We start from the raw sequence: 53,848 nt of genomic DNA, 5'->3' as shown, positions 1-53,848 counted from the left end.
GAAGTGCTGTCTCGACAAGGCCGTCGCCTGAGGGGACCGCGCCGCGTGGATCGTCGCCCTGCGACGACCCGGCATCCCGGCGGGCGCCCTGGCGCGGAGCGGTCCGATCTTGACACGGACCTTGGGGCCCGACTTGGTTAATTCCCCGCGCGCGCAATGCTCGCATGGTCAGGTCCCGTTTTAATCCCTGCCGGACCGAACAAAATACCAGCATAGCCCCGTGCGATTCAGGGCTTTCAGCCTTGGCCGGCCCCTTGTGCAGGGCAGCGTGACCGAACATATTTCGCCGTGAGGCGCCGCTTGGCGCCAAGAGGTCCTGTGCGTGAGCCTCCTTCCGAAATCACACGCTGAGAGAGCGTCCAAGGGAAACTCCCATGGCATTCGATAACAGCCCCTTCCGGTACGGCGCCCAGCCGACCGGGTATGCCGGCAGCCAGGTCGAGATCGACCAGGGCCTGCGTACCTTCATGCTCGGCGTCTACAACAACATGGTCATCGGCCTCGGGATCTCCGGTCTCGTCGCGCTCGGCCTCAACATGGCCGCCGTCGCGCAGACGGCGACTGGTCGCGTCGCCCTGACGCCCTTCGGCCAGCTGCTCTACACCAGCCCGCTGAAGTGGGTCGTCATGCTGGCGCCGCTCGCCTTCATCTTCATCTTCTCGATGCGGATGGACCGGATGTCCGCGTCCTCGGCGCGCATGACCTTCTTCGCCTTCGCGGCGGTGATGGGCGCCTCGATGTCCTCGCTGCTGCTCGTGTTCACGGGCGCGAGCGTGGTGCGGGTGTTCTTCATCACGGCGGCGACCTTCGGCGGTCTCAGCCTCTACGGCTACAGCACCAAGCGTAGCCTGTCGGGCATGGGCTCGTTCCTGGTCATGGGCCTGATCGGCCTGATCATCGCCTCGCTGGTGAACATCTTCCTCGCCTCTTCGGCGCTGCAGTTCGCGATCTCGGTGATCGGCGTGCTGATCTTCGCAGGCCTCACCGCCTACGACACGCAGAAGCTCAAGGAGATGTTCCTCTACAGCGGCGCCGATGCCGAGGGCGCGGCCAAGCTGTCGGTGAACGGCGCCCTGACCCTGTACCTGGACTTCATCAACATGTTCCAGATGCTGCTCTCGCTCCTCGGCGACCGCCGCTAAGCGAACCCAGTCTCTCGGACGCGTGACGAGAAGGCCCCGGCGGATCACCGCCGGGGCCTTTTTGCTGGGTTGGGCATCGGGAAGGCGAAACAAGGCGCTCGGCGGTTTCGCGCGGCTTCGGGGCGGGAGGTGGACTGATCCGTCGACCGCGACCCGAGGCGCGCCCGAGGCTTGATCCTGTGCGCGCCGGCCCCGTATCTTCGAACGCTGCTCGGGCCGAGGCCGCGGCGGGGCAGCCAGGCCGTGACGGCTCCGCTAATCCGGAATGCCGGAAGGCTGCGCGGGTCGCGTCTCCCGGCAGGCCAGGAGACCTCGCGCTTCCGGCGTCGGTCCTCCGGGTGATCTCTTCGAGGCCCGCTCGCGCGGTGGTGCGGTCAGACCGCCCGCAGTGGTGGCTCCAGGACGGCCAAGACGCGGGCAAGGTCGGTGCCGCGCTTCATCACGAGGCCGGAGGCCGCGACCACGGCGTAGGCGCCCTGGCGCCGGGCGAGCTTGGGGTCCTTCTCGACCCGGTACAGGGGCATTTCCGAGCTGCGCCGGTAGATCGAGAACACCGCCTTGTCGCGCCGGAAATCGAGGGCGTAGTCGCGCCACTCGCCCTGCGATACCATCCGTCCGTAGAGATTGAAGAGGACGCGCAACTCGGCGCGGTCGAAGGCGATCTGAGGCTGGACCGGCGCGGTCGGGAAGGGGATGACCCGGGCAGCCGCCTCGGGCAATCGCGAATCAGCACCGGTTCTCTCGCTCATCGTCACTCCTGCTGCGGACCGATCCTTCATCATGGTGCCGGGCTTTCCCGGCCGCAAGGGCGGCGATTCGCGCCGGCGCGGGGAAACACATCATCACGATTTCGCCGCCATAAGGCCCAGCGTCGGCCTTGATGAGGCGCGACACCTGTGGCCGAAACTTCGTCGATCCCGTCCCGACGCGGCGTCCGATCTCCACGGCTCCCCAGCTTTTCGGACGGTGCCCGGTACGGCGGGACCGACACTCCAGAGGTTTCGAGACCCAAGGACTTCAGGCCGCCTCTTCGGAGCGCGGCCCTTTTTTTGGCAGGCGCCGCGGAAAGGGTGCCGGCGTCCGCATCGCCCCGGGTGATCCAGCGCCCGAGACAGAACCCGCGAGACACCCGTGCATTCCTCGCAAGAGGGGCTGACACGACGACAGCGGAGCAACCGAGTGGCACGCTATTTCTTCGATATCCACGATGGGCGGGAGTTCCTCCAGGATTCGATCGGGCAGGACTGCGTCGACGGGGACCACATCCGTCGCGAAGCGATGCGCGCCCTGCCGGAGATCGCGCGCGACGCCATTCCCCATCGCGGTGCCGATGCCCAGGCCTTCACGGTCATCGTCCGCAACGCCGACAACGCACCGGTCTACACCGCGACGCTGACCTTCTCGGGTTTGTGGATGAGCCCCCAGGCCCGGCCGGGTGAGCCCACCGACTGAGGGCCGGACGGCGTCGAGACCGTCGAATCGCGGAAGGCCTTGCGCGAAACTTCCGCTCCGCGGAGAAACTCCGTCTATGAAGGGGCGAGTTCATCGCCGGGGACGGGTCGTGGTCAGCTTCGATGCCGAGTTTCGCCAGACGCTCGCGACCCTGTTCGCCTGGCGCCGCGACGTGCGCCGGTTTCGGACCGACCCGGTGGACGAGGCACTGCTGCGCCGCTGCCTCGATCTCGCGCGCTTCAGTCCCTCCGTGGGCAACAGTCAGCCCTGGCGCTTCGTCCGGGTGGCGGACCCGGCACGTCGGGCACAGGTGCTCGCCAGCTTCGAGCGCTGCAATACCGCCGCCGCCGAGGCCTACGCCGCCGAGCAGCGCGAGGCCTATGTCCGCCTGAAGCTCGCCGGCCTGCGCGAGGCCCCCATCCATCTCGCGGTGTTCTGCGACGAGGCCACCGCCACCGGGCACGGCCTCGGGCGCGCGACCATGCCGGAGATGCTGCGCTACTCCGTGGTCACGGCCGTCCAGACCTTCTGGCTCGCCGCCCGGGCCCATGGCCTCGGCGTGGGGTGGGTCTCGATCCTCGAGCCCGGCACGGTCTGCGAGACCCTGGAGGTGCCCTGCGCCTGGAGCCTCGTGGCCTATCTCTGCGTCGGCTTCCCCGTGGAGGAACACGAGGACCCGGAACTGGTGCGCCATGGCTGGCAGCAGCGCCTCGACGGCGGGATGCCCCTGATCGAGCGCTGATCTTCCGGGCACTGTCAGAGTCAAGAAAGTCCGAAGGCGAAGCGGAGGATTTACAGGGATTCCGGGCGCCGTGCTTTACCGCGCCGGAGGATTCCCGGGTATGACTGCGCCCGAGCACTTCGCTTTACCGGAACGCGAACCTGCCTCCGCCATTGATGGTCGGGCAAACGGTCACGCTTTCGGAGAGACAGGTCATGGTTCGGCACGGCAAGCTTCGCCCTCGCGCGTGGGCTGCGGCAATCCTGGGCGCCGCCCTCGGTGCGGGTCTTCTGGGTGCGCCCGCCCAGGCCCGGGAGGTGGTGGCCTTCCACGACGGCGTGATGCCGGGTTCGATCATCGTGCGCACCGCCGAGCGCCGGCTCTACCTCGTCAACGGCGACGGCACCGCGATCCGCTACCCCGTCGCGGTCGGCAAGCCCGGCAAGCAGTGGAGCGGCGCGACGCAGATCGACGGCAAGTACGTCGAGCCGGCCTGGTCGCCGCCGCGCGAGGTCAAGCGCGACAACCCGCGCCTGCCCGCCGTCATCGCCGGCGGCTCGCCCTCGAACCCGATGGGCGTCGCGGCGATGACCCTGGCCGGCGGCGAGTACGCCATCCACGGTACCAACCGGCCGAACTCGATCGGCACCTACGCGTCCTACGGCTGTATCCGGATGTACAACCAGGACATCACCGACCTCTACGAGCGCGTCTCGGTTGGCACGCAGGTCTACGTCACCCGCTGAGCCTGCAAACCCGCGCGACCGCGACACGGCCGCGCGGGCCTTCCTCAGGGGTCAGCGCGCCGGCGGCGACGTCGCCTCGACGGCCGTGAAGGCCTCGAGGATGCGGTAGGTGTGCTCAGCGCCCTCGGGCACCAGCCAGGAATCACCCGGCTCGAGCACCACCGTCTCGCCCTCGACGATCAGCTCCGCCCGCCCGGCGATCACGTAGCCGACGGTCTCGTAGGGGCGCTTGGCCATGGGCTTGTCGGCGCTCGGCGATTCGTCGCGCCACATCCGCATCGCGACCACCTGCCCCCGGGCCAGGGCGACCTCGCCATGCGCACCCTCGCCCGCATTCTTGCTCGAAACCTTGATCGCCATCGTCGTGCTCCCTCCGGTGTGTCCGTGGCCGGGACAACGGGAGGAGATCGCAGCCGTTCCGGCGACGAAGTGCCCTCAGAAGTCGACGGCGATGCCCTTGATCTCCCAATCGTCGTAGCGCACCGGCTCCAGGCCGCCCCGGCCCTGGCGCTCCCGCTGTGCCGCGATCTCCGCCGCATGGGCATCGATCGCCGCCCGACGCTCCGCCGCCTCCGCCAGCGCCCGCGCCGCCTCCGGGGTCAGGGTCCGGGCCTCGGCCGGGGCCTCATCCGCAGCGTTTTCCGTCGGTTCCGGGCTGGTCATGGCTTGCATCTCGGTGTCTCGGGTGGAAGGGCATCGCAGGGAGGCCCGCCGCGCACGGGCTCATGGCTTGGCGGGTATCGGCTCGGCGGGCACGGGCTCGGCGGGCATTGGCTTGGCGGGCACGGGCTCAGCGGGCTGATGAATTAGGAAGTGGCACTCATGACGACACGCCGCAACACGGATGCGCCGATGGCGCCGCTCGATCGCGGCGTCGCCGGGCTCGGAGCCCGTCAGGTCGCGCACGGCGCGGTGGCCGACCTCATCGGCAAGACCCGCGGCTTCGCCCTCGAGGACGCCCTCGCGCAGGCGAGCCGGAATGCCGGCCTCGACGCCGCCGATGCCGGCCTCGCCCGCGCCATCGCCACCGCCACCTTTCGCCGCCTCGGCTTTCTCCGCCGGGTGCTCGCCGCGCGCCTGTCGCAGGGCCTGCCCGACGACCAGCCGCGTCTCGTGGCGCTCCTGGCCACCGGCGCCGTGCAGATCCTCGACCTGAACGTGCCGGACCACGCCGCCGTCGACCTCGGCGTCCGCCTCGCCAAGGCCGATCCGCAACTCCAGCACCTCTCCGGCCTCGTGAACGCGGTCCTGCGTCGGATCGTGCGCGAACGGTCCGAGATCGTGGCCGATCCCGGCGATCCGCTGGTCGACAACACCCCGGACTGGCTCGCCCGCCGCTGGCGCGCCGCCTACGGCGAGGAGACGGCCCGGGCCATCGCGGCGGCTCACCTGCAGGGTGCGGCCCTCGACATCACGGTGCGGGACTCGGCCGCCGCGTGGGCCGAACGCCTCGGCGGGGTGGCCCTGCCGACGGGCAGCGTGCGCCTGCACGACGTTCATGCCGCCGTCGCGGACCTGCCGGGATACGCCGAGGGCCAGTGGTGGGTGCAGGACGCCGCCGCCGCCCTCCCGGCCCGGCTCCTCGCCGTACAACCCGGAGAGCGCGTCGCCGATCTCTGTGCCGCTCCGGGCGGCAAGACCGCGCAGCTCGCGGCTGCCGGCGCCTCGGTTCTGGCCGTGGACCGGTCCAGCCCGCGCCTGGAGCGCCTGTCGCAGAACTTCGCCCGTCTCGGGCTGGAGGCGGAGATCCGCGTCGGCGATGCCCTGGCGCTGCCCGACGATCTGGCCTTCGATGCCGTCCTGCTCGATGCGCCCTGCTCGGCCACCGGCACGCTGCGCCGCCACCCCGACGTGGCCTGGACCAAGACCGAGAGCGATATCAGCCGCTTGATCGGGCTGCAGAAACGCCTGTTCGACAAGGCCGCCGCCCTGGTGCGCCCCGGTGGACGCCTCGTCTACTGCACCTGTTCCCTCGAGCGGGAGGAGGGGGAGTATCAGGTCGCGACCTTCCTCACCCGCAACCCCGCGTTCGAGCGCGTCCCCGTCGAGGCCGCCGAACTCGGCGGCCTGTCGGAGCCGATCGACGCCGCGGGCGACCTGCGGACGCTGCCTGCCCACCTCGACGGCGCCACGCCGGAGCGACGCGGCGGCCTCGACGGCTTCTTCGCAAGCCGGCTGCGCCGAAAGACCTGAGCGATGCGCGCGGTCCGGCTCGGAGGCGCCCGTCACGGCGCGGCATCGGTCCTGGTCCTGCTCGCAGCGCTCGCCGCGGGCGCGATGCCCGCCCGGGCGCAGGTCGATCCCCGCATCCTGCCGCTGCGGCCGGCCTACGCGCGCAATCCCACCTGTGCGCCGGTCGCGACCAGCATTCCCTTCGCGGAGCACGAGGGAACGCGCGACGTCGGACTGTCGCCGTCCCCGCGCGAGATGCCCCTGAACCAGGGCGAGAGCGCCATCTGCTTCGCCTACGCCACCGCCGACATGATCTCGCATCGGCTGGGGCGCCAGATCGCTCCCCTCGACGTCGCCACGAAATACTATTTCGCCGATCCCGAGCGCCTGACGGCCATCCCGACCCTCCGCGAGCACCTGAAGGCGCATCCGAACTGGCGCGCCGACATCGCCTGGAGCCGCAACGCCGCCGAGATGTCGAGTCTCGGGAATCCGCAGCTGCTGCCCTACTTCGACAAGATCGAGGGGGGCGAGGAGGATACGGCCGCGCTCCTCTACAACATCGACGGCCTGTGCGAGGACCGCGACCTGCCGTCCAACGACGGCTACCGCTACGCCGCGCCGACCCTGCATCGCCTGCGCTATCGCAGCCGCCTGGCGCCCCGGCCGATGAGCTTCCGCAGCCTCGCCGGCACGGTCCCGCACCTGCGGCATCCGCGGACCGACACCTTCAATGCGGGCTGGATCGCCCATGTGGATGCCCGCTGTCGACGGGCCAGCCTGCCGGTGCCTCTGCTGCCGGTGTCCTATCGGGTGGCAGCCAATCAGGCCGAGTTCGTCGAGATGCGGGATTCCGGGACGCCGCCGAGCCCGCGGGCGATCAGCCGGATCCTGGCGATGATCGACTACGCCTTGGACCACCGTCGCGTGCCCACCATCGGCTACAGCTGGTACCTCCTGGAGGACCGCGATCCCAAGGACCCGGACCTGCACGCGGATCACGCCAGTCCGGTGATCGGGCGGCGAAAGGTCGGCGGTCGCTGCCAGTACCGGGTGCAGGACAACACCGGCGAGTACTGCGCCCGCATGCGATCGGGCATGCGCGAGGCCTGCGAGAATGGCCGCGTCTGGGTCGACGAGGAGGCCCTGCGCCGCACCCTCTACAGTGTCACGTACCTGCGCTGACCTGAGCGCCGACGCGGTCTTCGATCGGGGCGGAAACAAACGACAGCCTTGGCCGTTGCCCCGTTAACCATGAGGGAGCCGAACATGTCGTCACGCTGGATGACCCTGCAGGACATCGCCGAGTCCCGCAGCATCAGTCTCGATCAGGCACGCCGCTGGGTCGATGCCGTGCATTGCCCGCGGGTCTTCCGCGCCGAGACCACGCTCTACCTCGTCTGAGACCGTCCGGGTCTCAGAGCAGGCGCCGGTCGAGCCTGAGGATGCGACAGGGGTCGCCGGCCTTGGCGGCCGGTGCATAGGGCGCGCGGATGAGCAGTGCTTCAGCCGAACCCAGGATGAAGAGCATCGAGGAATCCTGGCGGTTCTCGGGATGGACCACCGGGATGCGGTCGGGCCTCGTCTCGATCCGCGACCGGAGATAGTCCTGGCGCAGGTCGTTCTCGGGCAGATCGCTGCCGAGGATGGCCGGTTCGGACAGATCCGCGGACGCGCGCGGATCCCCCAGCAGGGCCCGGATCGCCGGGACCACGAACAGCAGCCCGCAGACCACCGAGGCCACGGGATTGCCCGGCAATCCCAGAACGGCCATCCGGCCGAGGCGACCGTGCATCAACGGTTTGCCGGGCCGGAGCGCGACGCGCCAGAAACCGAGTTCGAGACCGCGGGTCGTCAGGGCCGATTGCACGAGGTCATGGTCGCCGACCGAGGCCCCTCCCAGCGTGATCAGGAGATCCGCATCGGCCGCCACCGCGCGCAGGATCGCGTCGTCGAGGGCCGCGAGCGTGTCGCCGGCGATCCCGAGATCGATGGCGTCCGCCCCGACCTCCCGGACCAGGGCCGCGACGGCGAGCCCGTTCGAAGCGACGATCTGGTCCCAGCGCGCCGGGTCCCCGGGCGCGACCAGCTCGTCCCCCGTGGCCAGGATGGCCACCCGTGGGCGCCGCCGGACCGGGAGTGCGCCGTGGCCCCCGGCGGCCGCGAGGGCGATGCGGCGCGAATCCAGCACGTCACCGGCGGCGAGCAGGCGATCGTCCCTCCGGAAATCGAGGCCGCTCGGGCGGATGAAGCGACCCGCCGGTACGGGGTCCCGTCCGGTCACGCGGTCGGATGTCGCCTCGGCGTTCTCCTGGATCAGGATCGCGTCGGCCCCCTCCGGCACCGGCGCACCGGTGAAGATCCGCACGGCCTCGCCCCGTCCCACCACGCCGGCGAACCCGTGGCCGGCGGCGCTGCTGCCGATGAGCCGCAGGGTCGCGGGTGCTTCGGCGAGGTCGGCACTGTGGACCGCGTAACCGTCCATGGCCGAGGCCGGGAATGGCGGTTGCGTCCGGGTCGCCCGCACATCCGCCGCGAGCGTACGCCCGGCGGCCTGCCCGATCGGGACGGTCTCCGTCTCGACCGGTCCCGGAATGGATTGCAGGATGCGCGCCAGCGCCTCGGCGACCGGGATCATGCCCCCGGACCGCACTTTCTTCGAAGACATGCCGCTCAAGCGTGATCCTCGGCGCGATAGGCGCCGGAGCGGCCCCCATCCTTGGCGAGCAGCCGGATCCCCTCGATGCGCATGCCGCGATCGGCCGCCTTCACCATGTCGTAGATGGTCAGGCAGGCCACCGAGACCGCGGTCAGCGCCTCCATCTCGACGCCGGTCGGGCCCAGCACCTTCACCTCCGCGGTGACCCGAAGGCCCGGAAGGCTGTCATCGGGCTCGCAATCGACGCGGACCTTCGCGAGCAGGAGGGGATGGCAGAGGGGAATGAGCTCGTGGGTGCGCTTCGAGGCCATGATCCCGGCGAGACGGGCCGTGCCGATGACGTCGCCCTTCTTAGCGTCGCCCTCCCGGATCAGCCGCAAGGTCTCGGGCAGCATGACCACCGAACCGGTGGCCCGCGCCGTGCGCGTGGTCGCGTCCTTCTCCGAGACATCGACCATGTTGGCCGCGCCGGAGGCATCCAGGTGAGTGAGTTCGGCCATCGCTGCGGTCAGGCTTTCGCGTCGCCGAAGAGCAGGCGGCGGGTTGCGGCGGTGACGTCGGCCTCGCGCATCAGGCTCTCGCCGACCAGGATGGTATCGAGACCGTTCTCGGCCAGCCGGACCACGTCGGCATGCCCGGCGATGCCGCTCTCGGCCACGGCGATGCGGTCGGCCGGGACGCCCTCGGCGAGGCGGATCGCCGTCTCGAACGAGACCTCGAAGGTCTTGAGGTTGCGGTTGTTGATGCCCACCAGCCGCGTACCGAGGGGCAGGGCCCGGGCCAACTCCTCGGCGTCGTGGACCTCGACCAGCACGTCCATGCCGAGGTCGTGGGCCGTCTCCACCAGGGCGGCGGCCTCCTCGTCGTCCAGGCAGGCCATGATCACGAGGATGCAATCGGCGCCCCAGGCCCGCGCCTCGAACACCTGGTAGGGCTCGAACAGGAAGTCCTTGCGCAGGACCGGCAGGGCGCAGGCCACGCGCGCTTCGGTGAGGTACTCGGGCTTGCCCTGGAACGAGGGCGTGTCCGTGAGGACCGAGAGGCAGGTGGCGCCCCCAGCCTCGTAGGCCGCGGCCAGGATCGCAGGATCGAAGTCGGCGCGGATCAGGCCCTTCGAGGGCGAGGCCTTCTTCACCTCGGCGATCAGCGCGGGACGCTTCTGCGCGATGTGCGCCGCGATGGCATCGGCAAAGCCGCGCGGTGCCGTGACGTCGGCGATGCGCTTCTCGAGCTTCGTCTGCGGCACCCGCAGCTTCGCCTCGGCGATTTCGCGCCGCTTGTAGGTTTCGATGCGGGCGAGCACGTCCTTGCGCTCCGCCGGAGCGATCTCGGGAACGGAGCCCGGTTTCGACTTGGATTCGGACTTGGACTCGGACGTGGGCTCGGACATGACGGGCTTTCAGGCGTTCGAGCGAAGGTTCGAGAAACGGACCAGCGTCTGTAGTGTGGCGCGCGCAGCGCCGCTGTCGAGGGCCTGCGCCGCCCGGGCGACGCCGTCGGCGAGCGCGTGTGCCGCCTCGGCCACGACGAGGGCGGCCCCGGCATTCAGCACGGCGATGTCGCGATACGCGTTCCGCGCCCCGTCCAGGACGTCGGCCAGCGCCGCGGCGTTGTGCGCCGGATCGCCGCCGCGCAGGGCGTCCAGGCTGTGCAGGGGCAACCCGACATCGCGCGGATCGATGGTGAATTGCGAGACCCGGCCCCCCTCCAGGGCCACCACGGCGGTGGGGCCGGTGACGGTGATCTCGTCGAGGCCGTCGCTGCCGTGAACGGTCCAGACCCGCTCACTGCCGAGCTCGGACAGCACGCCCGTCAGCGGCTCGGCCCAGGCGGGCGACGAGACGCCGAAGAGCTGGCGCCGGACGCCGGCCGGATTGGCCAGGGGGCCGAGCATGTTGAAGATCGTGCGCGTCGGGAGCTCGGCCCGCACGGGCGCCACGTGGCGCATGGCGGCGTGGTGCGTCTGCGCGAACATGAAGCACAGGCCCGCCTCGGCCAGGCAGAGGCTCAGCTCGTCCGGGGCGAGCCCGATGCGCACGCCGAGGGCCGCGAGCACGTCGGCCGCCCCGGAGCGCGAGGTGGCGGCGCGATTGCCGTGCTTGGCCACGGGGACGCCGCAGGCGGCCGTGACGATCGCCGCCAGGGTCGAGACGTTGTAGCTGCCGGAATGATCGCCACCGGTGCCCACGACGTCGACGGCCCCGGGAACGCTGCGCACCGGCAGCATCCGGGCGCGCATGGCCTCCACCGCCCCGACGATCTCGTCCGGCGCCTCGCCGCGGACCTTCAGGGCCATCAGGAAGGCACTGGCCTGGACCGGGGTCACCTCCCCCGACAGGAGGTCGTCGAAGGCCCGGCGGGCCTCGTCGCGCGTGAGACTCGCACCCGTAGCGACCTTCGCGAGGAGGGGTTTGAAGGATTCCATGAATCTCGGGCGTGAAGATCCGGCGCGGGAGGCCGGGATTGTTCCTGACGAGCGACAGGCTTCGTCAATGCACGCCGTCGCGGCCCTTGTCACGCGTTGCGTTCCAGGCCGCCGCGATGTCGAGGAAATTGCGCAGGATCTGCGAACCGTGGTGCGAGAGGATGCTCTCGGGATGGAACTGGACCCCGTGCACGGGCAGATGCGCGTGCTGCAGCCCCATGATCAGGCCGTCTGCCTCCGCCGTCACGGTCAGGTCGGTCGGACAGCCGCCGCGCTCCACCACCAGGGAATGATAGCGCGTCGCATCGAAGGGCCCGTTCAGACCGCGGAAGATGCCGGAGGCCCGGTGCTGGATGCTGGAGACCTTGCCGTGCATCGGTGCCGGGGCCCGCACGACGTCTCCGCCGAAAGCCTGCCCGATGGCCTGGAGCCCGAGACAGACGCCGAAGATGGGGATCTCGGCCGAGAGGTCCTTGACCACGTCGAGGCAGATGCCGGCCTCGTTCGGCGAGCAGGGTCCGGGCGACAGCACCACGGCGTCGGGCCGACGGGCGCGGATCTCCGCGGTGGTGATGGCGTCGTTGCGCACCACGTCGATCGAACCGCAGAGGGGGCCGATCAGGTGGACGAGATTCCAGGTGAAGGAATCGTAGTTGTCGATGACGAGGACGTCGGACATGGGCGGCTCACGCGCAGGCATGGAAGCGGTTTGACCGGACTCCCGCGAGGGGTCAACACATCCGGGGTCGACGCATCCATGTCGACGGATCGGGGTCGCCCCCGCCCGCACCGGGCGCTACTGCCCCCGCCGGGCCCGGCTCGCGAACAGCACCGCATCCTCGGCCGCCCGGAACAGGGCCTTGGCCTTGTTGACGCATTCCTGCTGCTCGGAGGCCGGGTCGGAATCGTAGACGATGCCCGCGCCGGCCTGCACGTGCATGCGGCCGTCCTTCACCAGGGCCGTGCGGAGCACGATGCAGGTGTCCATCTCGCCGCGCGCGCCGAAATAGCCGATACAGCCGCCGTAGGGGCCGCGCTTCTCGTGCTCGAGTTCGTCGATGATCTCCATGGCCCGCACCTTCGGGGCACCGGAGACGGTTCCGGCCGGGAAGCCGGCGGCGAGGGCCGCGAGCGCATCGTGCTTCGGGTCGAGGTCGCCCTCGACGTTCGAGACGATGTGCATGACCTGGCTGTAGAATTCGAGGAAGAACGAACCCGTGACCGTGACGCTGCCGATCCGCGCGACGCGGCCGACATCGTTGCGGCCGAGGTCGAGCAGCATGAGGTGCTCGGAGCGCTCCTTCGGATCGGCCAGCAGTTCCTCGGCCAGCGCCTTGTCCTCGGCGGGCGTGGCGCCGCGCCGACGCGTGCCGGCGATCGGCCGGATCGTGACGCGATCGTCACGGACCCGAACCAGGATTTCCGGCGAGGAGCAGACGAGCTGAAACGCTTCGAAATCGAGGTAGCACAGGAACGGCGCCGGGTTGGTCCGGCGCAGCGACCGGTAGAGGGCGAGGGCCGGCAGGGTGAAGGGCGCCTCGAAGCGCTGCGACAGCACGACCTGGAAGACGTCCCCGGCGACGATGTACTCCTTGGCCCGGGCGACCATTCCCAGGTATTCATCCGGTGTCGTGTTCGAGACGGGCTCGGGATGCGCGATGGCGCGCGGGTCGATCCGCGCCTCGACGGGGAGGGGCCCTTCGAGGATCTCGGCCACCCGCTCCAGCCGAGCCAGGGTCGCCTCGTAGGCGGCGCGTGCGCCGACCCCGGCGGCCGGGCGGACCGGGCCGACCACGGTGATCAGGTCGCGCACCGAGTCGAAGACCACCATCAGGCGCGGTCGCACGAGGATCGCGTCCGGCACGCCGAGCGGATCGGGGTTCGGGCGACCGAGGGTTTCCATGGCCCGGACCATGTCGTAGCCGAGGTAGCCGAACAGGCCGGCCGCCATCGGCGGCAGCACCTCCGCGTCGCGCTCCGCGCCGATCGCGCTCTCGGCGATCAGGTCCCGCAGGCTCGCCAGGGGCGCCGCTGCCTCGTGCGCGAAGACCGACAGGTCGGGACCGCGCGCGATCTCCGCCCGGCCGTCGCGGCAGCGCCAGGCCAGGTCGGGGTCGAGCCCGATCATCGAGTAGCGTCCGCGGACGACGCCGCCCTCGACCGATTCGAGCAGGAAGGCCGTGCCGGAATGCTGCGCCCGCAGCTTCAGGAAGGCGGCGACGGGCGTTTCCAAGTCCGCCACCAGGGTGATGTTGAGGAGGGTGGGACGACCCGCCTCGTAGGCTTCGACGAAGGCCGTGAAGGCGGAGTCCTCGGACATCGTCGGCTCAGTACTCGCCGCCGCCGATCGCCCGGCGGAAGGCCGCCTGGTTGATGGTCACGCCCACCGAGGTCTGCACGTCGCCGATGTACTGGCCCAGAACATCGTCGGCGATGGTGGGCTGGAAGCGCTTGGTGATCGCCTCGTCCTCCGGCGAGCCGGGAACGAAGGCGGGCATCGTCGCAGCGGTGACCTTGAACAGGGCGCGACTCTCGCCGGCCTCGGCGGAGGCCGACTTCTCGACCGCCGTCGCGAAGACGCGGTTGACCACCTCGGCCGTCAGATCGCCCTGGGCCTGGTTGCGGGCCAGGTCGGAGAGGGTCTGGACGTTCAGGCCCGCTTCCGCCGCGAGGGCCTCGACGGTCTCGCCCTTGTCGAGGCGCGCCGACAGTTCCTTGGCCCTGGCGAGGAGGCGGCTCTGGACCTCGGCGGCGCGCCAGCGGGCGACGACCTCGTCGCGCACCTCGTCGAGGGGCTTGTCATGGGCCCGGTCGATGCCGGTCACGTCGTACCAGACATATCCTCCGGTCTTGGTGCGCAGGGGCTCGTTGTCACCGCCCATCTCGGCCCGGAACAGGGCGGTCAGGGTGGTGTCGCGATCCGGGATGCCCTCGACGGTCTTGCCCGCGGGATCGAGGCCCTGCGCGGTGACGGCCGGGATGGTCGTCAGCGGCAGGTCGCGCTCCTTGGCGATGTCGGCCAGGGGCTTCGAGTTGGCGCGCTGGTCCTCGATCGCGTCGTGCGTCGTGTCGAGACCGCTGTTGGCGCGCTCCAGGGCGATGGTCTTAGCGATGTCCGCGGAGACGTCGGCCAGCGGCTTCACCGTCTCCGGCGCGATGGCGGTGACACGCAGGAGAACGGTGCCGAAGCGGCCCTTCACCGGTGCGCTCACCGTGTTCAGCGGCAGGCTGAAGGCCGCATCCGCCACGGCGGGATCGAACAGCTCCGCTTTCGAGAGCGTCCCGAGCGAGAGGTTCTTCGCATCGGCGCCGGTCTCGGCGGCGGCCGTCTCGAACGGTTTCTCACCGGCCTCGATCGCCTTGCGGGCCGCCTCGGCGGCGGCCTGATCCGGAAAGACGATCTGCTGGATCGTGCGACGCTCCGGCGTGCCGTAGCGCGCCTTCTCGGACTCGTAGCGCTGGGCGATCTCCTCGGCGGTCACGGCCTCCGGCTTGGCCATCGCCTGCGGGTCGAGGACCAGCAGGGTGACGGCGCGGGCTTCCGGCGCGCGGAAGGCGAACTTGTTGTCCTCGTAATACGCCTTCACCGCCTCCTCGGAGGGGGCCGGGATGTCCCCCGCCACGGAGGGCGGCAGCATCATCAGGGCGACCGAACGGCGCTCGGTGGTGTAGCGGTGCACCGCCTCACGCAGCGCCTCGGGGACATGCAGGTCGGCGGCGACCGCCTCGGCGAGCTGCAGGCGGGCGGCGACCGAGCGCTGCTCGCGCACGAAGGTCGCCTCGTTGATGCCGGCCCGCTGGAGCGTCTGGTAGAACAGGGTGGGATCGAACTTGCCGTCGGCGCCCTGGAAGCTCTTCTCCTCCTGGATCGCGCGCAGCACGGCCGCATCGGGGATGCTCAGGCCGAGGGCCGCGGTCTGCTGGTCGAGGGAGGCTTCGCTCACGAGCTGCGCCAGGACCTGACGGTCGATGCCGAGCGCCCGCGCCTGGTCGGGCGTCAGGGTGCGGCGGGTCTGGCTCTGGTAGCGCTGGAGCTGGTTCTGATAGGCGCTGCGCACGGTCTCGGCGGAGATCTGCGCCCGGCCCACGGTGGCCACGCTGGTGGAGGAACCCGCCCGGAAGAACTCCTCGACACCGAAGATCGCCACGCCGGCGATCAGGAAGGTGAAGACCACCGTGAGGATGATCTTGCCGAGCCAGTGCTGGCTGGCCTTGCGCATGTTCTGCAGCATCGAACGTCCGGGTACCCGTCGCGTGGGCGCCGGAAGCGCCCCGTCATTCCTGGGAAGGTCGCCCGCGATAGACCATCCGCGCTGTCACCGCAAAGGGCGTTCGCGGTTTGCGCCCTTCCTGAGGCTCTGTTAGGGCCGGCGCAACCGCGAAGCGAAGCCATATCAGCGAGGAACGGGATGACGAAGTCGGGGCGACGGCCGCTGGTTGCCGGCAACTGGAAGATGAACGGCCTGCGCAGCTCGGTCGCCGTCGTGGAGGCCGTGCGGAGCGGCCTGACCGCGGCGTTGCTCGACACGGTCGACGTCCTCATCTGCCCGCCCTCCACGCTGATCGCGTCCTGCGTCGCCGCCGCCTACGGCTCGCCGATCGCCATCGGCGGCCAGAACCTGCACGCCAAGCCGAACGGCGCCTTCACCGGCAGCATCTCGGCGGAGATGCTGGCCGATCTCGGCGCCGCCTACGTCATCGTCGGCCATTCCGAGCGCCGGGCCTACCACCACGAGACCGATGACGGCGTCCACGCCAAGGCGCTGGCGGCCCGCCGTGCGGGTCTCTGCGGCATCATCTGCGTCGGCGAGACCAAGGAAGAGCGCGAGGAGGGCCGGACCCTCGACATCGTGCGCGCGCAGCTCGCGATCGGCGTGCCGAAGGGCGCCTCCGCCAAGGACACCGTCATCGCCTACGAGCCGGTCTGGGCGATCGGCACCGGCCTGACGCCGACCCCGGCCGACATCGCCGAGGTTCACGCCTCGCTGCGCGAGATGCTCGGCCAGCTCATCGGCGCCGAGGCACAGGCGGTGCGCATCCTCTATGGCGGCTCCGTCAAGCCGAGCAACGCCCGCGAGCTGATGGCGGTGGAGAACGTCGACGGCGCCCTGGTGGGCGGTGCCAGCCTGGTGGCCGACGACTTCCTCGGCATCGCCCGCGCCTACCTGCGCTAGGGATCGGGCCCGGACAATCCACTGCGGCGGACGTCCGCAGCCGGACCGTGACAGTCTGGCTTCGGCGGGAGTGGCCCATGAGGCGTCGGCGGACATGATCTGGCAGTCGGACGAGGATCGCGCCTGGGCCGTCGAGGAGGCCTGCCGCAACGCTCGACCCTCGCCGCTGGAGATCGGCCTCGGGGGCTGGATCCTGCGGGCCTCGGGCGGTCCGACGCGGCGGACGAACTCGCTCAATCCCCTGCGCGGCTGGCGCGACGATCCCGCCCGCATCATCGCGGAGGCCGAGAGCCTCTACAGGAGCCTCGGCCGGCCGCTGATCGTCCGGGTGCCGGATCTCGTGCCCGAGATGGGCGCCGTGCTCGACGGTCTCGGATATCGCTCCGAAGGAGAGGCCTGCACGCTGTTCGCGGCGCTTCCGCCGGAAGACCGCGCGGTGCCGGACGACGTCATCCTGACCGATGCCCCCGACGCGGCATGGCTGGAGGCCCATGCCGCCTGCGAGGGCGTGATGTCCGAGGCCGCTCTGCGAGCGTATCGCGACTCGCTCGCGTGCCTGATCCTGCCCAGGATGTTCGCGCGTCGGATCGAAGCGGATCGGACGGTCGCCGTGGCCTACGGCGTCCTGCATCGCGGGATCCTGGTGTTCGAATCCGTCGCGACGCACCCGGCCCATCGTCGGGCGGGGCATGCGCGCAGCCTGATCGCGACGCTGATGGCCTGGGCGCGGCGCGAGGGAGCGACCGGCGCCTGCCTTCAGGTGATCGCCGGGAATGCGCCGGCGCGGGCGCTCTATGGCGGGCTCGGGTTCTCCCGCAACCTCTACGACTACCGCTACCGCCGCCGCGACTAGGCGCTGCGCGCGCGAGACCCTTCGGCGCGAGACCCTTCGGCGCGAGACCCTTCGGCGCGAGACCCATCGGCGTCGGACACGCCGCCGCGCCGGATCTGCGCCGAAGCCTCGGTCCGGTTGGCGCGCGCGGCCATCTGGTGTATGGCCCCGCGGATATGTCGGCGGCGCCAGGACTCTCCGGCCCGTAATGCACCCGTGGCCGGTTCCCTCCCCGGAACCAGCGCGCGGATGACGAAGCTTCCGGAAACCCGATGCAGACCGTTCTGATCTCGATCCATCTCATCGTCGTCCTCGGCCTCATCGCCGTGGTCCTGCTCCAGCGCTCCGAGGGCGGTCTCGGTCTCGGCGGGGGTGGCAGCGGCGGTGTCGCGGGTTTCATGACGGGGCGGGGCCAGGCCAACGCGCTGACCCGCGCGACCGCCATCCTCGCCGCCCTGTTCTTCACCACCAGCATGGCCCTCGCGATCCTGTCGCACCGCAGTGCGGCCCCGCGCTCGATCCTCGAAGGAACCGGGACCAGCCAGCCCGCGACGCCGCCGAACGCCGGCAACCTGCTCGACACCCTGCGGGGGCAGAGCGGCGCCCAGCCTAGCACCCAGCCCGGCACCCCCGCGCAGGTGCCCGAGACGGCACCGGCCCAGCCGGCCGTGCCGCAGGCGCCGCAGTCGCGCTGATCGGGCGGTTCAGGGCGCCACGAACGTCGCCTTTGACCCCGTCTTAACCGCGGCGTGTTCGCTGGGGCCGGTCGCTCGCTGCGAACGCCCGGGTGATCGAAATACGCGGCGTCCGAGGGTTCGGACGCCGATCATCGTTGCAAGGCCGATCGAACGACGTCCTCGCCCCGCATGCGCAGACCTCGCGGGGGATAGGCGTTTTTGTTGTTTGGCGAATCGTCTTCCCTTGTTTATGGACCGAGGCCCATGACGCGGTACGTATTCATCACCGGCGGCGTGGTTTCCTCGCTCGGCAAGGGTCTCGCATCGGCCGCCCTCGCGGCCCTGCTCCAGGCACGGGGCTACAAGGTCCGCCTGCGCAAGCTCGACCCCTACCTGAACGTCGACCCGGGGACGATGAGCCCGACCCAGCACGGCGAGGTCTTCGTCACCGACGACGGTGCGGAGACGGACCTCGACCTCGGGCATTACGAGCGCTTCACCGGCCTGCCCGCGACCCGGGCGGACAACATCACCACCGGGCGGATCTACCTCGACATCATCACCAAGGAACGGCGCGGCGATTACCTCGGCGCGACGATCCAGGTGATCCCGCACGTCACCAACGCGATCAAGGACTTCGTCCTCGAAGGCAACGAGGCCTTCGACTTCGTGCTGGTCGAGATCGGCGGCACGGTCGGCGACATCGAGGGCCTGCCGTTCTTCGAGGCGATCCGGCAGCTCGGGCAGGAACTGCCCCGCGGCGCCACCGCCTTCGTGCACCTGACCCTGCTGCCCTACATCCCGTCCGCCGGGGAGCTGAAGACCAAGCCGACGCAGCACTCGGTGAAGGAGCTGCGCTCCATCGGCATCCAGCCCGACATGCTGCTCTGCCGCTGCGACCGGCCGATCCCGACGGACGAGCGCCGCAAGCTCGGCCTGTTCTGCAACGTCCGCGAGACCGCCGTGATCGAGGCGCGCGACGTCGCCTCGATCTACGACGTGCCGCTCTCCTATCGCGAGGCCGGCCTCGACCGGGAGGTGCTGGCGCATTTCGGCCTGCCGTCGCAGGACGAGCCGGACCTGACGCGCTGGCGCACCATCTCCGAGCGGGTGAAGAACCCCGAGGGCGAGGTCTCCATCGCCATCGTCGGCAAGTACACGGGCCTCAAGGACGCCTACAAGTCGCTGACCGAGGCGCTGACCCACGGCGGCATCGCGCATCGGGTCAAGGTGAACCTGGAGTGGATCGAGGCCGAGGTCTTCGAGCGCGAGGATCCCGCGCCGTTCCTCGAGGGCATCCACGGCATCCTCGTCCCCGGCGGCTTCGGCCAGCGGGGCGCCGAGGGAAAGATCCGCGCGGCGCGCTACGCCCGCGAGCGCAAGATCCCCTATTTCGGCATCTGCTTCGGCATGCAGATGGCCGTGATCGAGGCGGCCCGGGCCCTCGCCGGCGTCTCGGACGCCAACTCGACCGAGTTCGGCGAGACCAGCGAGCCGGTGGTCGGTCTCCTGACCGAGTGGCTGAAGGGCAATGAGCTGGAGCGCCGCGCCGCGGCCGGCGACCTCGGCGGGACCATGCGTCTCGGCGCCTACCAGGCCAGCCTGCGCCCGGATTCGAAGATCGCCGAGATCTACGGCACGACCGAAATCTCGGAGCGCCATCGCCACCGCTACGAGGTCAACATGGCCTATCGCGAGTGCCTGGAGGCCAAGGGCTTGCGCTTCTCGGGCCTCTCGCCGGACGGGCTCCTGCCGGAGACCGTGGAGCATGTCGGGCATCCCTGGTTCATCGGCGTGCAGTTCCACCCGGAGCTGAAGTCCCGCCCCTTCGAGCCGCATCCGCTCTTCGAGAGCTTCGTCGGCGCCGCGATGGTCCAGAGCCGCCTGGTCTAGCCCCGGCAGGGACGGTCGCCCGCCGACCGTCCCTGCCGGAGCGCGGCCCGATACGCCGGCACCGCTCCAGGGCAAGAACCGACGACGGTCCGACGGAGCGCGGTTCCGGCCGGGCGCGGACGGACGCCTCCCGGACCGCGCCCCGGACGACCCGGCGACGCTTCTGCCGGGGGGAACGTCACCCCCGTTGCTCCATTGACTGTCCACACGGGGTCGTTTCCCCACATGGAGTCATGGAATGCCGCCGATCTTCACCGCTGATTTCGAGACCCGCCGCGATGCCGAGATGAGCGTGGAGCACCTGGTTCAGGAGCACGGCCTCGACCGGAAGGCGATCACGGTCGTCTCGACGGGCGAGCGCAACAGCGCCGGAACCGAGCAGGCCGGCGGCGATCTGGAGGACGGGCGGAAGAAGGGCGAGACCGAGGGCGAGCCCGCGCTGACGGCGGCGATCCAGGTCCGGGTCGACGCCGATGCCGCGCAGAAGGGCGTCATCGACGAGTCGTTCTCGACCTTCGGTGGAAAGACCGTTCAGCGCTGACGCGCGAGGTTCAGGCCGCGAGCGCGGTGACGCTCGTCTCGGGCCGCGCGGTGTCGCGCGGTCCGAACAGGTGCTGGTGCAGGGCGTTCGGGCAATGGACGCGCCCCGAGGGATCGGTGATCTTCACCTCGGTCATCCCCGCGGTCATCAGCGACCAGCCCTGCTCCACGGCGCCCAGGATCGAGCTGTGGCGGAAACTGAAGCATCGCTCCGAGACGCGCGCGCTGACGGTGAAGCTCACGGACTGAGATCCTTGGCTGATCGCTCGGTCACCCGGTCGCGGGTCTCCGGCGAGGATGGGGAAGAGACGGCGATCGGGGGAAGACACTCGGGCAGCGCCTGAGGTTTGCGCCGCCGCCGGGTTGCGTGTGCACCGCAATAATGGCTTCCGGTTGACGAAGCCTGAGCGAAAACGAGCCCGGTGCGATTGAGACCGGGCTCACGCGGGAACGTGATCGGCGAGGGCGCGGACCGCGTCCAGGACGGCGTCGGGATGCTGGTGATGCAGCATGTGCCCGGTCCCCGACAGGAGGGTGAAGGCGGCGCCCGGAATCCGGTGCGAGGCCCAGTATCCGTGTCGCGGCGTACTGACCACGATGTCCGAGTCGCCGGCCAGGATCCGGACCGGCACCCGGCAGGCCTGATAGGACAGGGCGCTGCGGGTCAGGCCCGACATCAGGCCGGCCGCATCCTCCCCTTCGGCCACCAGTTGTTCCGCGGTTCCCGCGAGGCCGAACGGATTGGCGGCCGCGTAGCCGGGGGGCATCGTGGCCGGCAGGAACATCGCGTTCCAGAGCAGGGGCAGCAGCGCCGGGTCCATCGCGCGGCCGAGGACGCGCGACGCGAAATGTCCGCCGGGGGCCGCCCGGGGGCCGAAGAGAAGGTGTTCCAGGCGCGGCTCGGGGAAGCAGATCGGCGCCAGGGCGACGACGCCGGCGATCTCTTCCGGGAACTGGAGGCCGTAGGCCAGCGCCACCGCACCACCGTAGGAATGCCCGACGATGATCGGCCGCTCCAGGCCGAGTGCCCGAACGCCGTCGCGAATCAGGGCCGCCTGTTGCCAGAGATGGGCATCGCTGGCGCCGCGGCGCCTGCTGAAGCCGTGGCCCGGCCGGTCGACGGCGATGACCCGGAACTGCTCGGCGAGGCGAGGCACCGGTCCGAGCCACATGTCTTCCAGGGTCATCAGCGTGCCGTGGATGACTACGACCGGCGCTCCGGTCCCGGCTTCGGCATAGGCCAGCGTGCGACCGTCCGGCAGGTCGAGGGTCGATCGGGGCACGAGACGCTCGGAGACCGCGGGCGAGACCCGGCCGACCGGGCTGACGAGGGATCCAGCCGCCATCAGAGCGGACGCCGACGACGGCGACTCTGTCCGGCGAGGAAGGCGGTCGCGGCGAGGCCGAGACCGAGCCGGAGCGCCGTCGAGGCCGGATGAAGGGACGCCCGTGTGTAGGTGCTGCTTCGCTGCACGTAGCCGGGCTGGTCGCCCCGCGTCTCGCCGTCCTGTCCGGGGCCGTGCAAGGTGCCGTCGGGATTGCGCGGGGCCTCGCGGCGCTTCTGGAGGGCGATGATCGCGGGCGCCAGCAGATCGTAGGTGCCCGGCGAAAATTCCTTGAGGCTGGTCAGGGCTTTGCCTCCGCCGCCGACGACGATGTCGCGCTCGGGATGGACGGCGGCATGCAGGATGGCGCGCGCCACCTCCTCCGGCCGGTAGACCGGGGGCGGCAGCATCGGCTCGTGATCCATGTAGTTGCGCGCGCGGTGCGGCAGCGGCGTGTCGATGGAGGTCGGCTTGATCAAGGTCACCGAGATCGGTGCGCCTTCATCGGCGAGTTCCATGCGGAAGGCGTCGGTGAATCCTTTGATCGCGTGCTTGCTGGCGCAGTACATGCCCTGGAAGGGGAAGGCGAGGTCGCTCGCGACACTGCCGATATTGATGATGCTGCCCCCCCGCTCGCGCAGGTGATCGGCCGCGATCAGCGTGCCGTAGACCGTGCCCCAGAGGTTGGTCTGAAGCAGGCGCTCGTGATCGGCATCGGAGACCTTGCTGAGTGGCCCGTAGATGGTCAGGCCGGCTACGTTCACCCAGGTGTCGAACCCACCGAAGGCGGCGATGGCGCGGTCCGCGACGGCCTGGACGTCGGCGCGCTGGCCGACATCCGCCGCCACCGCGACGGCGTGACCGCCCGCGCCCTCGATCTCCCGCGCAATGCGCACGAGGGTGTCGCCGCTGCGGGCCGCCAGGACCACCCGGACCCCGGCCTGGGCTGCCATGCGGGCCGTGGCGAGACCGATGCCGCTCGAAGCTCCCGTGATCACCATCACCTGATCGCGCAGCGCCTTCCGGTGTCGCATCGTGCCCATTCCCCGCCCGTTCGCACGGATCGCCACCGGCGTCCTCTAACGCTTACTCGCGGGAGGCCCGCGGGTTCTGTTCCCAGGACGCGCCTGCGCGGTTTTCACGCGCGGCTTCGCCCAGGGGAAGAGGCGCGGCGGGCGGCGATGCCGCTGGCTTTGGCGCGCCGCATGACTACCTTGCAGGCTGTGACCGAGATCCTGTTCTACCACCTCCAGAATCAGCCCCTCGAGACGGTGCTCCCGAACCTGCTGGAGCGCTCGCTGGAGCGCCAGTGGCGTGCGACCATCCAGGCGGCCAGCGAGGAACGGCTCCAGGCGCTCGACGACCAGCTCTGGACGTACAGCGACGACAGCTTCCTGCCGCACGGGACCGACCGGGACGCCGACGCGGCCAGCCAGCCCGTCGTGCTGACCCTGAAGGCGGTGAACCCGAATGCTGCCTCGATCCGCTTCCTGGTGGAAGGCGCCGACCTGCCGTCCGATGCCGCCGACTATGCGCGGATCTGCGTGCTGTTCGACGGCACCGACCAGGATTCGCTGCTGCGCGCCCGGGAGCAGTGGAAGGAGGCGAAGGCCGCCGGACACACCATCGCCTATTGGCAGCAGGACGAGGACGGCCGTTGGCAGAAGAAGGCCTGACGTCGTCCCCTTACCGACCTTCGCCGAGAGGATTCGCCATGAGACGTCTCGCCATCGGCCTCGCGGCCCTGTTGATCGCGACCCCGCAGCTGCAGGCGCAGCCCGCCCCGCAGGGTGAGCGGCCGGCCGAGGCGCGAAGAGCGCCTGAGCCGCGCGCCCCCCAGGGCGGCAAGCTCCCCGCGGACGCGGTCACCGAACACAGCGTCACGCTCCCGGATGGGCGCAGGCTCGCCTTCACGGCCCGCGCCGGCAGCCTGCCCCTGGTCGACGAGGCCGGCAAGCTCCAGGCGGAGATCGCCTTCATCGCCTACAGCCTGGCCGGCCAGGGCGGCAGCAAGACGGGGGACGCGGCGCGCCCCGTCACCTTCGCGGTGAATGGCGGGCCCGGCGCCGCCTCGGCCTACCTGAACATCGGGGCGATCGGGCCCTGGCGCCTGCCGGTGGAGGGCGCCAGCATCAGCCCCTCGGCACCGATCGGCCTGGTGCCCAACGACGGGACCTGGCTCGACTTCACCGACCTCGTGTTCCTCGACCCCGTGGGCACCGGCTACAGCCGCGCGGCCGACGGCGATGCCAAGCGCTACTGGAGCATCGATGCCGATGCCTCCGTGCTGGCCTCGGCCATCGCCCGCTGGCTGCGCACCAACGACCGCATGGCCGCGCCGAAATTCTACGTGGGCGAGAGCTATGGCGGGTTCCGCGGGCCGCTGATCGCCTCGAAGCTCCAGGAGGAGATCGGCGTCGGCCTGTCGGGCATGGTTCTGCTCTCGCCGGTGCTCGATTTCGCCTGGCTGCAGGCACCGCGGACGACGCCCTGGGGCCACGTGATCAAGCTGCCGTCCTTCGCCGCGTCGGCCATCGAGCGGGCGGGCGGCAGCCCGACGCGCGAGACGATGGCGGACGCGGAAGCCTACGCCACCGGGCCCTACCTCGCCGATCTCCTGAAGGGGCCGTCCGACAGCGCCGCCGTGGCCCGGCTGGGCGACCGGGTCGGCGCCCTGACCGGGCTCGACCCGAGCTTCGTCCGGCGGCAGGCCGGCCGGCTCTCGGGCCAGAGCGTCCAGCGCGAGATCGGCCGCGATACCGGCCGCGTCGCCAGCGCCTACGATACCGGCGTGACCGGTTGGGACCCGGACCCGAATGCCGCCTATTCGGGCTTCGAGGACCCGCTGCTGACCGCGCTCCAGGCGCCGCTGACCAGCGCGATGATCGCGCTCTACAACGACACGCTGAACTACCGGGTGCCGGATCTGCGCTACGAACTGCTCAACACCGCGGTGAACCGGGGCTGGACCTGGGGCGGCGGCCGCTCGGCGCCCGAATCCCTCGGCGCCCTGCGCGGTGTGCTGGCCCTCGACGGCAACATGCGGGTCCTGGTCGCCCACGGGTATACCGACCTGGTCACACCGTATTTCGCGTCGAAGCTCCTGATCGACCAGATGCCGGCCTATGGCGGCGGACGCCTCGATCTCGCCGTGTACCCGGGCGGGCACATGTTCTATTCCCGACCGGATTCGCGCGCCGCGTTCCATCGGGACGCGGCGGCTCTCTACGCGGCCGCGCTCAGCGCGCGGAGCCCCGCGCAGCGCTGAGGACCCGTGTCGTGCCCGCTTTCCACCACCCGCGCCTGCTCATCCTGGCCGCGCTCGCGGCCGGCGGCCTGCCCGCCTGCACCAGCACCGAGACCCGGGCGCCCGAGCCGCTCCCCGTCGCCGCGCCGCGGCCCGCACCCGTGCCGACGTTCCAGGGACCCGTCCTGACCGGGGACGGGACCTGCACGGCGCCCGCGCCGGCCGGAGCCCCCGCGATCGAGATCGGCATCGGCGAGTGCGACCTCGTCCGGCTCAAGGGCAAGCCGCCCACCGACGTGCTGGTGGGGGAGGGGCGCGCCGGCCGCGAGGTGCAGGTGCTCTACAACGAGCCCGGCGCGAAGGAGCTGTACTTCTTCGTCAACAACCACCTCGACCGGATCGTGAAGTGAGGCCCCGGCTCAGCGCTCGGTGAGCTTCATCTCGATGCGGCGGTTGCGGGCATAGGCCTCCTCGGTCGTTCCGGCCTCGAGGGGCTGGAACTCGCCGAAGGCGGCGGCGAGGAGGTGCTGGGGCGGGATGCCCTTGGCCACCATCGCCTGCACGACCGCGATGGCGCGGGCCGCCGACAGCGCCCAGTTCGAGGGGAACTGCGCGCTGGCGATCGGCCGCGCATCGGTATGCCCGTCGATGCGCAGCACCCAGGGAATGTCGGCCGGGATCTGCTTGGCGAGGTCGAGGATCGCACCGGCGATGCGGTCGAGCTCGGGCCCGGCCTCCGGCTTCAGGCTGGCGGACCCCGCCGGGAACAGCACCTCGGATTGCAGGACGAAGCGGTCGCCGACGATGCGGATATCCGGGCGGTTGCCGAGGATCTGGCGCAGGCGGCCGAAGAAGTCCGAACGATAGCGCGCGAGCTCCTGCACCTTCTGGGCCAGGGCCACGTTGAGGCGGCTGCCAAGGTCGGCGATGCGGGCCTGGCTCTCGCGGTCGCGCGTCTCGGAGGCCGCGAGGGCATCCTCGAGGGCGGCGAGCTGCCGCCGCATCGCCGCGATCTGCTCGTTCAGCAGGTCGATCTGCGAGACGGCCCGCGCCGTGTTGGCGCGCTCGGCCGCCAGCTGCCTGTCGACCTCGCCCTGGCGCCCCGCCGCGCCCTGGGACGCGTCGGCCTGAGCCTTGAGGCGGTCGCGGTCGGCCTGCGCGCCGAGCAGGGTGCTGCGCAGGGACGAGGCCTGCTCCTCCTGCGTCTTGCGGGTCGAGCGCTCCAGGGCCAGCAGGTCCGTCAGGTCGGCGATCTGGCGGTTGAGCCGGGTCAGCACCGAATCGCGGCCGCTGATCTCCTGGGAGAGGAAGAACTGGCCGACCACGAAGATCGTCAGCAGGAAGACCACCGCGAGCAGCAGCGTCGCCAGGGCATCGACGTAGCCCGGCCAGACGTTCAGGCTCCGGTCGCGGCGACCACGCGTCGAGGCCATGTCAGGTCCGCTCGCGGCCCAGGCGCTCCAGCACCTGCTTCAGTTCGCGCTCGCGCGTCGCCTGGGCCTCGACCCAGTCGCGAATCATCTGCTGCTCGGCGCGCATGTGCTGTACGAGCCCCTGGATGCCTTCCGCGAGATTCGTCATGGCCTGGGTGGCGACGCGCCCGTTGGCGCCCTCCGCCACCACGGCGGTCAGACGGTCCACGGCCTCTTTCAGTTCGCGGGCGCTGGCGGGGTCCTGTGTCGGCAGGGGCGCGGGTTGCACCTTCGCCGGGGCTGCGACCTCGACACGACCCTGTGGTATTTCGCCGGAGAGGAGCCAGTCCTCCAGCTCGTTGTGGAAGCGTGCATGCGCCTGCCCGGCCTGCAGGTCGAGGAAGCCGATGATCAGCGAGCTCGCGAGGCCGAACAGCGAGGCCGAGAAGGCGAGACCGATGCCGGAGAGCGGCACCGCAAGGCCGTTCTTCAACTCGTCGAACATCGCCGCAGCTTCGCCGCCGCCCCGCATGGTCTTGATCACCGACCCGACCGCGCTCAGCGTGTCGATCAGGCCCCAGAACGTCCCGAGCAGTCCCAGCAGGATCAGCAGGCCCGAAACATAGCGCAGAATTTCGCGGCCCTCGTCGAGGCGCGCGGCCGCGGTGTCGAGGAAGGCGCGGCTGGTGGTCAGGGTGAGGCCGCCGTGCCGGGCGGCGATGGCCGGTGCCAGGGGCGCCATCAGCGGTGGCGGCCGGCTCGGGCTCTCGCCCGCCGCCACGGCATTGACGTAGGTCACCTCCCGGTAGAGCCGCACCACCTGCCCGAAGGCCAGCAGCACGGCGATGAGCAGGACCCCGAGGATGAGCCCGTTGAGGCCCGGATTGGCGAGGAAGGCCGGCGTGATCTGACGGAACAGGACGAAGGCGAGAAAGCCGACCAGGATCAGAAAGACCAACATCCGGACGAGGTAGATGCCCGGCTTGGCGATCGTCGCGGGTGCGGGTGGGGTCGCCATCGGCTGGGGCACACTCTCAACGCGGAACTGTCGCCCCGCGCAGAGCGAGCGGGGCGAACGCGCCGGCACATTGCAGGGTGGTTCGGCGCCGATCAAGTCGCCCGCGGTCTCGTTCCGTGGATGGGCGCTCCGTTGCGCCGGCTAATCCCACGCCCGCGGCCACGTCTCCTCCAGATGCGGTCCGAGGCGTACCGCGGCCACGCTCTTGGCGAGGCCCGTCGCGTCGTCGGTCTCGACCGCGATCCCGCAGAGCGTCCCTTCGCCCTGGGCCACTTCCAGGCGGGCACCCGGCGTCTTCTGCAGGAAGCGGCGCAGGGGCTCCTCCTTCTGCATGCCGAGGATCGAGTCGTAGTCGCCGCACATGCCGGCATCCGAGAGATAGGCAGTGCCGCCGGGGAGAATCCTGTGATCCGAGGTCGGGGTGTGGGTGTGGGTGCCCACGACCAGGCTGGCGCGGCCGTCGAGGAAATGACCGAAGGCCTGCTTCTCGCTCGTGGCCTCGGCGTGGACGTCGACGATGACGGCATCCGCCACCGCGCCCAACGGGCAGACGGAGAGTTCCCGCTCGGCCGAGGCGAAGGGATCGTCCAGGGCATCCATGTAGAGCCGGCCCATGACGTTCAGGATGAGCACACGGGCGCCCTTGCGGGTCTCCACCACGGTGGCTCCGCGGCCAGGTGTGCCCGGGGGATAGTTTGCCGGCCGGACCAGACGGGTCTGCCGCTGGATGAAGACGAGGGCCTCGCGCTGGTCGAAGGAATGGTTGCCGAGCGTCACCGCGTCGGCCCCTGCCTGGAGGAGTTCGTCGCAGATCGCTTCCGTAAGCCCGAACCCGCCGGCGGCGTTCTCGCCGTTGATGACCACGCAGTCGAGGCGCCAACGTTCACGAAGGGCCGGCAGTTGGTCCGAGATGACAGTCCGGCCGGGACGGCCCACCACGTCGCCGAGGAAGAGAATGCGCATTGCGGGAAGTCAGGTCCGTATCAGCGGGACCGGCCCCGCTTCGGTGACGAGATGATCGAGGGGCTGATCGTGCGGCTCGAAGGGGACCGCGTCGACGGCCTGGACCGAGAAGGCGATCCCGATGGTGAGCACGGGACCGTTCCGCGAAAGACGCTCGATCGCCTGATCGTAGTAGCCGCGACCGTAGCCGATGCGATGGCCACGGCGATCATAGGCCGCCAGCGGCACGAGGAGCGCGGCCGGATCAAGGGGGGGCAGGTCGTCGTGCGGTTCGCTGAGACCGAAGCGACCGGCGACGAGGGCCTCGCCCTCGCGCCATTCCCGGAACACCAGCCCTTCGGGAGTGACCTTCGGCAAGGCGATGCGTTGGCCTCGCGCGAATAGGAGGCGGGCGAGGGGACGCGGATCGACTTCGCTGCGGATGGGCCAAAAGGCCCCGACGATTTCTGCCTTGGCCAGCGCTCCGATAGTCATCACCGTCTCGGCAATCCGCACCGAACCGGTGTGCCGATCCGCCTCTCGGAGGGCATCACGGCGGGCCAGAGCCTCGTTGCGCAGGACCGCCTTGCGGCTGGAAATGGATATCTCGGCGGGAGAAAGATCTGAGTGCGGAGCCACGTGAGCCGTTGAAGTGTCGATCCCGGGAAACCTACAATGTAGGTGGGCGCCGTGTTGGCCAAGTCCAGGGACAAGGCCAGGGACAGCTCCCTGGGGAGTCGATAAGGCCCCGGGGAAAAGTTCTCCTGACGGACCCGGCAGCCCCGCCGATCCCATGTAGCGTCGGTACGCGTCCCGCGCCAGGGGGGCGCCGGTTCGACCCGCAGAAAACACGAGCGAGATCAGCGCTCGACGCTTCGCCGATTGGCATTGAGTCGACCGAGTGTGTTCAGCCGGCCGAGATGACGTGCGCAAGACGCTCGATTCGTTCGGCACAGCGCACGAGTCCCTCGGCAAGCCGCTCCTCCGCGGCTGCACGCACCGCTTCAGCCGACTCCACCGTTTCCCTGAGGGCGGCGGCTTCCTGCTCGAGCGCGGCTAGGCGTCCTTGTACCTCCTGTAATTCGTCAGCCTGCATCAAGGCGGCCATCACGTGGAGGCGCATGTCGCCGATTTCGCCGAAGGACCGGCGCATCTCCACGATCCGTCCATCAAGTCCCTCAGCCAGGGCAGTCAGGTGCGCCTCCTCACCTTCGGCGCAGGCCATCCGGTAGTTCTTGCCGTCGATGGTAACGTTGATTTGGGGCATCGGGCGTTGGGTCGCTGGAGCGTTGAAGTGCGAAACTTAGCGGAGGGCGCGGGACGGCGTCAGTACGCCTTCGACGGCGTCGATCGCTCGCCCGAGGCGGTGGTCGATATCCGACGAGGTCGCCGCGACCTCTGCGAGGTGCGCGCTCGCCGCATCGAGTTCGGCGGCGAGCCTCGCCCGGTCCTCGCCCATGATCGCGAGCTCGGTTTCCAAGTCACTGGGATCGCGCTCGGCCTCGAAGCGCTGTGTGACCGCACTCTCCAACCTTGAGAGCACGGCTTCGAGGCGCTGCAGCGCCAGATCGACGGTCTGGCTCACGGATGGATGCCCTTCACTTCTACCTGCTTCTATCCGACGAAGTCATTCACGCCACGCCTGAACGCCAGCACGGTATCCACCGTGAAACGGTTATGCACCCCCTGCGCCGGGCGATGTAACCTTTGCCTCGATTTGTCACCATGTTAGAGACCGGCCGCTCGCAGACCGGCTATACGGCAGCAGGCGACGCGCTCAGGCGACAGGGCAAGGATCTGTCCACCGCCCTGGGCACCGTCCTGCCGCGCGCTACCTCGGTCTTCGGCTGTGTTTGCGCGCCCGAGCCTGCGCGGCAGTTCATCTGCCGTTCAATCGGAACTCGCTCAGAGCGGGCAACGGATCGAGGCCTGACATTCGGTCAAGCCGCGACGATCAACTTGCTGGAGGGTGCTGCGTGGCCGGCGCCCGATTATGGGAAGGACTCACGCCGTGTCGGTGAAGGTTGCCATCAACGGGTTCGGACGCATCGGCCGCAACGTTCTGCGCGCCATCCATGAGGCCGGCCGCCAGGACATTGAGGTGGTGGCGATCAACGATCTCGGCCCCGTCGAGACCAATGCTCATCTGCTGCGCTTCGACTCGATCCACGGTCGGTTCAACGCCAAGGTTGAGGTCGACGGCGACTTCATCGTCGTTGACGGCAAGCGCATCAAGGTCACCGCCGTTCGCAATCCGGCGGAGCTGCCGCATCGCGAACTCGGTGTCGATATCGCCCTCGAGTGCACGGGCATCTTCACCTCGAAGGACAAGGCCAACGCCCACCTGGATGCTGGAGCCAAGCGCGTCATTGTCTCGGCACCGGCCGACGGAGCTGACCTGACTGTTGTCTACGGCGTCAACCACGACAAGCTCACCGCCGACCATCGCGTGATCTCGAACGCGTCTTGCACCACCAACTGCCTCGTGCCGGTGGCCAAGGTGCTGAACGATCTCGTTGGGATCGAGCGTGGCTTCATGACGACGATCCATTCCTACACGAACGATCAGCCATCGCTCGATCAGATGCACAAGGACCTTTACCGGGCCCGTGCCGCCGCACTTTCGATGATTCCGACTTCGACTGGCGCCGCGAAGGCCGTCGGTCTCGTGCTGCCGGAGCTTAAAGGCAAGCTCGACGGAACCTCGATACGCGTGCCGACCCCGAACGTCTCGGCTGTCGACCTCGTGTTCACCGCCAAGCGCCAGACCACCGTCGAGGAGATCAACGACGCGATCCGCGCAGCTGCCGACGGTCCCCTCAAGGGCGTACTGGCCTACACGGACCAGCCGAACGTCTCGATCGACTTCAACCACGATCCGCACTCGTCGACCTTCCACCTCGATCAGACCAAGGTCATGGACGGCACCTTCGTGCGCATCCTGTCCTGGTACGACAACGAGTGGGGCTTCTCGAACCGGATGGCTGACACGGCCGTGGCAATGGGCAAACTGCTCTAAGCCGCATCGCCGTATCCTGACGGGCTGAACGTTCCCGAAGACCACGCGAAGACGAGCATGGTGTGCCTGACATGACAGAGACCTCCCCCTCCGGACGCGGCTTCGTTCCAGGCACTTCAGCAATCCCGCCGGCGGACTCCCCGCCGGCGGTGGCCACTGCCGTTCAGGCTCCTGCGGGTCCCGTCGTGGCCGGCAAGGTGGAACCTCTGTCATCGCACGGCGGCACTGCCGGCGGTGATCAGCTCGCCCGAATCGAGGATAAATGCTCGCGGATCGAGGACAAGTACGCTCGCTCTGAGGCGCTGCTGTCGCGCGTCGAGGAGAAGGTCGAGGGCGCTGCTGGCCGTATGAACGAGGCGGCCCGCCAGAGCGATCTCTCCGCCTTGCGCAGCGAGGTTCGCGCTATCGCGGATCGCACGCGCGGCCTACCCGGGTCCGGCGCCTTGGTGCTTACCGCCATCATCACCGCCGTTCTCACGGTTGCGCTCACCATCGCGGCGCAGCGCTTCCACCTCGATGCGATGCTGCCCCCGCGCTGATTTCCTCGTCCTGCCCGTCTGAAGCCAAGGCCCCGATGACCGCTTTTCGAACCCTCGACGATGCCGGCCCGCTGAAGGGCAAGCGCGTTCTCCTTCGTGTAGACTTGAACGTTCCGATGGAGGGCGGGCGCGTCACCGACGCCACCCGCATTGAGCGAATCGTGCCGACGATCAATGAAGTCGCCGATAAGGGCGGCCGCGTCGTACTGCTGGCCCATTTCGGACGACCGAAAGGTAAGCCCGTCAGCTCCGAGTCGCTGGAGCCCGTGGTCGAGCCCCTCAGTCAGAAGCTCGGTCGTCCCGTTGCCTTTGCCGAGGATTGCGTGGGTTCGGCTGCGGCCGAAGCGGTCGCGCGCCTGAAGGACGGGGACGTTGTCCTCCTTGAAAACACGCGCTTCCACGCCGGTGAGGAGAAGAACGACCGGGCTTTCACCGAGCAGCTCGCGGCGAACGGCGACCTCTACGTAAACGAGGCCTTCTCGGCGGCGCACCGGGCGCACGCTTCCACAGAGGGGCTGGCACATCTGCTGCCGGCCTATGCGGGTCGCCTAATGCAGGCCGAACTCGACGCTCTGACCAAGGGGCTTGAGGCTCCTGCCCGCCCAGTCATTGCTCTCGTCGGCGGGGCGAAGGTTTCCTCCAAGATCGACCTTCTCCAAAACCTCGTGGAGAAGGTCGACATGCTGGTCATCGGCGGCGGGATGGCCAACACTTTCTTGCACGCGCAGGGTAAGGCGGTTGGCAAATCGCTTTGCGAGAAGGATCTTGCCGAGACTGCCCTTCGCATCATCGTGGCAGCCAAGGCGGCCAAGTGTCGGATTATTTTGCCGGTCGATGCCGTCTCGGCCTCCGAGTTCAAGGCCAACGCCGCCCACGAGACCGTCACAGTCGATGATGTGCCGGAAACAGGAATGATCCTTGATGCCGGGCCTGCCTCGGTCGCTGAGATCAACGCGGCCATCGACGAGGCCGCCACTCTGGTCTGGAACGGCCCCCTAGGTGCCTTCGAGCTGACCCCGTTCGATGCCGCAACCGTGGCGGCCGCCCGGCACGCTGCCGAGCGGACGCAAGCTGGGAAGCTTGTCTCGGTGGCGGGTGGCGGTGACACGGTCGCTGCGCTGAACCATGCAGGTGTAGGCGAGACCTTTTCCTACGTGTCAACTGCCGGTGGCGCCTTCCTCGAGTGGCTTGAGGGCAAGGAACTGCCGGGCGTCGAGGCCCTGCGCGCCAAGAGTTGATCGCATCCGCAACCCTGCGCGTCAGGGAATGACGGCCGCCGTTCATTGACGCTGTGCCCCCTGGCCGAAATGCTGTCTTGCGAGAGTTGCAACGGATCCGCAAAGGTCCGAAAAGACGACCGAATTCGGATGGATCGCGTTTTTTGGCGCGACGACTGGCGGATCGCCTCGGCGGCGGTCGTATCTGTGGAGAAACCTATGGCCCGCATCACCCTGAGGCAGCTCCTGGACCATGCCGCCGAGCATGAATACGGCGTGCCGGCGTTCAACCTGAACAACATGGAGCAGGGTCTCGCCATTATGGCAGCGGCGGATGCGACTGATTCCCCGGTGATCCTGCAGGCGAGCAAGGGCGCGCGTGCCTATGCCAACGACATCGTGCTGGCCAAGCTCATCGACGGTCTTGTTGAGATTTATCCTCATATCCCCGTCTGCATGCACCTCGACCATGGTAGCGACGAGGCCACCTGTGCCACCGCTATTCAGTACGGCTTCACCTCAGTGATGATGGATGGGTCGCTGAAAGCGGACGGCAAGACCCCCGCCGACTACAACTACAATGTCGAGATCACTCGCAATGTCACGAAGATGGCCCACTGGGCGGGCGTCTCGGTGGAGGGCGAACTCGGTGTGCTCGGCTCGCTCGAAAGCGGACAGGGCGAGGCTGAGGACGGCCATGGCGCAGAGGGCGTGCTGAGTCACGACCAACTCCTTACCGATCCCGACGAGGCTGTGAAGTTCGTCGAAGCCACCAAGGTCGATGCGCTGGCGGTTGCCATGGGCACCTCGCACGGCGCCTACAAGTTCACGCGCAAGCCCGACGGCGACGTCCTGGCCATGAATGTTATCGAGGAGATCCACCGCCGCCTGCCCACGACCCACCTTGTGATGCACGGCTCGTCGTCGGTACCGCAGGACTTGCAGGACATCATCAATCAGTATGGCGGCGAGATGAAGCCGACCTGGGGCGTGCCGGTGGAGGAGATCCAGCGCGGCATCAAGCACGGCGTGCGAAAAATCAACATCGACACGGATAACCGGATGGCGATGACAGGCCAGATTCGGAAGATCCTGGCCGAGAACAAGGCCGAGTTCGATCCGCGTAAATACCTGAAGCCCGCTATGGAGGCCATGACGAAGCTCTGCAAGCAACGCTTTGAGGAGTTCGGTACCGCCGGTCAGGGTTCCAAGATCCGCCCGGTTTCCGTGGCTACCATGGCCAAACGCTACGCCAACGGCTCCCTCGATCCGAAGATCAGTGCGGCGGGCTGAGCGTCAGAAGGACCCTGTATGTCGGAAACTCGCACCCGCCTCGCCCTGCTTAGCCCCCACCGAGTCGAGGCCGGTGACGCCGACGCGCTTAGTGCAGCGATCACGGCCGCCTGTGCGGACGGTGATGTTGCAGCTGTCATCCTGAGGCTTGCTCCCGCCGATGAGCGAAGCTTGGTGAACCTCGTCAAGCGCTTGGCACCGACGGCGCAGGAGGCCGGCGCGGCGGTGGTTGTCGCCTGCGCAAATTTCGACGGCGACCTTGTGAGCGTGTCGGCCCGCGGTGGCGCCGATGGCATCCATCTCGACAAGCCGCGGGAAGGCGACTTACGCGGTCTGCGCGAGCGCTTGGCCGACGGACGAATTCTGGGAGCCGGCGGTCACGAGCAGAAGCACGCCGCAATGGAGGCCGGTGAGGCCGGCGTCGACTACGTCATGTTCGGTGGTCTCTACGCGGATGGGATGGCTCCCGATCCTGAGACGGTTCTTGATCGCGCCGGGTGGTGGACCGAGATCTTCGAGACACCGTGCATCGCCGTCGCACATGCCGCGGATCAAGTTGGGCCGCTCCTGGCCACGGGCGCGGAGTTCCTCGGCCTAGAAAGCCCGCTTTGGATCGGCCAGGACGCTGACGTCGCCACAATCCAAGTGCAGGTTGCCGCTGCCGCGGAGACGGCCCCGTGAGACTGTTGTTCAGCCTTCTGGCTCTGATGTTTGGCCTGTCTGACGGCTGGGCCGCGTCGTCCCTGTCGCCGGAAGCAGCCAAGCCAGCGACGCGTGAGGTCTTCTCTGCCCCTCTGAAGGAACTGCCGACGCCTTATTCGCCTAACGCTATGCGGGCGGTACCCTTCACCGCGAAGCCTAGTGACAAGTCGGCGGATACGGCTTTTGGTGCCTACCAGCGCGGGCAATATACCACTGCGTTTCGCGAGGCGACAAAGCGGATTGCGGCGGATCCGAAGGATGCAGCGGCGATGACGCTGTTAGGCGAGCTCTACAATCAGGGCCTCGGTATCAAGCAGGATCCGGTCAAGGCCGCGGAATGGTACCGCCTCGCGGCGGCGCAGGGAGATGTGCACGCGATGGCGTCGCTGGGTCTGATGTCCATCGACGGGCGGGGCGGCGCCAAAGACATGAAGACCGGCCGACAATGGCTCGAAAAGGCTGCTGAGACCGGCGACACTACGGCAGCCTACAATCTCGCCTTGATTCTCCTGGGGACCGGCACTGAGCCGGATCAAGCTCGGGCTGCCACCCTGTTCCGCGAGGCGGCCGAAGGGGAGATCGGTGCGGCTCAGCACGATCTCGGTGTCCTCTACCTACAGGGGCGCGGTGTGCAGAAAGATCCGACTCAGGCTGCCGAATGGTTTCGGCGTGCGGCGGATAACGGTGATCTGGCCGGCGAGGTTGAGTTCGCCATCCTTCTGTTCAATGGGACGGGCCTGCCGAAAGACGAAACGCGTGCGGCGCGTTATTTCCAGCATGCCGCCGCCCGCGGGAATGCGATCGCACAGAACCGGATTGCGCGTCTGTTCGCGGTCGGGCGTGGCGTTCAAAAGAACTTGGTCGAGGCGGCTGCCTGGAACCTCGCGGCATCTGCGCAGGGTTTGTCCGACGCTTGGCTGGACGAGAACCTGAAAGGCCTCGAGCCGGCCGAGCGCACACGCGCCGAAACGCTTGCTGCCGATAGAGCGAAGGTCAATTAGCGGAGTCCCGTGGGGCAGCCCCGCATTCGATAGGGGTGAGCCGGCGCGCAAACGTGCTATGGCCGCGCCGAATGTTACGTGAACCGACGTTCTTTGAATCGGCCTGGACCTGAAGATCGATGATCAGCTCACCCCTCATGACCGTCATGGTCGACGCCGTGCGCAAAGCGGCCCGCGGCCTCAAACGCGACTACGGCGAGATTGAGAACCTGCAGGTTTCTCGCAAAGGGCCCGGAAACTTCGTCTCGGCTGCCGATCGCAAGGCTGAGGAAGTCCTTAAGGATGCCCTGATGAAGGCGCGTCCGGGCTACGGGCTGATCCTGGAAGAGTCCGGCAATGTCGAGGGCGCGGACAAGAGCCACACTTGGCATGTTGACCCTCTCGACGGCACCACAAACTTCCTTCACGGCATCCCGCACTTCGCTATCTCCGTCGGGCTGGAGCGCGAGGGGCAGATCGTCGCCGGCGTGATCTATGATCCGGCCAAGGATGAACTGTTCGTGGCCGAGCGTGGGAAGGGCGCTTATCTTAACAACCGTCGCCTCCGCGTCTCCGGGCGCACTGACATGGCCGATGCTCTTGTCGCCTACGGCTCGCCATATCTCGGTCGCGGCGACCATCCGAAGCTCCTGCGGGAGGTCGCCGCCGTGATGGCCGTCACCGGAGGTGCTCGCCGCTTCGGATCGGCCGCTCTCGATCTCGCCTACGTCGCCTGCGGCCGCTCGGACCTATACTGGGAGCGCGATCTACAAACCTGGGACATCGCTGCGGGGATCATCCTGGTGCGTGAGGCCGGCGGCTTCGTTACCAGCGCCGATGGTGGCGCCGAGCCGCTGGCAGCCCGTTCGGTCGCTTGCGGCAACGAAATCCTACACGGCGAGCTCGTGAAACTCCTACGCCGCGCCAACGCCTGAGGGGCGCGTCTTCGCCTCCAATCTCCTCGACAAGGGCTCCCCCATGGAAAGCCGCCGCCACATTGCGTTGAAGGACTCGATCCGGTCCATCCCAGATTACCCGAAGCCCGGCATCGTATTTCGCGATATCACCACCCTGCTCAGCGATCCGCGCGCGTTCCGTCGGGCGGTTGATGCGCTGGTGCATCCGTATGCGGGGGGACGCATCGATCAGGTCGCGGGTATCGAGGCGCGGGGCTTTATTCTTGGAGGGGCGGTCGCGCACCAGCTTTCGTCCGGCTTTGTCCCGATTCGCAAGAAGGGCAAGCTACCACATACGACGGTATCGATTGCTTACGCCCTTGAGTACGGCACCGACGAGATGGAAATTCACGTCGATGCCATCAAGCCGGGCGACCGGGTGCTTCTGGTGGATGACCTGATCGCCACCGGCGGCACAGCCTGCGCGGCTGTGAACCTGCTGCGTCGGATTGGCGCTGAAGTGGTGGCGGCCTGCTTCGTCATCGACCTACCGGAGATCGGCGGCGCTCAGAAGCTACGCGACCTTGATGTGCCGGTTCGGACCTTAATGGAATTCGAAGGCCATTGAGCGGTAGCGAGCCCTATGGGGCTTGGAATTGTCTGACCGCGGGGCAGTCGGGAGAGGATACAGAGCCTCTCCGGACCCATCGTTCACCTCGACCCGACCCGCCCTGCCGTTGGCCAGCCTCTTCCTGCGAAGAAGAGGCTTATGAGGGCGCTACGCCGCCAAGCTGGTGAAGAGTCCACGTCCGTCGGTCCCACCGACGAGGTCCTCAACGAAGTTCTCCGGGTGCGGCATCAGGCCGAGTACGTTGAGGTTCTCGGAGTAGATGCCAGCGATGGAATTTAGCGAGCCGTTGCGATTGGCGTCCACCGTGAGGTTGCCCGCAGCGTCCGAGTAACGGAACGCCACCCGTCCATCGCCTTCGAGGCGCGCGATCGTTTCTGCGTCTGCAAAGTAGTTGCCCTCGCCATGGGCTACGCAGACGTCGATGACCTGATTCTTGGCGTAGGCTGACGTGAAACGGGTATCGGCGCGCTCCACCCGGAGCAACTGCCGATGACAGATGAAACGCCGGTCGACGTTCCGCATCAGGACACCGGGCAGGAGGCCAGACTCGCACAGGATCTGGAAGCCATTGCAGATGCCAAGCACAAGGCCACCCCGCGCGGCATGCGCGCGGACGGCGTCCATTGCGGCAGCGCGGCCGGCGATGGCACCGCAGCGGAGGTAGTCACCGTAGGAAAACCCACCTGGCAGCACAGCGAGATCGGTGCCAGCCGGCAGGGCTGTATCCGCGTGCCAGACCTTAACGACCTCGGCACCGGATTGGGCCAGGGCTCGGGCCACGTCCGCGTCGCGATTAGAGCCCGGGAAAACAATGATGGCGGCGCGCATCAGGCGATCTCGATGGCGTAGTTCTCGACGACGGTGTTGGCGAGCAGCTTCTCGCAGGCGCTTTTCAGCGTCGTTTCTGCGGCCGCGCGGTCTTCCTCCGCGATCTCGACGTCGAAGACTTTGCCTTGGCGGACGCTGTCGATACCGGATAGCCCAAAAGATGTCAGGGCCGCTTCGATCGCCTTGCCCTGCGGGTCTAGCACGCCGGTCTTAAGGGTGACGATGATGCGTGCTTTCATGGGTTCGAACTCGTCTGATGTCGGGGCATCCTGCCGATAATCGGGAAATGCCAAGCAGGCAACGCGAAACGGCCCCGGGGGGGCCGCGCGTAAAGGTTGAAGGCGTGATTTCCGCTCAGCGCCTAATGGTTTCTGGTCCGCGCAGGGGCTCAATGCTCGTCGCGCGTCGCCATAGTTGTAGCATCACCCAGGCGGCGAAGAGACTGAACAGCGCCATCAGAACATGGCCTACCGTGTCACCAAGATCGAAAAGACCGGCCAAAGCCCAGCCGGCTGCGATGGCCACGGCGAACACCTCCGTGCCGACGAGAACCATCATGCTCAGGATGGTGACGAAATTGCGCGTGTTCACAGGAGTGTCACCCCGTTGCCAACTTCACGCTCAGGAAACCCGGCGTTGAAACGATGAAGGGCGGCGTAGCGCGAACCGAACCGGTTGCGCAACGTCGCCCTTGTTTTCCCCAGACCTCAGCGCGGAGCACGCTTGGCCAGGATACGCTGGAGCGTCCGGCGATGCATGTTCAGGCGACGCGCCGTTTCAGAGACGTTCCGTCCACAAAGCTCGTAGACGCGTTGGATGTGCTCCCAGCGCACCCGGTCCGCCGACATCGGGTTCTCGGGCGGGTCGGCTCGCTCGCCCGGCTGCGCCATGAGTGTCCCGTGGATCTCATCGGCGTCGGCTGGTTTAGCCAGGTAGTCAAACGCACCGAGTTTCACGGCTGTGACGGCCGTTGCGATATTGCCGTAGCCAGTCAGAATGACCCCTCGTGCATCCGGGCGACGCTCCTTGAGCCGGGCGATGACGTCGAGCCCATTGCCATCGCCGAGCCTCATATCGATGACCGCGAAGGCCGGCGGGCGGACATCGACCATCGAGACGCCTTCGGCGACACTCTCGGCAACCTGTACCTCGTAGCCACGCATCTCCATGGCACGGGCCAGACGCGTCGAGAAAGGCTTGTCGTCATCGACGATCAGCAGCGAACGATCGTGGAAAGCGGCCAGGGGATCATTGTCGGCAAGCTGAGCGATATCGGCACTCGGCGCCGTTGTTCCAGTCTGCGTCAGCATCCGACGCTCCTCCGTAGTTCACGAACCAACTTCGATTGGGTTCTGCTCTGGTCGTTATATAGGTGTCGCACCCGTTTCCGTCAGGGGTTGCCCACTACTCAATTGCGCATGATCGACCGCCAGCGCGCCTCGCTCGAAGATGTGACGCGCCCAGCTGACGCGGACCACCGCGCCCGTCGCCTCGTGTTGAGAGACGTTTGACAGTGTTAACTGAGCTCCGGAGCGCTCAATCAGCGTCTTGGCAATGAAAAGTCCGAGGCCGAGACCGGCGCCGGTGCTGTCCGGGCTGCGTGAGCGATCCGGGCTTCGTGTCGTCACGTAGGGCTCGCCGGCCCTGAGCAGGACCTCGCTCGAGAAGCCTGGGCCGTCGTCCCGAATCTCTAGCCAAACCCGCTCAAGGGTCCAGCGCGCCTCGATGATCACCCGCTCGGTGGCGAAGTCGACGGCGTTGTCCACGATGTTGGCCAACCCGAACATCACTCCCGGATTGCGCTTGCACGCAGGCTCCCGACCTTCGCCCTGGTTCGAGACGTCGAGGATGATGCCCATGGCACGCTGCGGCTCGACGAGCTCTTCCACGAGGTGGCTGAGGCTAACGGTCTGGAGGAAGCCGGCCTCGTCACTATCGAGCGACGTCAGCTTCGAAAGAATGCCGCGGCAGCGATCGACTTGGTCACGTAGGAGCGCCAGGTCCTCCCGTACAGAAGGGCTGGCCGTCGTCGCCAACTGACGGGTCAGTTCCTTGGTCACCACCATGATGGTCCCGAGCGGCGTACCGAGTTCGTGGGCGGCGGCGGCAGCGAGCCCATCGAGTTGCGACAGGTGTTGCTCCCGGGCCAGCACCAGTTCCGTGGCGGCCAGGGCCTGCGCGAGCTGACGCGTCTCCTCCGCAACTTTCCAGGCATAAACCCCCGTGAAGGCCGTCCCGAGCAGGATCGCGGTCCAGATGCCCGAAATGTACAGGAAGGGCAGTTCCAGCCGCCCATCGGCAAACCAAGGCAAGGGGCGGTGCACAAGGGCGAGCAGGGTCGCGAGACCAATTGCCAGGAGACCGAGCGCGAGGGTGCGCTCGGGCGGCAGGGCGGTGGCCGAGATCAGCACCGGGGCGAGGAACAGCAGCGAGAACGGGTTCTGCAATCCGCCGGTGAGGAAGAGCAGAGCGGCGAGCTGGATGATGTCGAAGGCGAGGAGCAGGGCCGCGGAATCGTCGCTGAGGCGGTAGCTTGCAGGAAAGCGGATGCGCAGCGCGAGGTTCAGCCAGGACGAGGTGGCGATCACGAGGAAGCACCACCCGAAGGGCAGTGGCAGGCCCAACCCGAATTGCGCCCCGACCACCGCCGCGCTTTGGCCGGTGATCGCGAGCCATCGCAGGCGCACGAAGGTGTCGAGACGCAGGTGCCGTGCGTCGCGGACGAAGCCGTTGGTGCTCATGTCGATCATATCAGGGGAACGATAGGGCCCGGCTGTCTCGCGTCTATCCCTCCAGGTTCCGACATCCGCTCTTGTCGACATCGCTTTTGCGCTAAATCGAGCGGATCGCATCCGCGCAGATCGATGCGGAGTGCCGTGCCGACGGCGGATTTCGTAGCCGACCCTCGGAAGCGACGTCGGCAAAAGGGGGGGAATGGTCCTTGAACTTGTCCTATCTCTGGTACGAGGCCGCCCGACTGATGACGACGCCGGCGCGACTTGTCGCCGACGTCGCACGGCACAGCCTACAAAACCCCGCCAATCCATTGGCCTACTCGCCCTATGCCCGCTCGATAACGGCCGCCTGCGAGATGTTCGAGCGGGTCACCCGGCGCTACGGCAAGCCGTCTTTCGGCATCGTCAGCACCAATGTCGACGGCACGAGCGTTCCGGTGAGTGAGCGTGTGGTGTGGGAGCGGCCGTTCTGCCGTGTGATCACCTTCGATCGAAGCTTCGTGCGCGGCCCCACTGCGCCACAACCGAAGCTGCTCATCGTCGCGCCGATGTCGGGCCACTACGCCACGCTCCTGCGCGGCACCGTGGAGGCCATGTTGCCCGATCATCAGGTCTTCATCACAGATTGGGCTGACGCCCGCATGGTGCCGATCGGGGTTGGGCGGTTCGATCTGGATTCCTACATCGACTACCTCATCGATATGTTCCGGGACCTCGGACCGGAGCTGCACGTCATGGCCGTGTGTCAGCCGGCCGTACCGGTCCTGGCGGCGGTGGCCGTGATGGAGGCACAGGGCTACGCGCCAGTGCCGCAAACGATGACGCTGATGGGAGGTCCCATCGATACGCGGCGTTCACCGACAGCCGTCAATTGTGTGGCGCAGGAGCGCGGGACGGCCTGGTTCGAGCGCAACTGCATCACCACCGTGCCTGCCGGCTATCCCGGCGTCTGGCGCAGCGTCTATCCGGGCTTTTTTCAGCTGTCAGGGTTCATGGCGATGAACCTCGACCGCCACGTGAACGCTCACGCCGAGATGTTCGACCACCTTGTGACGGGGGATGGCGATTCGGCGGAGAAGCATCGCGAGTTCTACGATGAGTATCTCGCGGTGATGGATCTGACGGCAGAGTTCTACCTCCAGACGGTGAAAACGGTTTTCGTCGATCACGCCCTGCCGAAGGGATCGATGATCCACCGCGGGGCTCGCGTCGACCTCGGCGCGGTTCGCACGTGTGGCATTCTCGCCATCGAGGGGGAAAACGACGATATCTCCGGCGTCGGCCAGACCCAGGCGGCCCTAGACCTCACGCCGAACCTTCCCCCGGAACGGAAAGCGTATCATTTGCAGCACGGTGTCGGCCATTACGGCGTGTTCAACGGGTCGCGCTACCGCACCACCATTGCACCCCGGATCGCCGCCTTCATTCGCCAGATGGGCAATCTTGAACGGGTCGAAGCGGCGATCACCCACCGGCCGGAGCCCGACTTGTCCGAGGCACCGGTGTGAGGACGGAGGCGTCCGCGCCAATGGCGAAGGCGGGCGACAGCGGTTAAGCTGGCGGGATGCGATTGGCGTTGTTGCGCGGGGCGGACCCGGATCACCTCGACATCCTGCACGAGGGTGAGACCCTTCGCGTTCTGCTGCGTCGCCGGCCGACCGCACGCCGTCTCACCCTGCGCGTCTCGAGTGCGACCGGAGAAGTCGTGATGACGCTTCCGACGCGCACCTCGATCGGTGTTGCCCGGACCTTCGCCGTGAGCCACGGAGGATGGATTGCGGCACGGCTCGCCCGCATGCCCGAGCGTGTGCTGTTCGCGGCGGACGCCGTCCTGCCGATCCGGGGTGTGCCTCACCGGGTTCTGCATCGTGATCGTCGAAGCGGACTCACCCGGCTCGAAGTGCTTGCCGCGGAGCCCGTCCTATCCGTTGCCTGCGACGCGCCGCACATCGCGCGGAGGATCACGGATTTCCTGCAGCGTGAAGCCCGGCGCGATCTGACCGAGGCGGTGGCGCGCTACACCGAGAAGCTGGGACAAGGACCGACGCGCATCACCCTGCGCGACACGCGGAGCCGTTGGGGCTCCTGCACGGTGCGCGGCGAGCTGAATTTCTCCTGGCGGCTGATCCTCGCGCCGCCGATGGTGCTCGATTATCTCGTGGCGCACGAGATGGGGCATCTCCGAGAGATGAACCACTCGACACGGTTCTGGACTCTGGTGGGGTCGCTCTGCCCGCATGTGGACGAAGCCGAGCGTTGGCTGAAACGCAACGGCGCCACCCTCCACCGTTACGGCTGAGGTCGTCTCAGCCGCGGACGCGCAGCGCCCGGCCGCGAACGACCTGCTCGGCCGGCCAGGTCGGGCGGGGATCGACATCGCCCGGGTTCAAGGTGCGCGGCGCGACGCTGTCGCAGACCTCGCGCTGGCGCAGGATCACCGGCTGGCCGAACTCGTCTCGACGACGGATGATGCCCCCATCGCGGCAAAATCCCGCGATCTCGGCCGAGCTTCCGCCACGGCGACCGCCCGGCGTGCGTGCCACCGGACGGTGCTCGATCACGAGAGGACCGTCCCGGTTGAGGGAGCGCTCGACATAGGTGGTCTCGCCGACGGGAAGCGGCTCTGCGACGGCCGGACCGGTGAGAGCGAGGGTGGCGAGGAGGAGGGGGGCGCGCAGTCGCATGGATCGGTCCGTTGTCGGGCAAGCGTGGCTGTCAGCACTAGAGGCTGTACGCGCGGCGCGATAGTCGGTTCCCGCAGGCCGGCCTTCGCTTGACATGCGATGGCCCAGCATGGTCGGAACACCCGTGTTTTCCGTTAACGGTTCGCGGGGCGGCGGGCCATGCGAAAGGGTCGACGCGTGGGGTTTCGAGGAATGGCGCAGCTTGCACGCGGCCTGGTCGCCCGGGGCGTCGCGGTCGGCCTGCTCGCTGCGGGAATCCTGCTCGCCGGCTTCGGGCCCGAGGGCGCTGCCGCCCAGGGGATGGTTCGGAACACGTTCGGCGACTGGCAGCTCCGGTGTGAGACACCGGCAGGCGCCAAGGCCGAACAATGCGCCCTGGTGCAATACCTGGCTGCCGAGGACCGGCCGAACCTCACGCTGGTCGTGATCGTCCTGAAGACGGCCGACAATCGAGGCTATCTTCTGCGCGTGGTTGCGCCGCTCGGCGTCCTGCTGCCGTCCGGCCTCGGTTTGAAGATCGATAAGACCGATGTGGGCCGCGCCGGCTTCGTCCGGTGTCTGACGACGGGCTGCGTCGCCGAGGTCGTCATGGATGATGGCCTGATCAAGCAGTTCAGCGGTGGGGCTCAGGCCACCTTCATCGTGTTCCAGACGCCGGAGGAGGGCGTCGGCATTCCTCTGTCGATGAAGGGATTCGCTCAGGGCTTCGATAGCCTCAAGTGATGGCCCCCGCGGGGGTGCGGGTGGGACGGACGGTGCGAAGAGAGCGGGATCTCGGCATGTATCTCAGCATGATGACGGGCCGGCAGCGGTTCGGGCTCCTCCTGGCGGCAACCCTCGCGGCGAGCGGCCTCGGGATCGACGCCACTATCGCGGAGGAGGGTAACTTCTTCACGAACATGCTGAAATACGGCGGAACCTCGGTGCCGCCGTCGCAGCCGGACGATGCCGATCCGCCCTATTGTCCGACGGTGGCGGTTCCGGAAGGGGGGGCGGCGCTCCAGAGCTATGCGGGCCGGGCCGGAGACGGCAGCAGCCTTCGACACCAGGTGACGATCGGTCGTCTCGCCCGGGAATGCGCCAAGCTTCAGGACGGCTCCGTCTCGGTGAAGGTCGGCGTCGAGGGGCAGGTCCTTCTGGGTCCCGTCGGGAAGCCGGGTCGCTTCGATGCACCGGTCTCCATCAGCATCAAGGCCGGCGACAAGGTCGTGCAGTCGCGCGTCCATCGGGTGGCGGTCACGGTGCCCGCGGGTGCGGCGCAGGGGCTGTTCTCCTTCGTCGAGGACAATCTCGTCGTCCCGGCGGCGATGGCCCGCGACTACGACATCGAGGTGCGTCTCGGGGCTGCGCCCCAGAAGGCTGCGCCGCGGAAGACGAGGAAGCCGGCGGTCGCTGCCACGTCGGAGGATCGGGTGGCGGCGCCCGCAACGGATGCTGCCGAGTGAGCTTTGAGCCTGCGCAGGTGATGTCCTGACCGTATCCGGACGCTCCGTCGCCTTCTCGCTCGATGCTACGGATGATCCCCTCTTCGACCACCGGCTTCGCCTCGCCGAGAACGGGCGCGGCTGCTGGATCGTCTTGATCTATCGCGCGAATCCCCGGGTTCGTCCGCTGCGGCCGCTGCTGCGCCTGACCCGCGACGACGGTCGGCGCGAAGTTTTCGTCCTGCCCGGGACGGGGCAGGGGGCGGCCGAGTGGCTCGGCTGGCTTCCGCCGGATACCGCGGCGATCGACCTTGCCACCGATGGACGCAGCGACTTCGTGCTGGAGCGGGTCGGCCTGCGTTCGGAGGCGAGCGTGTTCGCCGAATGCCTGCGCGTACGTCCGCTCCGGGCGATATCCGCTTTCTATCAGAGGCTTAGGCGAAACGAGCGGCGCACCCGCGACATCCTTCGGGGCAGTTGCGGCGTGACCCCGATCGCGGATTTCGCGGACTGGGCGCGCCACCGGGCCCGCGCCGACGCGACTCCGGTACCGGCGGGGCCGGCGGTTCGGCTAATGATGCCGGCCGGGCCGGCGGACGGCGAGCGGGTCGCGGCGACGATCGCGAGCCTGAAGGCCCAGCGTGACACCGCCTGGCGCCTCGTCGTGGGCTGGTCGGACACGGGGCTGGCTGTCGCGGAGGACGATGCGCGGATCGAGCAGCACGTCTGGGCGGCCTCGGCCTGTCTCGGTGATTTCCTGAATGATGACAGCGCGTTGATGGTGCTCGCCCCGGGCGATGCTCTCGATCCGGACGCCCTGGCGATCCTGGTCCGCGCGCTAGCGGAGCCGGATCACCCGCAGATGGTCTACGCGGATTCCCGGGTCGAGGGCCCTGACCCGAGACCGGCGCTGAAGCCGGACTGGAGTCCGGACCTGGCCCTGACCACCGCCTATCCCGGGACGCCGACCCTCTATGCCGGGGGCCTGCTCGAGCGACTGAGGCCTCGTCCGCTCGGAGCGCCGGACGGCTTCGCCCTCCGCCTCGGGTTGGCCGCGGTATACCACGTGGGTTTCGACGAGGTCGCGCATGTCCCGCGCGTTCTCGCCCGCGCGGCGCCTCCGCCGCCGGATTCGGCCGAGCGCCACGCGGCGATTCTCCAGACTCACCTCACCGAGACCCGCCGTCCGGCGCGGGTCGAGGCGAACCCCACCGGGTTCGATCTGCTCTGGGCGTTGCCCGAGCCGCCGCCGCTCGCCAGCGTGATCATTCCGTCGCGGGACCGCCTGGAGCTGATCCGGGTCGCCGCCGACGGGGTGCTCAACGGGACGGACTACCCGGCGATCGAGCTCGTCATCGTCGATAACGGCTCGACCGATCCGGACGTGCTCGCCCATTACGAGACCCTGCGGCAGGATCCGCGGGTCCGCATCCTGTCCTGTCCGGGGCCGTTCAACTTCTCCGCGATGATCAATGCCGGGGTGGCCGGGTCGCGGGGGGCGGTGGTGGTCCTCCTCAACAACGACGTCGCGGTGCTGCGCGAGGATTGGCTCAACGCCCTGGTGCGCCAGGCCTGCCGGCCGGAGATCGGCGCGGTGGGCGCCAAGCTCCTCTATGCCGACGGGACGCTGCAGCATGCCGGCGTGGTGGTGGGCCTCGGGGGGCGGGCCGGGCACATCCTGCGCCGGCGGCCGGCCGATACCCCCGGAATGCTCGACCGGATGCGGGTCGCCCACGAGGTCTCGGCCGTCACGGCGGCTTGCCTCGCGGTCGAGCGGGCCAAGTTCGACGCGGTCGGGGGCCTCGACCCGGACGCCTTCGCGGTGGATTTCAACGACGTCGATTTCTGCCTGCGCCTGAATGCGGCCGGCTACCGGACGATCTGGACGCCGCGCGCCGTGATGGCCCACCTCGAATCGACCAGCCGCGGACCCGCCGTCGGGGCGGCGCGCTTGCGCTTCGAGCAGGAGGCCGACCGCTTCGTCGAGCGCTGGCGCGACACCATCCGTCACGATCCGTATTACCACCCGGTGCTGTCGCTGACGACGTTCGGGGAAGACCTTGAGTAGGAGGGCCGACGCCGCGCTCGCCTTCGCGGGCGTCGCCCGGAATCCGGTCTGGCTGCGCTGGGGCCGTGCCGCCGCGCTCCTGCTCCGGCATCGGGGGGAGGGGCTGGCGATCCTGCGGGCGCGGCTGGCGGGCAAGCGCGTCCGCGCCGGCCAGGCGGCGGCCGCCCTGTTCGGCCTCGATCACGCGGGACTTCTCTGCGGCCCGGCGGCGCAAGGCCGGCTCCTGCGGGCGACGGCCGCCGGGGGCGCGGCCGGGCCACGCGACACCGTCGCAGTCCTGACGCTCGCGGACCTGACATCCGCGGACCTGACATCCGCGGACCTGACATCCGCGGACCTGACATCCGCGGACTCGGCGCAGGGTCGTCCGTCGGAGGCGTCGCGCGCCGGTGCCGAGATTCTCGTGCTCACGGCGCCGGGTCATGCCCTGCTGCCGGGCGCACCCGCGATCCTGGCCGAGGCCTTCGCCCGGAGCCCGGTGCACCAGCTCGCCTACGGCGATGCGCTGCTGAGGTCCGAGACCGGGCTCGCGATGCCGCTGCTGCGTCCGGCCTTCGACCCCGACTACGCCTGCGCGGTGGCGTATTGCGGCCCGGTGCTGGCGCTCCGGGCCTCGGCCCTCGCCGCCCTAACCGAGCGGGAGGGGCCGGTGACCGATGCCCTCGACCTCATCCTGAGGGTGGTGGAGCGGTTTGGGAACGGGGCGATCGGGCACCTGCCGCGCCTGCTCTCCCGCAGCGACGTGGCCTCCACCGGGATGCCGGATCCGGCGGCGCGGGCCGCCACCCTGCGCCGGGCCCTCGACCGCAGGGGCGACCACGCCGTCGCGATCCAGGTGGAGAAGGACGGCGTGCTGACGTTCGCGCACCCGCTGCCGCAGGCGCGCCCCCGCGTCAGCCTCATCGTGCCGACCCGCGACCGGGTCGACCTACTGCGGACCTGCATCACCAGCCTGATCGGGTGTACCGACTGGCCGGAGCGGGAGATCCTGATCTGCGACAACGACAGTCGCGCGCCCGAGACCCTGGCGTATTTCCGGGAGCTGGAGGCGGCGGGCATCGCCCGAATCGTGCCCTGTCCCGGCCCGTTCGACTTTGCCGGCATGAACAATCGGGCCGCGGCCGCGGCGCAGGGGCAGGTGCTGGCCTTCATCAACAACGACGTCGCGGCCCTGCACCCGGACTGGCTCGAGCGGCTGGTACGCGAGGCCCTGCGGCCGGATGTGGGCGCGGTCGGCGCCAAGCTCATCGACGGGCGGGGCCGCATCCAGCATGGCGGCGTGCTGCTCGGGCCGGGCGGCCTCGTCACCCATGCGCACCGATTCTTCTCCGGAGAGGCGCCGGGCTACCTGGCCGGCTTGTGGGCGACCCGCGCGGTCGCGGCGGTCACGGCCGCCTGCCTCGTGGTGGAGGCGCACAAGTTCGCGGCGGTTGGGGGCTTCGATGCGGCGGCCTTCGCGGTCGACTTCAACGACGTCGACCTGTGCCTCCGCCTGAACGCGGCCGGCTACCGCACCCTGTTCGTGCCGGGGGCGGTGCTGCGCCACGACGAGGCGGCGAGTCGGCGCTGGACGCCCGCCGCGCAGGAGCGCCACCGGCGCGAAGTCGCGGCCTTTCAAGACCGATGGGGGCCGCTGCTCGCGCAGGACCCCCATTATCACCCGGGGTTCGACCCCGATCTCGGCACCTATGCGCGGTTGCGTCCGGGCTGGCCTGAGGCGGGCCCGGTCGATCTGCGGTGAGCCTCTCGCGGGCTGCCGGATACGGGAACCCGCGCGCAGCACCCCGTCATCCCGGGGCCGCGCCGCGGAGCCCGGGAGCCGGACACGCAGCGCATGCCGGAGGTGACGCCGTCGGCGGCTCGGGATCGCACGCCGCTGCGCGCCCCTTGCGGGTCCGGGCGCGCCGGCGGCGCCCCGGCATGAAGGCGCGGGACGACCCCTGGGTTCAGGCGTTGCCGTTGGACGAAGACCAGCCGGCGCGGGCTGGAGAGACCTGCGGGGCCGGCCGGTCCTTTACTGGACGAGGCGCGGGCCGCCCGTCTGGACCTTCTCGTTCTCGGACATGATGCCGAGGCGCTTGGCCACCTCGGTATAGGCCTCGATCAGGCCGCCGAGATCCTTGCGGAAGCGGTCCTTGTCGAGCTTGTCCGACGACTTGATGTCCCAGAGGCGGCAGGAATCCGGGGAGATCTCGTCGGCGACGACGATGCGCATCATGTCGCCTTCCCAGAGGCGGCCGGTCTCGATCTTGAAGTCGACGAGGCGGATGCCGACGCCGAGGAAGAGCCCGGACAGGAAGTCGTTGACCCGGATGGCCAGCGCCATGATGTCGTCGATCTCCTGCGGGGTCGCCCAGCCGAAGGCGGTGATGTGCTCTTCCGACACCATCGGGTCATTGAGCGCGTCGTTCTTGTAGTAGAACTCGATGATCGAGCGCGGCAGCTGCGTGCCTTCCTCGAGGCCGAGGCGGGTGGCGAGCGAGCCGGCGGCGACGTTGCGCACCACCACTTCGAGCGGGATGATCTCGACTTCGCGGATCAGCTGCTCGCGCATGTTCAGGCGGCGGATGAAGTGCGTGGGCACGCCGATGTCGTTGAGGTGCTGGAAGACGAACTCGGAAATCCGGTTGTTCAGCACGCCCTTGCCGTCGATGACATCATGCTTCTGCGCGTTGAAGGCGGTGGCATCATCCTTGAAGTGCTGGATGAGCGTTCCCGGCTCCGGACCCTCGTAGAGGACCTTCGCCTTGCCCTCGTAGATGCGACGGCGGCGGTTCATAGGCGTGTACCGTGGTTTGAGGAAGTCCATGGGCCGTGACTCCTTGCGAGCGAACGATGCGGAATCCGCGGCGTGGCGGCCTGTGGGTGGGGCCGGGCCGAGAGACACGTCGTACGTCGAAAGCCTCCGCGACCGTGGCGCAAACTACCCGAAGGCGGCTGGCAGCACAACGCGCTGGCCGGATGGGACCCATGCCGTCCTGGGAGGACACCGGTGATAAATCGGTGTGCGGGCCGGGGGCAAGGGGACCGGGCCTCGCGGACGGGGCCTTCAGGACCGGGCCTTCGTGAGGACTGAGCCTTGGCGCGGGTTGCGCCTCGGCGCGAACCGAGGCTTCGCACCGACCGGACCCCGGAGCGGAACGGCTCAGCGCCGTCCCGGCGAGCGAGCGGGCGGCTGTCGGTGGGCCGGCTCGTCCGGCCGGGTCACGGGGCGGCCGTCTTGGCCGGGAAGCGGCACAGGTCGGCGATCGGGCAGCGGTAGCATTCGGGCTTGCGCGCCTTGCAGATGTAGCGGCCGAACAGGATCAGCCAGTGATGGGCGTTGAGCCGGTAGGGCGCGGGTACGATGGCCTCCAGCCCGGCCTGGACCTTGTCGGTGGTGGGGGCGACCACCAGCGGAATCCGGTTGGAGACCCGGAAGATGTGGGTGTCGACCGCGATGGTCTCCTCGCCGAAGGCGACGTTGCGGACCACGCTGGCGGTCTTGGTGCCGACGCCGGGCAGCACCTCCAGCGCCGCCCGGGCGCTGGGGACTTCGCCGCCATGCTCCTCCACCAGGATGCGCGACAGGGCGATGACGTTCTTCGCCTTGGTGTTGAACAGGCCGATGGTGCGGATGAAGTCGCGCACCCGCGCCTCCCCGAGGGCCAGCATCGCGGCCGGCGTGTCGGCGATGGCGAAGAGCGGCGCGGTGGCGAGGTTGACGCTGCGGTCGGTGGCCTGGGCCGAGAGCACCACCGCCACCAGGAGGGTGAAGGGGTTCTGGAATTCGAGTTCGGCGCGCGGCTCCGGGTTGGCCGCGCTGAGCCGCGCGAAGATCTCCGCCACGGTCTCAGGGCCCACGGGGTCCGGCGTGGCGGGCGCCGCTGCGACGATCGGCGCGGCGAGCCGCGCGGAGATCGGCGATTTCCGTGGTTTGGTCGGCTGTCGGCTGGGCATCCCTGCGTTATATTCCTCGCATGGCGAGCGGCAATGACCACGTCCCTCCGATCGGCCGGCATCCGGACGGCCTCGATCCCGACAGCATGGATCGGCCTGTGTTCCAGGCCACCATCCGGCCGCACCAGTCCCTGGGGCCGGACGGCTTCCGCAACGTCATGATCGGCTGCTGCGCCGTCTCCCTCGTCACCTCGATCGCCTGCGTCCGGGCCGGGTTCTGGCCCGTGGCCGGGTTCTTCGGCCTCGACATGCTCGCCCTCTACGTGGCGCTGAAGGCGAGCTTCCGGCGCGGCCGCTCCTTCGAGGAGGTGGTGATCACCCCGATCGAGGTGATGCTCGCCCGGGTGACCCACCGGGGCGAGCGCCGGGAATGGCGCTTCAACCCGCTCTGGACCAAGCTGACCCGGGTGGAGGACGACGAGTACGGCATGCAGACCCTGACCCTCGAATCCCGCCGGGAATTCGTGGTGGTCGCCCGGGACGCCTCGCCGCCGGAGCGCGAGGTCATCGCCGACGGCCTGACCCGTGCCCTGGCGCAGGTGAAGAAGGGCTACTGACGTGGGCCGGGCGCTCGGGGCCCGGGGGCGCCGGTGTTACGGCAGGGCCTGTCCGGTCGGAGCGATTCACAGGGGCATGAGCGGATGAGGCGCCACAGTTTCGCGCAACGGGCGCTTTCTTCCTCCTTCGCCGGGGCCTTCCTCGCCTTGGCCGCCCCCGCCTTGGCCGCACCGGCGGATGCGCGCGTCACCGTCCGCTTCGTCGCGCCCGAGCGCTACACCGACGCCGACGACCGCTACGGTTCGGGGCCCGGCCTGCGCGGCACCCTCGCGGAGATCCGGCGGATCATCGCGGCGTCCGCCCTGCGGGTGATGGGACCGGACGAGACCCTGTCCGTGGACGTCCTCGATATCGACCGGGCCGGCTTCGTCCGCCCGGACCTGAACAGCCCCTCGGGCCTGCGGATCGTCAGCGACGCGACCCCGCCGGCGATCCGCCTGCGCTACGACCTGCGCCGCGGCGGCCGCCGGATCGCCGGGGGCGAGGAGCGCCTGACCGACATCAACTTCCTGTTCGGCGCCCGCGCCGCGGCCGCCAGCGGGAGCTTCGGCTACGAGGAAGCCCTCCTGCGCGACTGGGCCCGCAGCCGGCTGTCCGCGCCTGCCGGCGGCGCGGGGCCGCGCCCGGACTAGGCCGGCCTGAGGCGGCTTCGTCGGCTCCGTCGTCCCCAGACATGACCAAAGCGTCATGTTGCCGCCAGGGTCGTGCAACCCACGGCTGCCCATGGTCCGGCTCATCGACCCAGCGCGGAGGGATGCGGCATGAGCGTTGCCGGACAAGGCGGTTTCGCGAGGACGGGCGAGACCCTATCACTCCGTCCCATGCGTCTGCTCATCATCGAGGACGACCGCGAGGCGGTCGCGTACCTGATCAAGGCTTTTCGCGAGGCCGGTCACATGCCGGACCAGGCCTCCGACGGCCTCGACGGCTACGCCCTGGCGCAGGAGGGCGACTACGACGTGCTCATCGTCGACCGCATGCTGCCCAAGCTCGACGGCCTGTCGCTGATCCGCTCCCTGCGCGAGCAGGGCGTGACCACGCCGGTGCTGATTCTCTCGGCCCTCGGGCAGGTGGACGACCGGGTCAAGGGCCTGCGGGCCGGGGGCGACGACTACCTGCCCAAGCCCTACGCCTTCTCCGAGCTGCTCGCCCGGGCCGAGGTGCTGGCCCGCCGCCGGGCCGGGCCGGGCACCGCCGCCGAAGCGACCGCCTACCGGGTCGGCGACCTCGAACTCGACCGCCTCTCGCACCGCGTGACCCGGGCCGGCCAGGAGATCGTGCTGCAGCCGCGCGAATTCCGCCTGCTCGAGTACCTGATGCGCCATGCCGGCCAGGTCGTGACCCGGACCATGCTGCTGGAGCACGTCTGGGACTACCATTTCGACCCGCAGACCAACGTCATCGACGTCCACGTCTCGCGCCTGCGCGCGAAGGTCGACAAGGATTTCGAGCACCCGATCATCCACACCGTGCGCGGCACCGGCTACGTGCTGCGGGTCGACGAGGCGCGGGCTCCGGGAGCGTCGGCGTGAGGCGCACCGTGAGGCTCAGGCCGTGACGACCCTCGACGACGCCCCGGCCGGGCGCCTCGGCAACCTGTTCCGCACGACGGCCTTCAAGCTGTCCTTCGCCTACCTGGTGGTGTTCGCCACCTTCGCGCTGCTGGCGCTGGGCTACGTCGCCTGGAACGCCAGCCGCGCCCTCGACGACCAGATGGTGTCCACCATCGAGGCCGAGATCAACGGCCTGTCGGAGCAGTACAAGGTCGGAGGCCTGCGGCGCCTGATCTCCGCGGTGGAGCGGCGCGCCGGCGAGCCCGGGGCCTCGCTCTACCTCGTCACCAACGCCGCCGGCGAGCGCATCGTCGGCAACATCGACGCCCTGCCCACCGGGCTCATCGTCGATCCGGGCCAGACCGAGGCCAACTACGCCCGCATCGGCGGCGCGCAGAACCTCGA

61 protein-coding genes and 1 other RNA gene (2 of these 62 only partly in view) are annotated in these 53,848 nt (G+C 68.8%); 34 read left to right on the top strand and 28 right to left on the bottom strand.

Annotated elements, in window-relative coordinates; genetic code table 11:
- Together CRT23_RS04370 and CRT23_RS04365 are read left to right on the top strand one after the other, a co-directional pair.
- A protein-coding gene (locus CRT23_RS04370) for a DUF1186 domain-containing protein (protein ID WP_103708743.1) crosses the window boundary here: on the top strand, positions 1 to 31 show its 3' portion. 812 nt of this gene lie to the left of the window's left edge; 31 of the gene's 843 nt are visible here — the last part of the coding sequence; the start codon falls outside the window, past its left edge; it ends in the stop codon at positions 29 to 31.
- Between the two features lie 343 nt (positions 32 to 374).
- Positions 375 to 1,142 carry a Bax inhibitor-1/YccA family protein gene (locus CRT23_RS04365; RefSeq protein WP_055955341.1) on the top strand — a complete coding sequence of 256 codons (768 nt, stop codon included), beginning with the start codon at positions 375 to 377 and terminating at the stop codon, positions 1,140 to 1,142.
- A gap of 374 nt (positions 1,143 to 1,516) precedes the next feature.
- On the opposite strand, the gene CRT23_RS04360 is transcribed toward CRT23_RS04365, so the two are convergent.
- Positions 1,517 to 1,891 (bottom strand): DUF2794 domain-containing protein, encoded by a 375-nt coding sequence (locus tag CRT23_RS04360; RefSeq protein WP_055955339.1) that lies wholly within the window; start codon positions 1,889 to 1,891, stop codon positions 1,517 to 1,519.
- A 430-nt stretch (positions 1,892 to 2,321) separates the two neighbouring features.
- On the opposite strand from CRT23_RS04360, the gene CRT23_RS04355 reads away from it, so the two are divergent.
- From CRT23_RS04355 to CRT23_RS04345, 3 genes are all read left to right on the top strand, one after another.
- Positions 2,322 to 2,594, top strand: a complete 273-nt coding sequence (locus CRT23_RS04355; RefSeq protein ID WP_103708742.1) for a hypothetical protein — start codon at positions 2,322 to 2,324, stop codon at positions 2,592 to 2,594.
- Between the two features lie 76 nt (positions 2,595 to 2,670).
- Positions 2,671 to 3,336 carry a 5,6-dimethylbenzimidazole synthase gene (bluB, locus tag CRT23_RS04350; RefSeq protein WP_103708741.1) on the top strand — a complete coding sequence of 222 codons (666 nt, stop codon included), beginning with the start codon at positions 2,671 to 2,673 and terminating at the stop codon, positions 3,334 to 3,336.
- 194 nt (positions 3,337 to 3,530) lie between these two features.
- Complete coding sequence (locus tag CRT23_RS04345) at positions 3,531 to 4,061, top strand: L,D-transpeptidase (RefSeq protein WP_055955329.1); 531 nt, start codon at positions 3,531 to 3,533, stop codon at positions 4,059 to 4,061.
- Between the two features lie 51 nt (positions 4,062 to 4,112).
- On the opposite strand, the gene CRT23_RS04340 is transcribed toward CRT23_RS04345, so the two are convergent.
- Both CRT23_RS04340 and CRT23_RS04335 read right to left on the bottom strand, forming a co-directional pair.
- Complete coding sequence (locus CRT23_RS04340) at positions 4,113 to 4,421, bottom strand: cupin domain-containing protein (RefSeq protein ID WP_055955326.1); 309 nt, start codon at positions 4,419 to 4,421, stop codon at positions 4,113 to 4,115.
- 75 nt (positions 4,422 to 4,496) lie between these two features.
- Positions 4,497 to 4,724: a DUF1674 domain-containing protein gene (locus CRT23_RS04335; RefSeq protein WP_103708780.1), complete on the bottom strand. Its 228-nt coding sequence runs from the start codon at positions 4,722 to 4,724 to the stop codon at positions 4,497 to 4,499.
- Between the two features lie 159 nt (positions 4,725 to 4,883).
- On the opposite strand from CRT23_RS04335, the gene CRT23_RS04330 reads away from it, so the two are divergent.
- The 3 genes from CRT23_RS04330 (at position 4,884) to CRT23_RS29565 (ending at position 7,637) form a co-directional block, all read left to right on the top strand.
- The gene (locus CRT23_RS04330) at positions 4,884 to 6,254 is read left to right on the top strand and encodes an RsmB/NOP family class I SAM-dependent RNA methyltransferase (protein WP_103708740.1); all 1,371 of its coding nucleotides are present in this window, start codon (positions 4,884 to 4,886) and stop codon (positions 6,252 to 6,254) included.
- A gap of 3 nt (positions 6,255 to 6,257) precedes the next feature.
- Positions 6,258 to 7,418: a hypothetical protein gene (locus CRT23_RS04325; protein WP_103708739.1), complete on the top strand. Its 1,161-nt coding sequence runs from the start codon at positions 6,258 to 6,260 to the stop codon at positions 7,416 to 7,418.
- A gap of 84 nt (positions 7,419 to 7,502) precedes the next feature.
- A complete protein-coding gene (locus tag CRT23_RS29565; RefSeq protein WP_280951949.1) occupies positions 7,503 to 7,637 on the top strand; it encodes a hypothetical protein in 135 nt (44 codons plus the stop codon).
- Between the two features lie 13 nt (positions 7,638 to 7,650).
- Here CRT23_RS29565 and glp read toward each other — a convergent pair whose 3' ends face one another.
- From glp to CRT23_RS04290, 7 genes are all read right to left on the bottom strand, one after another.
- Positions 7,651 to 8,901 carry a gephyrin-like molybdotransferase Glp gene (glp, locus tag CRT23_RS04320; protein ID WP_103708738.1) on the bottom strand — a complete coding sequence of 417 codons (1,251 nt, stop codon included), beginning with the start codon at positions 8,899 to 8,901 and terminating at the stop codon, positions 7,651 to 7,653.
- 5 nt (positions 8,902 to 8,906) lie between these two features.
- On the bottom strand, positions 8,907 to 9,392 hold the full coding sequence (gene moaC / locus CRT23_RS04315) for a cyclic pyranopterin monophosphate synthase MoaC (protein ID WP_055955316.1): 486 nt from the start codon (positions 9,390 to 9,392) through the stop codon (positions 8,907 to 8,909).
- 8 nt (positions 9,393 to 9,400) lie between these two features.
- On the bottom strand, positions 9,401 to 10,282 hold the full coding sequence (gene trpC, locus CRT23_RS04310) for an indole-3-glycerol phosphate synthase TrpC (RefSeq protein ID WP_103708737.1): 882 nt from the start codon (positions 10,280 to 10,282) through the stop codon (positions 9,401 to 9,403).
- A gap of 9 nt (positions 10,283 to 10,291) precedes the next feature.
- Positions 10,292 to 11,317 (bottom strand): anthranilate phosphoribosyltransferase, encoded by a 1,026-nt coding sequence (gene trpD, locus CRT23_RS04305; protein ID WP_103708736.1) that lies wholly within the window; start codon positions 11,315 to 11,317, stop codon positions 10,292 to 10,294.
- Between the two features lie 64 nt (positions 11,318 to 11,381).
- A complete protein-coding gene (locus CRT23_RS04300) occupies positions 11,382 to 11,996 on the bottom strand; it encodes an aminodeoxychorismate/anthranilate synthase component II (RefSeq protein ID WP_055955309.1) in 615 nt (204 codons plus the stop codon).
- Positions 11,997 to 12,113: 117 nt separating this feature from the next.
- Positions 12,114 to 13,637 carry an anthranilate synthase component I gene (trpE, locus tag CRT23_RS04295; protein ID WP_103708735.1) on the bottom strand — a complete coding sequence of 508 codons (1,524 nt, stop codon included), beginning with the start codon at positions 13,635 to 13,637 and terminating at the stop codon, positions 12,114 to 12,116.
- A gap of 7 nt (positions 13,638 to 13,644) precedes the next feature.
- Positions 13,645 to 15,549: a peptidylprolyl isomerase gene (locus CRT23_RS04290; RefSeq protein WP_103708734.1), complete on the bottom strand. Its 1,905-nt coding sequence runs from the start codon at positions 15,547 to 15,549 to the stop codon at positions 13,645 to 13,647.
- A 177-nt stretch (positions 15,550 to 15,726) separates the two neighbouring features.
- Here CRT23_RS04290 and tpiA point away from each other — a divergent pair, with 177 nt between their 5' ends.
- The 5 genes from tpiA to CRT23_RS04265 all read left to right on the top strand — a co-directional run bounded on the left by tpiA (position 15,727) and on the right by CRT23_RS04265 (position 20,434).
- Positions 15,727 to 16,491 (top strand): triose-phosphate isomerase, encoded by a 765-nt coding sequence (gene tpiA / locus CRT23_RS04285; protein ID WP_103708733.1) that lies wholly within the window; start codon positions 15,727 to 15,729, stop codon positions 16,489 to 16,491.
- Between the two features lie 94 nt (positions 16,492 to 16,585).
- Complete coding sequence (locus CRT23_RS04280; protein ID WP_103708732.1) at positions 16,586 to 17,344, top strand: GNAT family N-acetyltransferase; 759 nt, start codon at positions 16,586 to 16,588, stop codon at positions 17,342 to 17,344.
- 251 nt (positions 17,345 to 17,595) lie between these two features.
- Entirely contained in the window at positions 17,596 to 18,018 is a 423-nt protein-coding gene (gene secG / locus CRT23_RS04275; protein WP_055955295.1) for a preprotein translocase subunit SecG, read from the top strand.
- Positions 18,019 to 18,264: 246 nt separating this feature from the next.
- The gene (locus CRT23_RS04270) at positions 18,265 to 19,893 is read left to right on the top strand and encodes a CTP synthase (RefSeq protein WP_055955292.1); all 1,629 of its coding nucleotides are present in this window, start codon (positions 18,265 to 18,267) and stop codon (positions 19,891 to 19,893) included.
- 238 nt (positions 19,894 to 20,131) lie between these two features.
- Entirely contained in the window at positions 20,132 to 20,434 is a 303-nt protein-coding gene (locus CRT23_RS04265; RefSeq protein ID WP_055955290.1) for a hypothetical protein, read from the top strand.
- 10 nt (positions 20,435 to 20,444) lie between these two features.
- Here CRT23_RS04265 and CRT23_RS04260 read toward each other — a convergent pair whose 3' ends face one another.
- The 3 genes from CRT23_RS04260 to CRT23_RS04250 all read right to left on the bottom strand — a co-directional run bounded on the left by CRT23_RS04260 (position 20,445) and on the right by CRT23_RS04250 (position 22,792).
- Positions 20,445 to 20,675 carry a hypothetical protein gene (locus tag CRT23_RS04260; protein ID WP_103708731.1) on the bottom strand — a complete coding sequence of 77 codons (231 nt, stop codon included), beginning with the start codon at positions 20,673 to 20,675 and terminating at the stop codon, positions 20,445 to 20,447.
- Between the two features lie 198 nt (positions 20,676 to 20,873).
- Positions 20,874 to 21,779 (bottom strand): alpha/beta hydrolase, encoded by a 906-nt coding sequence (locus CRT23_RS04255; protein ID WP_103708730.1) that lies wholly within the window; start codon positions 21,777 to 21,779, stop codon positions 20,874 to 20,876.
- Complete coding sequence (locus CRT23_RS04250) at positions 21,779 to 22,792, bottom strand: SDR family oxidoreductase (protein WP_103708779.1); 1,014 nt, start codon at positions 22,790 to 22,792, stop codon at positions 21,779 to 21,781. Before CRT23_RS04250 ends, CRT23_RS04255 begins: the two co-directional genes overlap by 1 nt.
- Positions 22,793 to 22,981: 189 nt before the next feature.
- On the opposite strand from CRT23_RS04250, the gene CRT23_RS04245 reads away from it, so the two are divergent.
- From CRT23_RS04245 to CRT23_RS04235, 3 genes are read left to right on the top strand one after another with little or no spacing between them, the layout of a single operon-like run.
- The gene (locus tag CRT23_RS04245) at positions 22,982 to 23,434 is read left to right on the top strand and encodes a DNA polymerase III subunit chi (protein WP_055955281.1); all 453 of its coding nucleotides are present in this window, start codon (positions 22,982 to 22,984) and stop codon (positions 23,432 to 23,434) included.
- A gap of 38 nt (positions 23,435 to 23,472) precedes the next feature.
- Positions 23,473 to 25,026: a peptidase S10 gene (locus CRT23_RS04240; RefSeq protein WP_103708729.1), complete on the top strand. Its 1,554-nt coding sequence runs from the start codon at positions 23,473 to 23,475 to the stop codon at positions 25,024 to 25,026.
- Between the two features lie 41 nt (positions 25,027 to 25,067).
- The gene (locus CRT23_RS04235) at positions 25,068 to 25,415 is read left to right on the top strand and encodes a hypothetical protein (protein ID WP_245435966.1); all 348 of its coding nucleotides are present in this window, start codon (positions 25,068 to 25,070) and stop codon (positions 25,413 to 25,415) included.
- A gap of 9 nt (positions 25,416 to 25,424) precedes the next feature.
- Here the strand turns inward: CRT23_RS04235 and CRT23_RS04230 are convergent, their stop codons facing one another.
- The 7 genes from CRT23_RS04230 to CRT23_RS04200 form a co-directional block, all read right to left on the bottom strand.
- The gene (locus tag CRT23_RS04230; RefSeq protein WP_103708727.1) at positions 25,425 to 26,438 is read right to left on the bottom strand and encodes a peptidoglycan -binding protein; all 1,014 of its coding nucleotides are present in this window, start codon (positions 26,436 to 26,438) and stop codon (positions 25,425 to 25,427) included.
- A gap of 1 nt (position 26,439) precedes the next feature.
- On the bottom strand, positions 26,440 to 27,435 hold the full coding sequence (locus CRT23_RS04225) for a MotA/TolQ/ExbB proton channel family protein (protein WP_103708726.1): 996 nt from the start codon (positions 27,433 to 27,435) through the stop codon (positions 26,440 to 26,442).
- A gap of 141 nt (positions 27,436 to 27,576) precedes the next feature.
- Positions 27,577 to 28,398, bottom strand: coding sequence for a TIGR00282 family metallophosphoesterase (locus CRT23_RS04220; RefSeq protein WP_103708725.1), 822 nt, complete (start codon positions 28,396 to 28,398; stop codon positions 27,577 to 27,579).
- A 9-nt stretch (positions 28,399 to 28,407) separates the two neighbouring features.
- Positions 28,408 to 29,016: a 5-formyltetrahydrofolate cyclo-ligase gene (locus CRT23_RS04215; protein ID WP_103708724.1), complete on the bottom strand. Its 609-nt coding sequence runs from the start codon at positions 29,014 to 29,016 to the stop codon at positions 28,408 to 28,410.
- Positions 29,006 to 29,163: non-coding RNA, 6S RNA (gene ssrS / locus CRT23_RS04210), on the bottom strand. Before ssrS ends, CRT23_RS04215 begins: the two co-directional genes overlap by 11 nt.
- A gap of 121 nt (positions 29,164 to 29,284) precedes the next feature.
- Entirely contained in the window at positions 29,285 to 29,644 is a 360-nt protein-coding gene (gene zapA / locus CRT23_RS04205; protein ID WP_055955265.1) for a cell division protein ZapA, read from the bottom strand.
- A 36-nt stretch (positions 29,645 to 29,680) separates the two neighbouring features.
- On the bottom strand, positions 29,681 to 29,962 hold the full coding sequence (locus CRT23_RS04200) for a DUF4164 domain-containing protein (protein WP_103708723.1): 282 nt from the start codon (positions 29,960 to 29,962) through the stop codon (positions 29,681 to 29,683).
- A gap of 426 nt (positions 29,963 to 30,388) precedes the next feature.
- On the opposite strand from CRT23_RS04200, the gene gap reads away from it, so the two are divergent.
- From gap to CRT23_RS04160, 8 genes are all read left to right on the top strand, one after another.
- Complete coding sequence (gene gap, locus CRT23_RS04195; RefSeq protein WP_103708722.1) at positions 30,389 to 31,396, top strand: type I glyceraldehyde-3-phosphate dehydrogenase; 1,008 nt, start codon at positions 30,389 to 30,391, stop codon at positions 31,394 to 31,396.
- Between the two features lie 71 nt (positions 31,397 to 31,467).
- The gene (locus CRT23_RS04190; RefSeq protein ID WP_103708721.1) at positions 31,468 to 31,935 is read left to right on the top strand and encodes a hypothetical protein; all 468 of its coding nucleotides are present in this window, start codon (positions 31,468 to 31,470) and stop codon (positions 31,933 to 31,935) included.
- Between the two features lie 35 nt (positions 31,936 to 31,970).
- Positions 31,971 to 33,173: a phosphoglycerate kinase gene (locus CRT23_RS04185; RefSeq protein WP_103708720.1), complete on the top strand. Its 1,203-nt coding sequence runs from the start codon at positions 31,971 to 31,973 to the stop codon at positions 33,171 to 33,173.
- 198 nt (positions 33,174 to 33,371) lie between these two features.
- Positions 33,372 to 34,445, top strand: coding sequence for a class II fructose-bisphosphate aldolase (gene fba, locus CRT23_RS04180; RefSeq protein ID WP_103708719.1), 1,074 nt, complete (start codon positions 33,372 to 33,374; stop codon positions 34,443 to 34,445).
- 18 nt (positions 34,446 to 34,463) lie between these two features.
- A complete protein-coding gene (locus CRT23_RS04175) occupies positions 34,464 to 35,126 on the top strand; it encodes a thiamine phosphate synthase (RefSeq protein WP_103708718.1) in 663 nt (220 codons plus the stop codon).
- On the top strand, positions 35,123 to 36,148 hold the full coding sequence (locus CRT23_RS04170) for a tetratricopeptide repeat protein (RefSeq protein WP_245435958.1): 1,026 nt from the start codon (positions 35,123 to 35,125) through the stop codon (positions 36,146 to 36,148). Before CRT23_RS04175 ends, CRT23_RS04170 begins: the two co-directional genes overlap by 4 nt.
- A gap of 119 nt (positions 36,149 to 36,267) precedes the next feature.
- Positions 36,268 to 37,062, top strand: a complete 795-nt coding sequence (locus CRT23_RS04165; protein WP_055955245.1) for an inositol monophosphatase family protein — start codon at positions 36,268 to 36,270, stop codon at positions 37,060 to 37,062.
- A 43-nt stretch (positions 37,063 to 37,105) separates the two neighbouring features.
- Entirely contained in the window at positions 37,106 to 37,651 is a 546-nt protein-coding gene (locus tag CRT23_RS04160) for an adenine phosphoribosyltransferase (protein ID WP_055955242.1), read from the top strand.
- Positions 37,652 to 37,801: 150 nt separating this feature from the next.
- Here CRT23_RS04160 and purQ read toward each other — a convergent pair whose 3' ends face one another.
- From purQ to CRT23_RS04135, 5 genes are all read right to left on the bottom strand, one after another.
- Positions 37,802 to 38,482 (bottom strand): phosphoribosylformylglycinamidine synthase subunit PurQ, encoded by a 681-nt coding sequence (gene purQ / locus CRT23_RS04155; protein WP_103708717.1) that lies wholly within the window; start codon positions 38,480 to 38,482, stop codon positions 37,802 to 37,804.
- Complete coding sequence (gene purS, locus CRT23_RS04150; protein WP_103708716.1) at positions 38,482 to 38,721, bottom strand: phosphoribosylformylglycinamidine synthase subunit PurS; 240 nt, start codon at positions 38,719 to 38,721, stop codon at positions 38,482 to 38,484. The genes purQ and purS overlap by 1 nt, the downstream gene beginning before the upstream one ends.
- Positions 38,722 to 38,836: 115 nt before the next feature.
- On the bottom strand, positions 38,837 to 39,073 hold the full coding sequence (locus CRT23_RS04145) for a hypothetical protein (RefSeq protein WP_055955233.1): 237 nt from the start codon (positions 39,071 to 39,073) through the stop codon (positions 38,837 to 38,839).
- A 116-nt stretch (positions 39,074 to 39,189) separates the two neighbouring features.
- A complete protein-coding gene (locus CRT23_RS04140) occupies positions 39,190 to 39,792 on the bottom strand; it encodes an ActR/PrrA/RegA family redox response regulator transcription factor (RefSeq protein ID WP_055955230.1) in 603 nt (200 codons plus the stop codon).
- Between the two features lie 54 nt (positions 39,793 to 39,846).
- Positions 39,847 to 41,232 (bottom strand): ActS/PrrB/RegB family redox-sensitive histidine kinase, encoded by a 1,386-nt coding sequence (locus CRT23_RS04135; protein WP_103708715.1) that lies wholly within the window; start codon positions 41,230 to 41,232, stop codon positions 39,847 to 39,849.
- 191 nt (positions 41,233 to 41,423) lie between these two features.
- Between CRT23_RS04135 and phaZ the strand changes: the two genes are divergently transcribed.
- Together phaZ and CRT23_RS04125 are read left to right on the top strand one after the other, a co-directional pair.
- Positions 41,424 to 42,725, top strand: coding sequence for a polyhydroxyalkanoate depolymerase (phaZ, locus tag CRT23_RS04130; protein ID WP_103708714.1), 1,302 nt, complete (start codon positions 41,424 to 41,426; stop codon positions 42,723 to 42,725).
- 56 nt (positions 42,726 to 42,781) lie between these two features.
- Complete coding sequence (locus CRT23_RS04125; RefSeq protein ID WP_055955222.1) at positions 42,782 to 43,516, top strand: SprT family zinc-dependent metalloprotease; 735 nt, start codon at positions 42,782 to 42,784, stop codon at positions 43,514 to 43,516.
- 7 nt (positions 43,517 to 43,523) lie between these two features.
- On the opposite strand, the gene CRT23_RS04120 is transcribed toward CRT23_RS04125, so the two are convergent.
- Positions 43,524 to 43,901 carry a hypothetical protein gene (locus CRT23_RS04120; protein ID WP_103708713.1) on the bottom strand — a complete coding sequence of 126 codons (378 nt, stop codon included), beginning with the start codon at positions 43,899 to 43,901 and terminating at the stop codon, positions 43,524 to 43,526.
- Between the two features lie 192 nt (positions 43,902 to 44,093).
- Here CRT23_RS04120 and CRT23_RS04115 point away from each other — a divergent pair, with 192 nt between their 5' ends.
- The 4 genes from CRT23_RS04115 to CRT23_RS04100 all read left to right on the top strand — a co-directional run bounded on the left by CRT23_RS04115 (position 44,094) and on the right by CRT23_RS04100 (position 49,134).
- The gene (locus CRT23_RS04115; RefSeq protein ID WP_103708712.1) at positions 44,094 to 44,624 is read left to right on the top strand and encodes an invasion associated locus B family protein; all 531 of its coding nucleotides are present in this window, start codon (positions 44,094 to 44,096) and stop codon (positions 44,622 to 44,624) included.
- Between the two features lie 56 nt (positions 44,625 to 44,680).
- Positions 44,681 to 45,346, top strand: a complete 666-nt coding sequence (locus CRT23_RS04110; protein ID WP_245435956.1) for a hypothetical protein — start codon at positions 44,681 to 44,683, stop codon at positions 45,344 to 45,346.
- Positions 45,347 to 45,479: 133 nt separating this feature from the next.
- Positions 45,480 to 47,393, top strand: coding sequence for a glycosyltransferase family 2 protein (locus CRT23_RS04105; RefSeq protein WP_245435954.1), 1,914 nt, complete (start codon positions 45,480 to 45,482; stop codon positions 47,391 to 47,393).
- Positions 47,386 to 49,134 carry a glycosyltransferase gene (locus tag CRT23_RS04100; protein ID WP_245435952.1) on the top strand — a complete coding sequence of 583 codons (1,749 nt, stop codon included), beginning with the start codon at positions 47,386 to 47,388 and terminating at the stop codon, positions 49,132 to 49,134. The genes CRT23_RS04105 and CRT23_RS04100 overlap by 8 nt, the downstream gene beginning before the upstream one ends.
- A gap of 273 nt (positions 49,135 to 49,407) precedes the next feature.
- Here the strand turns inward: CRT23_RS04100 and purC are convergent, their stop codons facing one another.
- Together purC and nth are read right to left on the bottom strand one after the other, a co-directional pair.
- On the bottom strand, positions 49,408 to 50,202 hold the full coding sequence (gene purC, locus CRT23_RS04095; RefSeq protein WP_055955211.1) for a phosphoribosylaminoimidazolesuccinocarboxamide synthase: 795 nt from the start codon (positions 50,200 to 50,202) through the stop codon (positions 49,408 to 49,410).
- Positions 50,203 to 50,597: 395 nt separating this feature from the next.
- Complete coding sequence (nth, locus tag CRT23_RS04090) at positions 50,598 to 51,332, bottom strand: endonuclease III (RefSeq protein WP_103708710.1); 735 nt, start codon at positions 51,330 to 51,332, stop codon at positions 50,598 to 50,600.
- 20 nt (positions 51,333 to 51,352) lie between these two features.
- Between nth and CRT23_RS04085 the strand changes: the two genes are divergently transcribed.
- The 4 genes from CRT23_RS04085 to CRT23_RS04070 form a co-directional block, all read left to right on the top strand.
- A complete protein-coding gene (locus CRT23_RS04085; RefSeq protein ID WP_103708709.1) occupies positions 51,353 to 51,889 on the top strand; it encodes a DUF2244 domain-containing protein in 537 nt (178 codons plus the stop codon).
- Positions 51,890 to 51,973: 84 nt separating this feature from the next.
- Positions 51,974 to 52,522 carry a DUF3016 domain-containing protein gene (locus CRT23_RS04080; protein ID WP_103708708.1) on the top strand — a complete coding sequence of 183 codons (549 nt, stop codon included), beginning with the start codon at positions 51,974 to 51,976 and terminating at the stop codon, positions 52,520 to 52,522.
- A gap of 189 nt (positions 52,523 to 52,711) precedes the next feature.
- Positions 52,712 to 53,422 carry a response regulator transcription factor gene (locus tag CRT23_RS04075; protein WP_103708707.1) on the top strand — a complete coding sequence of 237 codons (711 nt, stop codon included), beginning with the start codon at positions 52,712 to 52,714 and terminating at the stop codon, positions 53,420 to 53,422.
- A gap of 22 nt (positions 53,423 to 53,444) precedes the next feature.
- A protein-coding gene (locus CRT23_RS04070) for an ATP-binding protein (protein WP_103708706.1) crosses the window boundary here: on the top strand, positions 53,445 to 53,848 show its start. It continues 1,009 nt past the right edge of the window; the window shows 404 of its 1,413 coding nt (coding positions 1-404); it begins with the start codon at positions 53,445 to 53,447; the stop codon falls past the right edge of the window.

Origin of the sequence: Methylobacterium sp. V23 (assembly GCF_002917135.1) — a bacterium.
GTDB lineage: Bacteria > Pseudomonadota > Alphaproteobacteria > Rhizobiales > Beijerinckiaceae > Methylobacterium.
This window is presented reverse-complemented; position numbering and strand designations above follow the sequence as displayed.

Excerpts from the sequence above, each read along its gene's own strand:
- CRT23_RS04365 (WP_055955341.1), top strand. The coding sequence starts at position 375 with ATGGCATTCGATAACAGCCCCTTCCGGTACGGCGCCCAGCCGACCGGG.
- CRT23_RS04360 (WP_055955339.1), bottom strand. The coding sequence starts at position 1,891 with ATGAGCGAGAGAACCGGTGCTGATTCGCGATTGCCCGAGGCGGCTGCC.
- bluB (WP_103708741.1), top strand. The coding sequence starts at position 2,671 with ATGAAGGGGCGAGTTCATCGCCGGGGACGGGTCGTGGTCAGCTTCGAT.
- CRT23_RS04345 (WP_055955329.1), top strand. The coding sequence starts at position 3,531 with ATGGTTCGGCACGGCAAGCTTCGCCCTCGCGCGTGGGCTGCGGCAATC.
- CRT23_RS04340 (WP_055955326.1), bottom strand. The coding sequence starts at position 4,421 with ATGGCGATCAAGGTTTCGAGCAAGAATGCGGGCGAGGGTGCGCATGGC.
- CRT23_RS04335 (WP_103708780.1), bottom strand. The coding sequence starts at position 4,724 with ATGACCAGCCCGGAACCGACGGAAAACGCTGCGGATGAGGCCCCGGCC.
- CRT23_RS04330 (WP_103708740.1), top strand. The coding sequence starts at position 4,884 with ATGACGACACGCCGCAACACGGATGCGCCGATGGCGCCGCTCGATCGC.
- CRT23_RS04325 (WP_103708739.1), top strand. The coding sequence starts at position 6,258 with ATGCGCGCGGTCCGGCTCGGAGGCGCCCGTCACGGCGCGGCATCGGTC.
- CRT23_RS29565 (WP_280951949.1), top strand. The coding sequence starts at position 7,503 with ATGTCGTCACGCTGGATGACCCTGCAGGACATCGCCGAGTCCCGCAGC.
- glp (WP_103708738.1), bottom strand. The coding sequence starts at position 8,901 with ATGTCTTCGAAGAAAGTGCGGTCCGGGGGCATGATCCCGGTCGCCGAG.
- moaC (WP_055955316.1), bottom strand. The coding sequence starts at position 9,392 with ATGGCCGAACTCACTCACCTGGATGCCTCCGGCGCGGCCAACATGGTC.
- trpC (WP_103708737.1), bottom strand. The coding sequence starts at position 10,282 with ATGTCCGAGCCCACGTCCGAGTCCAAGTCCGAATCCAAGTCGAAACCG.
- trpD (WP_103708736.1), bottom strand. The coding sequence starts at position 11,317 with ATGGAATCCTTCAAACCCCTCCTCGCGAAGGTCGCTACGGGTGCGAGT.
- CRT23_RS04300 (WP_055955309.1), bottom strand. The coding sequence starts at position 11,996 with ATGTCCGACGTCCTCGTCATCGACAACTACGATTCCTTCACCTGGAAT.
- trpE (WP_103708735.1), bottom strand. The coding sequence starts at position 13,637 with ATGTCCGAGGACTCCGCCTTCACGGCCTTCGTCGAAGCCTACGAGGCG.
- CRT23_RS04290 (WP_103708734.1), bottom strand. The coding sequence starts at position 15,549 with ATGCTGCAGAACATGCGCAAGGCCAGCCAGCACTGGCTCGGCAAGATC.
- tpiA (WP_103708733.1), top strand. The coding sequence starts at position 15,727 with ATGACGAAGTCGGGGCGACGGCCGCTGGTTGCCGGCAACTGGAAGATG.
- CRT23_RS04280 (WP_103708732.1), top strand. The coding sequence starts at position 16,586 with ATGATCTGGCAGTCGGACGAGGATCGCGCCTGGGCCGTCGAGGAGGCC.
- secG (WP_055955295.1), top strand. The coding sequence starts at position 17,596 with ATGCAGACCGTTCTGATCTCGATCCATCTCATCGTCGTCCTCGGCCTC.
- CRT23_RS04270 (WP_055955292.1), top strand. The coding sequence starts at position 18,265 with ATGACGCGGTACGTATTCATCACCGGCGGCGTGGTTTCCTCGCTCGGC.
- CRT23_RS04265 (WP_055955290.1), top strand. The coding sequence starts at position 20,132 with ATGCCGCCGATCTTCACCGCTGATTTCGAGACCCGCCGCGATGCCGAG.
- CRT23_RS04255 (WP_103708730.1), bottom strand. The coding sequence starts at position 21,779 with ATGGCGGCTGGATCCCTCGTCAGCCCGGTCGGCCGGGTCTCGCCCGCG.
- CRT23_RS04250 (WP_103708779.1), bottom strand. The coding sequence starts at position 22,792 with ATGCGACACCGGAAGGCGCTGCGCGATCAGGTGATGGTGATCACGGGA.
- CRT23_RS04240 (WP_103708729.1), top strand. The coding sequence starts at position 23,473 with ATGAGACGTCTCGCCATCGGCCTCGCGGCCCTGTTGATCGCGACCCCG.
- CRT23_RS04230 (WP_103708727.1), bottom strand. The coding sequence starts at position 26,438 with ATGGCCTCGACGCGTGGTCGCCGCGACCGGAGCCTGAACGTCTGGCCG.
- CRT23_RS04225 (WP_103708726.1), bottom strand. The coding sequence starts at position 27,435 with ATGGCGACCCCACCCGCACCCGCGACGATCGCCAAGCCGGGCATCTAC.
- CRT23_RS04220 (WP_103708725.1), bottom strand. The coding sequence starts at position 28,398 with ATGCGCATTCTCTTCCTCGGCGACGTGGTGGGCCGTCCCGGCCGGACT.
- zapA (WP_055955265.1), bottom strand. The coding sequence starts at position 29,644 with ATGCCCCAAATCAACGTTACCATCGACGGCAAGAACTACCGGATGGCC.
- CRT23_RS04190 (WP_103708721.1), top strand. The coding sequence starts at position 31,468 with ATGACAGAGACCTCCCCCTCCGGACGCGGCTTCGTTCCAGGCACTTCA.
- CRT23_RS04185 (WP_103708720.1), top strand. The coding sequence starts at position 31,971 with ATGACCGCTTTTCGAACCCTCGACGATGCCGGCCCGCTGAAGGGCAAG.
- fba (WP_103708719.1), top strand. The coding sequence starts at position 33,372 with ATGGCCCGCATCACCCTGAGGCAGCTCCTGGACCATGCCGCCGAGCAT.
- CRT23_RS04175 (WP_103708718.1), top strand. The coding sequence starts at position 34,464 with ATGTCGGAAACTCGCACCCGCCTCGCCCTGCTTAGCCCCCACCGAGTC.
- CRT23_RS04165 (WP_055955245.1), top strand. The coding sequence starts at position 36,268 with ATGATCAGCTCACCCCTCATGACCGTCATGGTCGACGCCGTGCGCAAA.
- CRT23_RS04160 (WP_055955242.1), top strand. The coding sequence starts at position 37,106 with ATGGAAAGCCGCCGCCACATTGCGTTGAAGGACTCGATCCGGTCCATC.
- purQ (WP_103708717.1), bottom strand. The coding sequence starts at position 38,482 with ATGCGCGCCGCCATCATTGTTTTCCCGGGCTCTAATCGCGACGCGGAC.
- purS (WP_103708716.1), bottom strand. The coding sequence starts at position 38,721 with ATGAAAGCACGCATCATCGTCACCCTTAAGACCGGCGTGCTAGACCCG.
- CRT23_RS04140 (WP_055955230.1), bottom strand. The coding sequence starts at position 39,792 with ATGCTGACGCAGACTGGAACAACGGCGCCGAGTGCCGATATCGCTCAG.
- CRT23_RS04135 (WP_103708715.1), bottom strand. The coding sequence starts at position 41,232 with ATGATCGACATGAGCACCAACGGCTTCGTCCGCGACGCACGGCACCTG.
- CRT23_RS04125 (WP_055955222.1), top strand. The coding sequence starts at position 42,782 with ATGCGATTGGCGTTGTTGCGCGGGGCGGACCCGGATCACCTCGACATC.
- CRT23_RS04120 (WP_103708713.1), bottom strand. The coding sequence starts at position 43,901 with ATGCGACTGCGCGCCCCCCTCCTCCTCGCCACCCTCGCTCTCACCGGT.
- CRT23_RS04115 (WP_103708712.1), top strand. The coding sequence starts at position 44,094 with ATGGCGCAGCTTGCACGCGGCCTGGTCGCCCGGGGCGTCGCGGTCGGC.
- CRT23_RS04110 (WP_245435956.1), top strand. The coding sequence starts at position 44,681 with ATGTATCTCAGCATGATGACGGGCCGGCAGCGGTTCGGGCTCCTCCTG.
- purC (WP_055955211.1), bottom strand. The coding sequence starts at position 50,202 with ATGGACTTCCTCAAACCACGGTACACGCCTATGAACCGCCGCCGTCGC.
- nth (WP_103708710.1), bottom strand. The coding sequence starts at position 51,332 with ATGCCCAGCCGACAGCCGACCAAACCACGGAAATCGCCGATCTCCGCG.
- CRT23_RS04085 (WP_103708709.1), top strand. The coding sequence starts at position 51,353 with ATGGCGAGCGGCAATGACCACGTCCCTCCGATCGGCCGGCATCCGGAC.
- CRT23_RS04080 (WP_103708708.1), top strand. The coding sequence starts at position 51,974 with ATGAGGCGCCACAGTTTCGCGCAACGGGCGCTTTCTTCCTCCTTCGCC.
- CRT23_RS04075 (WP_103708707.1), top strand. The coding sequence starts at position 52,712 with ATGCGTCTGCTCATCATCGAGGACGACCGCGAGGCGGTCGCGTACCTG.